Source organism: Achromobacter sp. UMC46, from assembly GCF_014170335.1.
Lineage (GTDB): Bacteria > Pseudomonadota > Gammaproteobacteria > Burkholderiales > Burkholderiaceae_B > Achromobacter.
In genome coordinates this window covers 283,414-341,084 of sequence record NZ_LZZS01000004.1, presented here as the reverse complement: position 1 = coordinate 341,084, position 57,671 = coordinate 283,414, and the positions used below count along the sequence as shown (strand labels likewise).

41 protein-coding genes and 1 pseudogene (2 of these 42 only partly in view) are annotated in these 57,671 nt (G+C 67.6%); 16 read left to right on the top strand and 26 right to left on the bottom strand.

What is annotated here, in order from left to right; all coding sequences use genetic code 11:
• Positions 1–1,726, bottom strand: the 5' portion of a protein-coding gene (locus A9973_RS04415) for a metallophosphoesterase (protein WP_183012553.1). 479 nt of this gene lie to the left of the window's left edge; the window shows 1,726 of its 2,205 coding nt (coding positions 1–1,726); its start codon is at positions 1,724–1,726; the stop codon falls past the left edge of the window.
• A 273-nt stretch (positions 1,727–1,999) separates the two neighbouring features.
• Between A9973_RS04415 and A9973_RS04410 the strand changes: the two genes are divergently transcribed.
• Positions 2,000–2,344, top strand: coding sequence for a hypothetical protein (locus A9973_RS04410; protein ID WP_183012552.1), 345 nt, complete (start codon positions 2,000–2,002; stop codon positions 2,342–2,344).
• Positions 2,345–2,382: 38 nt separating this feature from the next.
• The gene (locus A9973_RS04405; protein ID WP_183012551.1) at positions 2,383–3,309 is read left to right on the top strand and encodes an AraC family transcriptional regulator; all 927 of its coding nucleotides are present in this window, start codon (positions 2,383–2,385) and stop codon (positions 3,307–3,309) included.
• Between the two features lie 16 nt (positions 3,310–3,325).
• On the opposite strand, the gene A9973_RS04400 is transcribed toward A9973_RS04405, so the two are convergent.
• Positions 3,326–4,225 (bottom strand): AraC family transcriptional regulator, encoded by a 900-nt coding sequence (locus tag A9973_RS04400; RefSeq protein WP_183012550.1) that lies wholly within the window; start codon positions 4,223–4,225, stop codon positions 3,326–3,328.
• Positions 4,226–4,427: 202 nt separating this feature from the next.
• Here A9973_RS04400 and A9973_RS04395 point away from each other — a divergent pair, with 202 nt between their 5' ends.
• The gene (locus A9973_RS04395) at positions 4,428–5,519 is read left to right on the top strand and encodes a cyclic nucleotide-binding domain-containing protein (protein ID WP_183012549.1); all 1,092 of its coding nucleotides are present in this window, start codon (positions 4,428–4,430) and stop codon (positions 5,517–5,519) included.
• Between the two features lie 13 nt (positions 5,520–5,532).
• On the opposite strand, the gene A9973_RS04390 is transcribed toward A9973_RS04395, so the two are convergent.
• From A9973_RS04390 to A9973_RS04370, 5 genes are read right to left on the bottom strand one after another with little or no spacing between them, the layout of a single operon-like run.
• Positions 5,533–7,164 carry an MFS transporter gene (locus tag A9973_RS04390; protein WP_183012548.1) on the bottom strand — a complete coding sequence of 544 codons (1,632 nt, stop codon included), beginning with the start codon at positions 7,162–7,164 and terminating at the stop codon, positions 5,533–5,535.
• Positions 7,151–7,561: a DoxX family protein gene (locus A9973_RS04385; RefSeq protein WP_220805385.1), complete on the bottom strand. Its 411-nt coding sequence runs from the start codon at positions 7,559–7,561 to the stop codon at positions 7,151–7,153. The genes A9973_RS04390 and A9973_RS04385 overlap by 14 nt, the downstream gene beginning before the upstream one ends.
• The gene (locus A9973_RS04380; protein WP_183012547.1) at positions 7,558–9,465 is read right to left on the bottom strand and encodes an amidohydrolase; all 1,908 of its coding nucleotides are present in this window, start codon (positions 9,463–9,465) and stop codon (positions 7,558–7,560) included. The genes A9973_RS04385 and A9973_RS04380 overlap by 4 nt, the downstream gene beginning before the upstream one ends.
• Positions 9,458–9,757, bottom strand: a complete 300-nt coding sequence (locus A9973_RS04375; RefSeq protein ID WP_183012546.1) for a XapX domain-containing protein — start codon at positions 9,755–9,757, stop codon at positions 9,458–9,460. Before A9973_RS04375 ends, A9973_RS04380 begins: the two co-directional genes overlap by 8 nt.
• 13 nt (positions 9,758–9,770) lie before the next feature.
• The gene (locus tag A9973_RS04370) at positions 9,771–10,424 is read right to left on the bottom strand and encodes an isochorismatase family protein (RefSeq protein WP_183012545.1); all 654 of its coding nucleotides are present in this window, start codon (positions 10,422–10,424) and stop codon (positions 9,771–9,773) included.
• 497 nt (positions 10,425–10,921) lie between these two features.
• On the opposite strand from A9973_RS04370, the gene A9973_RS04365 reads away from it, so the two are divergent.
• The 6 genes from A9973_RS04365 (at position 10,922) to A9973_RS04340 (ending at position 20,327) form a co-directional block, all read left to right on the top strand.
• A complete protein-coding gene (locus A9973_RS04365) occupies positions 10,922–11,719 on the top strand; it encodes a transglutaminase family protein (RefSeq protein ID WP_183012544.1) in 798 nt (265 codons plus the stop codon).
• A 67-nt stretch (positions 11,720–11,786) separates the two neighbouring features.
• Complete coding sequence (locus A9973_RS04360) at positions 11,787–15,149, top strand: transglutaminase family protein (RefSeq protein ID WP_183012543.1); 3,363 nt, start codon at positions 11,787–11,789, stop codon at positions 15,147–15,149.
• A gap of 49 nt (positions 15,150–15,198) precedes the next feature.
• On the top strand, positions 15,199–17,778 hold the full coding sequence (locus A9973_RS04355) for a circularly permuted type 2 ATP-grasp protein (RefSeq protein ID WP_183012542.1): 2,580 nt from the start codon (positions 15,199–15,201) through the stop codon (positions 17,776–17,778).
• 23 nt (positions 17,779–17,801) lie between these two features.
• Positions 17,802–18,764, top strand: coding sequence for a transglutaminase family protein (locus A9973_RS04350; protein WP_183012541.1), 963 nt, complete (start codon positions 17,802–17,804; stop codon positions 18,762–18,764).
• Positions 18,761–19,924 (top strand): putative zinc-binding metallopeptidase, encoded by a 1,164-nt coding sequence (locus A9973_RS04345; protein ID WP_183012540.1) that lies wholly within the window; start codon positions 18,761–18,763, stop codon positions 19,922–19,924. The genes A9973_RS04350 and A9973_RS04345 overlap by 4 nt, the downstream gene beginning before the upstream one ends.
• Before the next feature lie 112 nt (positions 19,925–20,036).
• The gene (locus tag A9973_RS04340) at positions 20,037–20,327 is read left to right on the top strand and encodes a type II toxin-antitoxin system ParD family antitoxin (RefSeq protein ID WP_183012539.1); all 291 of its coding nucleotides are present in this window, start codon (positions 20,037–20,039) and stop codon (positions 20,325–20,327) included.
• A 104-nt stretch (positions 20,328–20,431) separates the two neighbouring features.
• Here the strand turns inward: A9973_RS04340 and A9973_RS31330 are convergent, their stop codons facing one another.
• Together A9973_RS31330 and A9973_RS04330 are read right to left on the bottom strand one after the other, a co-directional pair.
• Positions 20,432–20,665 (bottom strand): hypothetical protein, encoded by a 234-nt coding sequence (locus A9973_RS31330; RefSeq protein WP_370539440.1) that lies wholly within the window; start codon positions 20,663–20,665, stop codon positions 20,432–20,434.
• A 43-nt stretch (positions 20,666–20,708) separates the two neighbouring features.
• Positions 20,709–21,653 (bottom strand): LysR family transcriptional regulator, encoded by a 945-nt coding sequence (locus A9973_RS04330; protein ID WP_183012538.1) that lies wholly within the window; start codon positions 21,651–21,653, stop codon positions 20,709–20,711.
• Positions 21,654–21,802: 149 nt separating this feature from the next.
• On the opposite strand from A9973_RS04330, the gene A9973_RS04325 reads away from it, so the two are divergent.
• Positions 21,803–23,494, top strand: a complete 1,692-nt coding sequence (locus A9973_RS04325; RefSeq protein ID WP_183012537.1) for a thiamine pyrophosphate-dependent enzyme — start codon at positions 21,803–21,805, stop codon at positions 23,492–23,494.
• 30 nt (positions 23,495–23,524) lie between these two features.
• On the opposite strand, the gene A9973_RS04320 is transcribed toward A9973_RS04325, so the two are convergent.
• The 17 genes from A9973_RS04320 to A9973_RS04240 all read right to left on the bottom strand — a co-directional run bounded on the left by A9973_RS04320 (position 23,525) and on the right by A9973_RS04240 (position 49,935).
• On the bottom strand, positions 23,525–24,277 hold the full coding sequence (locus A9973_RS04320) for a class II aldolase/adducin family protein (RefSeq protein ID WP_183012536.1): 753 nt from the start codon (positions 24,275–24,277) through the stop codon (positions 23,525–23,527).
• Between the two features lie 13 nt (positions 24,278–24,290).
• Positions 24,291–25,313 carry a tripartite tricarboxylate transporter substrate binding protein gene (locus tag A9973_RS04315; protein WP_183012535.1) on the bottom strand — a complete coding sequence of 341 codons (1,023 nt, stop codon included), beginning with the start codon at positions 25,311–25,313 and terminating at the stop codon, positions 24,291–24,293.
• Between the two features lie 210 nt (positions 25,314–25,523).
• Complete coding sequence (locus A9973_RS04310) at positions 25,524–27,023, bottom strand: aldehyde dehydrogenase (protein ID WP_183012534.1); 1,500 nt, start codon at positions 27,021–27,023, stop codon at positions 25,524–25,526.
• Positions 27,020–28,267, bottom strand: coding sequence for a Zn-dependent hydrolase (locus A9973_RS04305; protein WP_183012533.1), 1,248 nt, complete (start codon positions 28,265–28,267; stop codon positions 27,020–27,022). The genes A9973_RS04310 and A9973_RS04305 overlap by 4 nt, the downstream gene beginning before the upstream one ends.
• A 16-nt stretch (positions 28,268–28,283) precedes the next feature.
• The gene (locus tag A9973_RS04300; protein ID WP_183012532.1) at positions 28,284–29,996 is read right to left on the bottom strand and encodes a thiamine pyrophosphate-binding protein; all 1,713 of its coding nucleotides are present in this window, start codon (positions 29,994–29,996) and stop codon (positions 28,284–28,286) included.
• Complete coding sequence (locus A9973_RS04295; protein WP_183012531.1) at positions 29,993–30,922, bottom strand: CoA ester lyase; 930 nt, start codon at positions 30,920–30,922, stop codon at positions 29,993–29,995. The genes A9973_RS04300 and A9973_RS04295 overlap by 4 nt, the downstream gene beginning before the upstream one ends.
• Positions 30,919–32,202, bottom strand: a complete 1,284-nt coding sequence (locus A9973_RS04290) for a TRAP transporter large permease (protein WP_183012530.1) — start codon at positions 32,200–32,202, stop codon at positions 30,919–30,921. Before A9973_RS04290 ends, A9973_RS04295 begins: the two co-directional genes overlap by 4 nt.
• Before the next feature lie 4 nt (positions 32,203–32,206).
• Complete coding sequence (locus tag A9973_RS04285; RefSeq protein ID WP_183012529.1) at positions 32,207–32,686, bottom strand: TRAP transporter small permease; 480 nt, start codon at positions 32,684–32,686, stop codon at positions 32,207–32,209.
• Complete coding sequence (locus A9973_RS04280) at positions 32,686–33,681, bottom strand: DctP family TRAP transporter solute-binding subunit (RefSeq protein ID WP_183012528.1); 996 nt, start codon at positions 33,679–33,681, stop codon at positions 32,686–32,688. The genes A9973_RS04285 and A9973_RS04280 overlap by 1 nt, the downstream gene beginning before the upstream one ends.
• 67 nt (positions 33,682–33,748) lie before the next feature.
• A complete protein-coding gene (locus tag A9973_RS04275) occupies positions 33,749–34,879 on the bottom strand; it encodes a YncE family protein (protein ID WP_183012527.1) in 1,131 nt (376 codons plus the stop codon).
• Complete coding sequence (locus A9973_RS04270; RefSeq protein WP_183012526.1) at positions 34,876–35,679, bottom strand: ATP-binding cassette domain-containing protein; 804 nt, start codon at positions 35,677–35,679, stop codon at positions 34,876–34,878. The genes A9973_RS04275 and A9973_RS04270 overlap by 4 nt, the downstream gene beginning before the upstream one ends.
• On the bottom strand, positions 35,676–36,674 hold the full coding sequence (locus A9973_RS04265) for an ABC transporter ATP-binding protein (RefSeq protein ID WP_183012525.1): 999 nt from the start codon (positions 36,672–36,674) through the stop codon (positions 35,676–35,678). The genes A9973_RS04270 and A9973_RS04265 overlap by 4 nt, the downstream gene beginning before the upstream one ends.
• A 4-nt stretch (positions 36,675–36,678) precedes the next feature.
• A complete protein-coding gene (locus tag A9973_RS04260) occupies positions 36,679–37,548 on the bottom strand; it encodes an ABC transporter permease (protein WP_183012524.1) in 870 nt (289 codons plus the stop codon).
• Positions 37,545–38,462 carry an ABC transporter permease gene (locus A9973_RS04255; protein WP_183012523.1) on the bottom strand — a complete coding sequence of 306 codons (918 nt, stop codon included), beginning with the start codon at positions 38,460–38,462 and terminating at the stop codon, positions 37,545–37,547. The genes A9973_RS04260 and A9973_RS04255 overlap by 4 nt, the downstream gene beginning before the upstream one ends.
• A gap of 42 nt (positions 38,463–38,504) precedes the next feature.
• Positions 38,505–40,010: an ABC transporter substrate-binding protein gene (locus tag A9973_RS04250; protein WP_183012522.1), complete on the bottom strand. Its 1,506-nt coding sequence runs from the start codon at positions 40,008–40,010 to the stop codon at positions 38,505–38,507.
• Positions 40,011–40,238: 228 nt separating this feature from the next.
• On the bottom strand, positions 40,239–40,970 hold the full coding sequence (locus tag A9973_RS04245) for a FadR/GntR family transcriptional regulator (protein WP_183012521.1): 732 nt from the start codon (positions 40,968–40,970) through the stop codon (positions 40,239–40,241).
• 229 nt (positions 40,971–41,199) lie between these two features.
• Positions 41,200–49,935, bottom strand: a complete 8,736-nt coding sequence (locus tag A9973_RS04240; RefSeq protein ID WP_183012520.1) for a GH36-type glycosyl hydrolase domain-containing protein — start codon at positions 49,933–49,935, stop codon at positions 41,200–41,202.
• A 214-nt stretch (positions 49,936–50,149) separates the two neighbouring features.
• Between A9973_RS04240 and pgi the strand changes: the two genes are divergently transcribed.
• The 6 genes and pseudogenes from pgi to A9973_RS04210 all read left to right on the top strand — a co-directional run.
• Positions 50,150–51,805, top strand: coding sequence for a glucose-6-phosphate isomerase (pgi, locus tag A9973_RS04235; RefSeq protein WP_183012519.1), 1,656 nt, complete (start codon positions 50,150–50,152; stop codon positions 51,803–51,805).
• Positions 51,806–51,950: 145 nt separating this feature from the next.
• Entirely contained in the window at positions 51,951–52,679 is a 729-nt protein-coding gene (locus tag A9973_RS04230; protein WP_183012518.1) for a Crp/Fnr family transcriptional regulator, read from the top strand.
• Between the two features lie 23 nt (positions 52,680–52,702).
• Positions 52,703–53,425, top strand: coding sequence for a Crp/Fnr family transcriptional regulator (locus A9973_RS04225; protein WP_370539439.1), 723 nt, complete (start codon positions 52,703–52,705; stop codon positions 53,423–53,425).
• A 51-nt stretch (positions 53,426–53,476) separates the two neighbouring features.
• Positions 53,477–53,701 (top strand): annotated as a pseudogene (locus tag A9973_RS31055) (TetR/AcrR family transcriptional regulator); the annotation flags it as partial.
• 161 nt (positions 53,702–53,862) lie between these two features.
• A complete protein-coding gene (locus A9973_RS04215) occupies positions 53,863–56,172 on the top strand; it encodes a molybdopterin-dependent oxidoreductase (protein ID WP_183012517.1) in 2,310 nt (769 codons plus the stop codon).
• A gap of 151 nt (positions 56,173–56,323) precedes the next feature.
• On the top strand, positions 56,324–57,671 hold the 5' portion of the coding sequence (locus tag A9973_RS04210) for an ABC transporter substrate-binding protein (protein ID WP_183012516.1). Its footprint extends 131 nt past the window's final position; only the first 1,348 of its 1,479 coding nucleotides appear in the window; the start codon lies at positions 56,324–56,326; the stop codon falls past the right edge of the window.

Genomic DNA, 57,671 nt, shown 5'->3' with positions numbered 1-57,671 from the left:
CGGTGTTGGCCAGTTCCTTCTGCGTGACGTTGGTCTGCAGTTGCGACAGCACAAGCAGGTGCGAGCCGTTCAAGGGGCTTTTCACCAGTTCGCGCATTTCGCAGCGCCAGTCATCGTTCAAGAGGCGCAGGCGCACCAGCTCGGACATATAGCGCGAACTGAAATCGGCGTAGTTGCGGGCGTCCAGGATCGAGGCGCTCCAGAGCGTGCCGCCCGGGATCTGCGCGGGGAAGTCCGTGAAGAAGGCGTGTTCGGCGCGGTAGTGCTCGAACAGTTCGTCATAGCGCGGCACCTCGTCCATGCGCACGGTTTCGACTTCGACCGTGCTGTCCGGCTTCATGCGCAGCAGTTTGTAGGCAGGCACGTAGGCCGCCATGGACGGCGCCTGGATGTTGACCAGCGCATGGTCGCCGTCGTAGTGGCGCACGCCGGTATCGTTGAAGTGCATGTGGCCGCCCACGTGGATCTGCAGGCCGGTTTCGGCCAGTGCGCGGGTCACGTCTTCGGCCGGGCGGCGCACCATCTGCATCTTGCCCGCGCCCAGCAGCGCCGTGATGTCGTCGGAGGCGTCGTTGAAGAATTCGCTCATGGGGAAATGGCTGAAGGCCACGACCTGTTTGCCCGACGCCTTGCCGCGCGCCACCACGTCTTTCAGCCAGGCGATGACATGTTGCTTGTGCGTCAGCATCTTGTTGTAGCCGGCGTCGCCGGAGCCGGCGAAGTCGTTGGCGCCCGGGCCGGTGGGCACGTAGACATTGGCGTCGATGGCGACCAGCCACACGCCTTCGACCGGTTCGACGACGTAGCTCGTGTCCGGCACCGAGCGGCACAGGGTGTAGCTGGGCTGGCGGTAGGCGCCGCCCGTGCCTTCCTTGCAGATCTCGTACTGGCGCGTGGCCCAGTTGGCCTGCGCGACGGCCTTTTCGTACGAGTAGCCGCTGTACGTGTAGTTGCTGTACGGAGTTTCGTAGTAGCGGTAGGCGGGCTTGGGCATGAAGCCGTGCTGCGCCAGCGATTCGGTGATGCCGGCGTAGCCCAGCTCCTGCACTTCTTCCGTGCAATACGTGTTGTTGACCTTGGCCCAATCGCCCCCATAGCCCGTCGAGCAATCGGCGTTGCCGCCGCGGCTGTAGATGGCCTGCTGGGCGCCCTGGCGGCCGGTGGCGGAATCAAAACCCAGGTAGTCGGATTTGCCGCCGGCGCGCGCCAGCGGCCGGTTGGGATCGTGGTTCCCGGGCGCGGCAAAGAACTCGATGCCGTAGCGGGCGTGATAGTCGTCCAGGATCTTCTGGAAGCCGCGCATGTGCACCGGCTGGCCGTCGTCCGAGAAGTCGCCGGGCAGGGCGATGAACTTCACGCCGCGCGCCACGGCGTCATCCAGTGCGGCCAGGAACGCGAAGTAGTTTTCGTTGAACAGTCGGGTGGACGTCATCTGCGCCTGCATCGTCCGGATCGTCGCATTGCGGCCCGTCTTCTGGTTCGGCACGCCCGGGAACGACCCGTCCTTGAACGTGGCGTACACGTCATGGAAATGGATGTCGGGCATGAACGCCACCTGCGTGCCGGCAGGCTGTTCCGGTTGCGTGACGGGCGGCGTGACCGGCGGCGGCGCGGGCGGCGCGGTATCGTCGTCGTCGTTGCCGCCACAGGCAGCCAGCAGGCTGATCAAGGAAAAAGCGAGGGCGCGGGCGACAGGTCTGCGCCCGAACGGGAAGGGGTTCGGCATGGGATCGAGAGAAGATGAAGGGGCTGTGGAACGGCTGTCGTTCTGTTGAATAACGACTGAATGTTGCAGCGGCGCCAGTCTAGGCAGCGCAGATGACATCCCCGTTACGCGGCGTAAATAAAATCCAAATTTGGCGCCATTGATTTCAGGTGCGGTCGCGGGAAAAGCCTTGAAGCCCGGGCGCGGGCAAGTTCGCGCGAAGGGCGTTTCCATCTTGCGACGGGGGGAGGATGGAGGCACACTCGAAGGCGTAAGGTCCCTGGAGGCATGGCGATGAAAACCCTGATCTTGGCGGCATGGATGGCGCTGGCCTGCAGCCCGGCCGTCGCGCGGGACGGCATGCCGGACGTTCCGCAACCGCCTCCATCGGCGCGCACCTTGCCCGACAATTGCGTGGGCACGTCCTGCCCTCGGACGGTTGATCCGGGCAGGGCGCCTCCCGCCTGCCTGGGCACGGCATGCGGGGGGGCGCGTTATCCCGCCCCGGGGACGCCGGGCGCGGACCGCGGCAATCCGCCGGCCTGGAGCGGCCCCAGCCAACCGAAATTGCCGCCCATGCCGTCGCGGCCGGGGCAACCCGTCGGACCGTTGACGCCGGGACCGGCGTTGCCGCGCTAAGGTTTGCGCACCGCGTGTCTACGGAAACCTATCCAACCATGCCTGCCCGCCCATCCCCGCCCGCCGATCTCGCCCCCTTGCCTGGCGCCGATGCGCTGGGCTGCGCCGCCAGCAAATTGGCATTGAGTCAGGAATATCAAGGGGCGGGCCTGACGTTCTACCGCAAGCGCACGGACAATGCACAATTCGGCCGCGTGGACATGCCGGCTTCCGACCGGGGCTTTCTGGTCGGCGTGGCGATGCGGCCGGGGCACCAGCGCCGGATTTCGCATGGCCATTGGACGTCGACTCACGACTTCGACCCGGGCGCGATCTATATCCGGGATTTTTCCGATGATTACCGCGCCGACCTGCTGGGAGGGTTCGACTTCGTGCTGGTCGAACTGTCGCGCGCCTTCATCGAACGCATCAACGACGAGAAGGGCGGACCACGCATCAGTTGCCTGACGCCGTGCGCGGGGCAGCCGGATCCGGTGTTGGCGCATCTGGCGCAGGTGCTGGCCACGGTGCTTGAACGGCCATCGGAAAGCAGCGGCCTGTTCGTCGAACACCTGGGACTGGCCATGGGCACGCACGTGCTGGCGCAGTATGGGGCCGGCGCCACTTCCGGATGGGCGGAATCGCGTGGCGGCCGCGTGCTGTCGCGCAAACTGGAAGCGCGCGCCAAGGACATGCTGCTGGCGGCGTTGCGCGAAGACGGATCCATCGCGGACATCGCGACGGAATGCGGCTTGTCTCGCAGCTATTTCATCAAGGCGTTCCGCCAGACGGTCGGCACCACGCCGCACCGCTGGCTGCTTGAGCAACGGGTGCTGAAGGCCAAGGAATATCTGCGGACGCCGGGGCGGTCGATTTCCGAGGTGGCGCAACTCTGCGGTTTCGCCGATCAGTCGCACATGACGCGGGTGTTCGCGAGCGTGGTTGGCGTGTCGCCCGGCGCGTGGCGGCGTGGCGACGGCGGCTGAGCGTCGACCCTGCGGTTCAAAGGCGGTGCTGCCGGCGCCAGGCGGCGGGCGGGGCGCCGACGGTGCTGGCAAAGACGCGGGTCAGGTGGGCCTGGTCGGAAAAACCGCAGTCGTGCGCGACCTCGGCCACGGACCGGTCGGACTTCAGGAGCATCAGCTTGGCCTGCGCCACGCGGTGTTCCAGCAGCCAGCGGTGCGGCGTGGTGCCGACCGTCTGGCGGAACGCCTTGATGAAGTAACTGCGTGACAGGCCGCAGCCCTGCGCCACATCGGTGATCGATGCGTTGGCCAGCAGGTTCGAAGCGAGCATGTCCTTGGCCAACTTTTCCTGCCATCCCGCCAGGCCGCCGCGCGTCTGGGGCGCTTCGGCCACGGCGCCGCCGTACTTCTGCGCCACGTGCACCTGCACCGCCAGCGCGATGTGGTCGATGAACAGCGGGTCGGCGCTGCCTGGCGCATCCAGCGCGGGCAGCAGCGCGCTGCCCAAGCTGGCCAGCACGGGGTCGGGTTGGCCGGGCGGGCAGGAAAGTTCCCGGATGCGGGGCAGGCCCAGGTCTTCGGACAGCCGGTCGAGCGATTCAGGCGGGACGCGGAAGTACAGGAAATCGAACGGGGTGTGGAGCTCGGCGTGATAGGGGGCGCTGGCGCGGCGGATCGTCACGGCATCCGGCGCCAACCGCATGGCATGGGGCCGGCCCCGGTCGTACACCACGCGCTGGCCGTGGGTCAGCGACACATTCAACAGGAAGTCGTCGCCATCGCCGTCGGAGCGCGCCACGCCGAAATCCGGCAGTGCATAGCCGACGCGCAGGACTTCCAGCCCGGCGCTACAGCGGGGGCTGGTCCTTATCGCCTGGATCGACGCGCCCGGATAGACGTGCCGCAGGCTGGGGCGCGGGTCAGGCCGTTCGGCCATGGGCCGGTGCCAGGGCAAGTGAGAGATCGGGGCGCATGATTCGGAAAAGGATAAACCTTGCCGATTGCATTCGTGCGGCGGGTGCGCCTTCAATAGTGCGATCATTACTCTTTCATACAATTCAGGACGCAAGTGCGCAAGACCCGGTAGATCCGACAGGGCTACGTTGCAAGTTATGCGGAGATGCCCCTTGAGTGAATACATGAATCGTCTTACTTCCGGCCAGACTTCCGCCACGCCGCCCGCCAGCGTGGCGGCCTTGCATGCCCAGGCGTTTCCGATGCTGTCATCCGCCCAGGTCGGGCAGATTGCGCCGTATGGCGACACCATCGAGGTGGCGGGGGGTAGCGTGCTGCAGAATTCCGGCGATCGCGAGGCGGCCTGCTATATCGTGCTGGAAGGCTATGTCGAGGTGCTGGAACGCGAGGCGGACGGCGCCATGCATAGCCTGCTGCGGCATCGCGACGGCGAGTTCACGGGTAGCCTGGACCTGTTCACCGACCGGCCCAATGCGGTCACGGTGCGCGCGGACTGCCGAAGCCGCCTGTTGCGGGTCAGCCGGGAGGCGCTGGGACGGCTGCTTCTGGCGGAACGGCCGCTGGCTGAGATCGTGCTGCGTGCCTTCATGCTTCGGCGGATCGGCTACGTGAGGCAGCGTCCTTACGGGGGGGCGATCCTGCGCTCCGCGGCCGGTGCGGGGCAGGCCGATCCGGTGCTTGACCTGGTGGTGGTCGGCGGCGGCACGGCAGGCCTGGCGGCGGCGGCCTACGCGGCCTCCGAGGGCTTGCATACCCTGCTGGTCGGCGGCATCCGATGCGCCGCGGACATGCCCGGGGCGGACGCCTTGCCCGGTTTCCCGGGCACGATCACGGGGCTGTGCGACGGCGGCTTGCTGCGCCGCGCCGAGGACCAGAGCCGGCGCTTCGGCTCGCATGTGCTGCCCGGCCGCATGGCGAGCGGCTTCGACGGCGCCTGCTACCCGTACCGGATAACGCTGGATGACGGGCAGGAGGTCGAGGCCCGCAGCCTGATCGTGGCGACGGGCGCGCCGCAGCCGGAAGCCAACACGGCCTGGCTGGACGGCTGCCTCGATACGGACGATCAGGGCTACATCCATACCGGCCGCGCGGCGGCGGGCTCGATGCTGGCACGGGCCTTCGAAACATCGCAGCCGGGCGTGTTCGCCGCGGGTGCGGTGCGCGCCGGATCCGCCAAACATGTGCTGGCCAGCATCGCCGAAGGCGCCGCCGCGGTGCGGGTGGTGCACCGCTTCCTGGACGCCTCGGCGCACTGAGGCCGAGGCGCCGTCAGGTGGCCGGCCCCGGCTTGGCCTGACGCATGTCCAGCGCCAGGAAGTGATGCACCACGGGCTTTTCCGGGCCGATGTGAAAGCGCTGCGCTTCGCCCTGCAGATCGGCGTCGGCCTGCGAGACGCGCTGGTGCTGGCGCAAGTGTTCCGCCCAGGATTCCACCAGGAACCATTCCTGCACCCGTTCCGGGTCGCTGGTGTGTTCGGCGATGCCCCAGGCATAGGCCCCATCGCGGCGCCGCTCCTCCGCGACCGCCTTGAGCGCTTGCAGGAAAGCGGGCCGGTCCTGGACCCGGATGCGGTATTCGATCTGGACCATGACGGGGCCACGGTCATGCTCGACCGGCGCATCCAGCAGCGGTTCCGGCCAATGGTTGGAAGGATCCAGATTGGCCTCGCCCTGGGGCAGGCGCATGCGGTGCAGCACCAGGCCGGCGACGAGCAGGCCGGCGGCGCCGGCCAGCAAGGTCGCGGGCACGCCGATCTCTTGCGCCAACAACCCCCAGCCCAGGCTGCCGGCGGCCATCGCGCCGTTAAAGACCATCAGGTAGATCGCCAGGCCGCGCCCGCGCACCCAATTGGGCAGAATGGCTTGCGCGACCCCGTTGAAGGTCGTCAGCGCGACGATCCAGCCCATGCCCAACAGCAGCAGAAGCAGCACCGCCGCCCATTGCGGCGGCGCGAAGGACAGCGCCGCCATCACGACGGCCGCGGCGGCGGCCGCCGCCAGCACCAGGCCGTCGGTGTTCAGGCGTTGGCGCAGTTTGGGCAGGATCACCGCTCCCAGGATCGCCCCGACGCCCACGGCGCCCAGCAAGATGCCGTAGAAGCCCGCGCTGCCGCCCAGCATGCGCCGGGCCACCAGCGGCAGCAGCGCCCAGACGGCACTGGCGAAGATGAAGAACACCGCGGCGCGCAGCAGCACCACGTGTAGTTCGCGGCTGGCGCGGGCGAAGCGCACGCCGGCCCGGAAGGCACCGAAGAATTGTTCGGACAGGCCGTCGTCCACTTTCTTGGGCCGCTTCCACCAGAGCAGCGCGCCGATCACGAACACGTAGCTGATTACGTCCGCGCCGTAGGCCGCCGCCGCGCCGAACGCCGCCAGCAGCAGGCCGCCCACGGCAGGGCCCAAGGCGCGGGCGATGTTGATGCCCAGCGAGTTCAGGCCGACAGCCGTCTTCAGTTCCGCTTTGGGCACGAGTTCGGGCACGATGGCCTGCCAGGTCGGCCCCATCAGCGCGGTGCCCACGCCGCCCAGGAAGGTCAGTGCGATCAGGGTTTCCACGGTCAGCGTGTTTGTTTTGGCCATCATCAGCAGCGTGAAGCTGACGCCGGCCAGCAACACCTGGATGATGATGAGGAAGCGGCGCCGGTCCAGGATGTCGGACAGCACGCCCGCCGGAATCGCCAGCAGGAAGACGGGGAGCGTCGCGGCGGTCTGCATCATCGCGACCGCCGCGGGGTTGGACGACAAATCGGTGACGAGCCAGGCGCTGGCGACATCGCGCATGAAGCTGCCGATATTGCCGAGGATGGTGGCGCCCCACAGCACGGCGAACAGCGTGTGCTTGAGCGGGGCCATGCCGCCGACGGCGGCAGGCGGGGGGGGAGTGCGGTCAATGCCGTTCATGCGTGCGCTCCGACAGGTCATGCCAAGCGACCAGGACCCATGCCCCGGCCAATCCGAAGTGCTCGTAGAAGGCGTTCATGGTCATGAAACGCGCGTCGGCGGGCGCTTCCCAGTACCGGTTGGCCATCAGCGCCGCAGCAGCGGTGAAACCCGCCAGCGCCAGGGCGCCCAGCCAGCGCAGCCGGCCGGTCAGGACCAGCGCGCTGGCGCCCAGTTCCAGCAGAATAACGGCAGCGGCCGCGAGCGGGGCGGGGTGCAGGCCGAAATGCACCATTTCGGCCTGGGCGCCGTCGAAGTCCAGCAGTTTGACCAGTCCGCCTTGCAGATAGGCGCCGCACAGCGCCAGCAGGGCCAGCCAGCGGACGGCGGGCGAGGTGATTGCCGCGCGCATCGTCATACGGCCCAGCACGCGCAACCCAGCGCGCCCCAAAAGCCCTTCAGGTCGGAAACCGGCAGCTTGCTGGCCCAGGCGCCCGCGTGCCGGTGACCGTGAACGTTGCAATCGTTCGCGCATCCGCAGGCGGCGGCTGCTTCGCGCAGCGTGGCCTGCAGCGGCTTGCCCTCGGCATCGCCCCAGGCGCCGTAGCCGCCGAACAGCCGCGTGGGCGACCAGTCCGGCATTGCGGGCGGCGGGGCGGCCTCGTCATGGGCGGCGAACTCGCCCGCACCCCACACGATCTTGCCGCCCACGACCGTCAGCAGGCTGGTGGTGTCGGCGATATCGGATTCCGGGCAGGCGAAGAAGTCGCGGTCGGGCACGACCAAGTCGGCCAATTGCCCGGGGGCGATGCGGCCTTTCTTGCCTTGCTCGTTCGAGAACCACGTGACGTTTTCGGTCCACATGCGCAGCGCGGCGTCGCGGTCCAGGCAGTTGCGTTGGGGCGTCAACCGCAGGCCGCCGACGGTCTTGCCCGTGATCAGCCACGCCAGCGATACCCAGGGGTTGTAGGACGCCACCCGCGTGGCGTCGGTGCCCGCCGACACGTTGACGCCGTGCTCCAGCATGCGCTTGACCGGCGGCGTGGCTTCGGCCGCGCCCGCCCCATAGCGCTCGACGAAGTATTCGCCCTGGTACGCCATGCGGTGCTGCACGGCCACGCCGCCGCCCAGCGCGGCGATGCGGTCGATGGAGCGTTCAGAGATCGTTTCGGCGTGGTCGAAGAACCAGTTCAGCCCGGCCAGCGGCACGTCCCGGTTGACGCGTTCGAAGACGTCGAGCGCGCGCGAGATCGTTTCATCGTAGGTGGCGTGCAAGCGCCAGGGCCAGCGGTTCTGCGCCAGGATGCGCACGACTTCTTCAAGTTCGCCCTCCATCTCGGGGCCCATTTCAGGGCGCGGCTGGCGGAAGTCCTCGAAGTCGGCCGCGGAGAACACCAGCATTTCGCCGGCCCCGTTGTGCCGGAAGTAGTCCGTGCCCTGCTTGTACTGCGACGTGGCGGTCCAGTTCAGGAAGTCTTCCTTTTCCTGCTTGGGCTTTTGCGTGAACAGGTTGTAGGCCAGGCGGATCGTCAATTGGCCGGCGTCGGCCAGTTGTTCGATGACCTGATAGTCCTCCGGATAGTTCTGGAAGCCGCCCCCGGCGTCGATGGCGCCCGTGACGCCCAGCCGGTTCAAGTCGCGCATGAAATGGCGCGTGGAATTCAGCTGGTAGTCGAACGGCAGCTTGGGGCCCTTGGCCAACGTGGCATACAGGATCGACGCGTTGGGTTTGGCCAGCAGCAGTCCCGTGGGGTTGCCGGCCGCGTCGCGCACGATTTCGCCGCCGGCGGGCGCGGGCGTGGTCCTGTCGTAGCCCACGGCGCGCAGGGCGGCGGCGTTCAGCAGGGCGCGGTCGTACAGGTGCAGGATGAACACGGGCGTATCAGGCGCCGCGGCGTTCAGCTCTTCGATGGTGGGCAAGCGCTTTTCGGCGAATTGGTGCTCGGTGAACCCGCCCACCACGCGCACCCACTGCGGGGCGGGAGTGATGGTGACTTGCCGGCGCAGCATGGCCATGGCGTCGGCCAGGCTCGCGACGCCGTCCCAGCGCAGTTCCATGTTGTAGTTCAGCCCGCCGCGGATGATGTGCAGGTGGTTGTCGATCAGGCCCGGCAGCACGCCGCGCCCGTTCAGGTTGATGACCTTCGTGCCGGGACCCGCCAGCGGCAGGATATCGGCCGCGGCGCCCACGCGCGTGAAGCGGCCGTCCTGGATGGCGATCGCGTCGGCCGTGGGGTTGGCGGGGTCCAGCGTGGTGAAGCGGCCTTGATGCAGGATCAGGTCGGGCGCGCAGTGGCGCGCGGTGTCGGGGGTGTCAGCCATTGCGCTTGTCTCCACATGCGTCCGGGGTTGGTGGGGCAGGGTTGGCGGGCGGCTTGGGGCAACTGGGCAGCTCGCCGAACATGTGCGGTTTGACCTGCTGATGCAGCCACGACGTGCGGGTGGCCTCGTCGGAAAGCAGGCGTTTGACCAGCGGGGGAATCTGTTCGCCCGCCAGGATGCCAAGCAGGCCTACCAGGGCGATCACGGGAGGCGCCGGCGAGCGCACGTTGAAGAGCGCGTAGATGATCCCGACCAGCAGGCCGAGCCCCAATGAGACCAGGTAGACCTTCATCAGCGGACTCCGATCAGCCTTCGTGGGCGTTGAACATGGACTTGGCGTAGATGATGCCCAGTCCGTAGGCGCCGCCGAACTGCTTGGCGATGCCGGTCGTCATGTCGTAGGTATCGGTCCGTGCCCAGTCGCGCTGCATTTCCAGCAGGTATTGCAGCGCGGTGATCGGCTGGCCGCCTGCTTGCACGATACGCTCGATGGCGCGATTGTGGGCTTCTGCCGACACGTCGCCGCACGCGTCGGTGATGACGTAGACCTCGAAACCCTGATCCAGGGCGGACAGGGCCGGGCCCACGATGCAGACACTCGTCCACAGGCCGGCGAGCACAATGCGCTTCTTGCCGATTTCGTTGACCTGCTTGATCACGGCCGCGTCTTCCCAGGTGTTCATGGACGTGCGGTCCAGCAAGGTCTGGCCAGGAAAGGGCGCGACGACTTCGTCGAACATCGGGCCCGAAAAGCTCTTTTCGGCAACCGTCGTCAAGATCGCGGAGGCGCCGAAGCCGGCGGCGGCGTGGGCGACCAGCGCGGCGTTGTTGCGCAAGGTGACGGCGTCGATGGAGTGCGTGGCGAACCCCATCTGCGACTGGAAGTCGATCATGATGAGCGTGTGGTCCTTGGGGGAAAGCAGCTTGGCGCCGGGGGTGGGCGTGGCAGTGATGGGCATGGACGTCTCCAGGGGATGGCTGCGGTGGAAAACTGCAATGAAAAACGATTGCAATGTGCCACCCGGCAGGCCTGGTGTATTGAACGTTTGTCCGCCCGTTTGAAGATTGTGATCGCGCGCCGGGGTGCCGCGGGAAGGATCCGGCGGTTGCCGGCGGAACAATTCTGCAATGGGCTGTAAAAAATGCCCGACGCGCCAGGCCCGTCTTGGGCAACGCCCCGTGGCCCCATACCGGGCTGGGCATGCACCGATTTGGTGCAATATGCCGCCAAATGGGCATTCGGGGGCATCCGCGGCCGGGGGATGCGGGCCGGTGGGCGCCCGAACTCGCGACGGTTTCCCGCAGGATTGCAGATAGGCGTCCCGTCCCCCAACTTGGCATGCAAGTTGCTTAAATACTTCAACGAGCTATTGCTACTATCGAACGTCGAGCCTGCCCGGCCAGGGGGCGGACGGCCCCGACGTTGCCAGCGTGACTTCGCAGTGTGGAGACTTTCATGAAGCATCTCATCAAGCACGTGACCCGCTACCGCTATGCCGCCCCGGTGAACTACAGCATCCAGACGCTGCGGCTGACGCCCCGGCGCGACGACCACCAGCATGCGCTGCGATGGCAGATCCAGACGCCCGGCGAGATCCAGCCGCAGGTGGACGCCTACGGCAACGTCATCCACACCCTGACCCTGCACCGCACCCACAGCGAAATCGAAATCCATGCGGCGGGGCAGGTGGATATCCATCCGCTGGCCCAGGGCCATGTGGGCGACGAGGATGAGCGCCTGCCCGTCTACATCTATGGCGTGCCCACGGCGCTGACCCAGTGCGACGACAGCATCCGCGAATTCTGCCGCTACGTCGTGCCCCGTGGCATGCAGGCCCCGGAGGACGTGTTGCGGCTAAGCGCCGCCATCCGCGAACGCGTGGCCTATGAGCCGGGGTTGAACGAAGCGCCGATGACGGCGGCGCAGGTGCTGGCGGCAGGGCGCGGCGGCAGCCAGGACCACACCCATCTTCTGCTGGCCTGCGTGCGCGCGTTCGGCACGCCGGCCCGCTATGTCAGCGGCTATTGGCACATGGCGGGCGACGACGCCGCCAACCACGGCTGGGCGGACGTCTGGCTGGCCCGGCATGGCTGGGTCAGCGTGGATGTCAGCCACGCGTGCTTTGCCTCGGACGGCCATTGCCGGCTGGCGGTGGCGCGCGATTATGAATCGGCCTCGCCGGTGCGTTGGCTGCATGGCGCTGCCGCGGCGCTGTCGATGAATATTTCGGTGCAGGTGCAGACCAGCCACTGACTTATGCGCGTGTTTTCCTTGCAGGACACCGGCGCGCTGCGCCAGCCCAGTCGATCCGGAGAAGGCAGTGACGATCCACGTAGCCCTCAAGCACGTTACGCAATACAAGTATGACCGTCTTGTGGGCCTGTCGGCGCAGGTGTTGCGCCTGCGGCCCGCGCCCCACAGCCGGACCCCCATCCTGTCGTATTCGCTGACCATCGAACCGGCGGAACACTTCATCAACTGGCAGCAAGACCCGTTTTCCAACTACCTGGCGCGCCTGAACTTTCCGGGCAAGACGCGCGAATTCAAGATCACGGTGGATCTCGTCGCCGAGATGGCGGTCTACAACCCGTTCGACTTCTTCCTGGAACCGGACGCCGAGACGTTTCCCTTCACCTACGACGACGGGCTGGCGCGCGAACTGGCGCCGTATCTCGTGTGCGGCAAGGCCACGCCGCATTTTGCCGAGTTCCTGTCGCGCGTGGACGTGCGCCCGCAGCGCACGGTGGATTTCCTGGTGGGTCTGAACCAGCAGATCCATCAGGAAATCAACTACCTGATCCGCATGGAGCCGGGCGTGCAGACGCCGGAAGAGACGCTGGCGCGCAACGCCGGATCGTGCCGCGATTCCGGCTGGCTGCTGGTGCAGGCGCTGCGCCATCTGGGGCTGGCGGCGCGCTTCGTGTCGGGCTACCTGATCCAGCTGAAGCCCGACGTGCGCGCGCTGGACGGCCCCAACGGGGCGCAGTCCGACTTCACCGACCTGCACGCGTGGTGCGAAGTCTATCTGCCCGGGGCGGGGTGGATCGGGCTGGACCCGACGTCCGGCCTGCTGGCGGGCGAAGGGCACATCCCGCTGGCGGCCACGCCCGAGCCAGGCAGCGCCGCGCCGGTCTCGGGCGCGGTCGACGAGGCCGAGGTGGAATTCACGCACACGATGGAAGTGGCGCGGGTGTTCGAGTCGCCGCGCGTGACCAAGCCCTATACCGATGCGCAATGGCGCGCCATCCGCGAGCTGGGCGACAAGATCGACGATCATCTGGACCACATGGACGTGCGCCTGACGATGGGCGGCGAGCCGACGTTCGTGTCCGTCTCGGACCGCGAGGGCGCGGAATGGAACACCGCCGCCCTGGGGCCGACCAAGCGCGGCTACGCGCTGGAATTGCTGAGCCGGCTGCGCACCCGCTATGGCGGCAACGGCTTCCTGCATTTCGGGCAGGGCAAGTGGTATCCGGGCGAACAATTGCCTCGCTGGGCGCTGTCGATCTATTGGCGCACGGACGGGCAGCCGTGCTGGGACGACGCGGCGCTGTTCGCCGACGAGCGTCAGCGCAGCACGTATGACGTGGCGGACGCGCGCCGGTTCATGGCCAGGCTGTGCGAACGGCTGGGCGTCAGCGGCCAGCATGTGGTGCCGGGCTACGAGGACGTGTTCTATTACCTGTGGCGTGAACGCCGCCTGCCCGCCAACGTGGATCCGTTCGATTCGCGGCTGGATGACGAGATGGAGCGCGCGCGGCTGCGCCGCGTGTTCGAGCAGAAGCTGGACAGCGTGGTCGGTTACGCCTTGCCGATCCAGCCGGGCGAGGGCGGGCCGTGGGTGTCCGGCCCGTGGTTCCTGCGCGACGAACGCATGTACCTGTTCCCCGGCGATTCCCCGATGGGCTACCGCCTGCCGCTGGATTCGCTGCCCTGGGCGGACGAGGCCGATGCGCCCATGCCGGCGGAGCGCGATCCGTTCGATGCACGGCGTTCGCTGCCCGGGCCGGCGCAGCTGCTGACCCAGAACCTGCGCACCGCCACGCGCCACGAACCGGGCGAGGGGCCAGCCGGAAAGGGAGCCGCGAACGGTGGCGCGGGCGCGGGCCCCGGCGCCGTCCAGCCAGAACGCCGCGCGCCCGCCAAGTTCGAATCCGCCGCCGGGCTGACGCGCACCGCGATGTGCGTCGAGACGCGCAACGGCGTTCTGTACGTGTTCATGCCGCCGCTGCCCCGCCTGGAGGACTATCTGGCACTTGTCGCCCAGGTCGAGGGCACGGCGCGCGACCTGAACGTGAAGATCGTGATGGAAGGCTATCCGCCGCCGCGCGATCCGCGATTGCAGGTACTGCAAGTGACGCCCGACCCCGGCGTCATCGAGGTCAACATCCATCCGGCCAGCAACTGGGCCGAACTGGTCGACCACACCGAATTCCTGTACGAGGCCGCATTCGAGACCCGGTTGGCCACCGAGAAATTCATGGCCGACGGCCGCCACACGGGTACCGGGGGCGGCAACCATTTCGTGCTGGGCGGCGCCACGCCGGCCGACAGCCCGTTCCTGCGCCGCCCGGACGTGCTGGCCAGCCTGCTGGCGTACTGGGTGAACCACCCCTCGCTGTCGTATCTGTTCTCGGGCCTGTTCATCGGGCCGACCAGCCAGGCGCCGCGCATCGACGAAGCGCGCAATGACCAGGTCTACGAGCTGGAGCTGGCGTTCCAGGAGATCCACCGGCGCTGCGCGGAGCAGGGCGCTTCGGTGCCGCCCTGGATGATCGACCGGGCCTTGCGCAACATCCTGGTCGACGTGACCGGCAATACCCACCGGTCGGAGTTCTGCATCGACAAGCTCTATTCGCCCGATAGCGCCACGGGCCGGCTGGGGCTGCTGGAGCTGCGCGCCTTTGAAATGCCGCCGCACGCGCGCATGAGCCTGGCGCAGCAGCTGCTGTTGCGTGGTCTGATCGCCCATTTCTGGAAGACGCCCTATACGGCGCGGTTGACCCGCTGGGGCACGGAACTGCACGACCGCTTCCTCTTGCCCACCTTCGTGAAGATGGACTTCGAGGATGTGCTGGCGGATCTGAACGAGGCGGGCTACGGCTTCGACCCGTCATGGTTCGATCCGCATTTCGAATTCCGTTTCCCGCTGTTCGGCGACGTGGCCGCGCGCGGCATCCATCTGGAATTGCGCGGCGCGCTGGAACCCTGGCACGTCATGGGCGAAGAAGGCTCGTCTGCGGGGACGGTCCGGTATGTGGATTCGTCGCTGGAACGGGTGGAAATACGGGTGTCGGGCCTGAACGGCAACCGCTATGTCGTGACGGTGAACGGCCGCGCGCTGCCCTTGCAGCCCACCGGCCGGGTCAGCGAGTACGTGGCGGGCGTCCGTTACAAGGCGTGGGCGCCGCCGTCGGCGCTGCATCCCACCATTCCCGTGCATGTGCCGCTGACCGTGGATATTGTCGATACCTGGAACCATCGGTCGCTAGGGGGCTGCAAATACCACGTTGCGCACCCGGGCGGGTTGAATCCGGAATCGTTCCCCGTGAATGCCTACGAAGCCGAGAGCCGGCGGCTGGCGCGCTTCGAAAAGACCGGCCATACGCCGGGGCGCATGGACGTCGCCCCCGCCGTGGCCAGCCGGGAATTTCCGTTCTCGTTGGATTTGAGGCACGATTGAGCCTCACCGCATGTTGAACCCCGGCCCACCCGCCGGCGATAAAGCCGCTATGCCGCAATTTCTTTTTCAGACGGATCCGTCGCAGGATGTCGCATCCCTGGCGGTTCATGCGGCGTTGCCCGCACGTCCCGGGCACTATGACGAGCTGCGCGACACCGCCGACGCGTCGGGCGCCACCCGCCTGCGTGAACCATGGCCCCGTTTTTTCGAGCTGCTGGGCACCGGCGGCTTCGCCGACCTGGACCGGCGCGTGGACGGGGTCGCCCGGCAGATCCGCGAAAACGGCATCACCTACAACATCTACGCCGAGGCCAACGGGTCGGCGCGCCCCTGGTCGCTGGACCTGCTGCCGTTTGTCATCAACGACACGGACTGGGCGGCGATCGAACAGGGCTTGAGCCAGCGGGCCACCTTGCTGAACCGGCTGCTGGGCGACGTCTACGGGCCGCAGACGTTGTTGGCCGACAGGTTGATTCCGCCCGCGCTGGTGCTGGGCCATCCCGGCTATCTGCGCCCGCTGCGCGGGTATGCGCCGCCGGGGGACACCTTTCTGCACATCGCGGCGTTCGACCTGGCGCGCGCCAGCGACGGCGGCTGGTGGGTGGTCTCGCAACGCACCCAGGCCCCGTCCGGGCTGGGTTACCTGCTGGAAAACCGGTTGACCATTTCGGGCATGTTTCCCGAGGCGTTCAAGGAACTGCGGGTGCAGCATCTGGCCACCAGCTACCGGCGCCTGATGGACATGCTGTACAAGCTCAGCCCGGGCGGCCTGTCGGCGCACACGCCGCCGCGCATCGTGCTGCTGACCCCGGGCCCCTACAACGAGACCTACTTCGAACAGACCTATCTGGCGCGCTACCTCGGCGTGACGCTGGTGGAAGGCGGCGATCTGGTCGTGCGCGACAAGTTGCTGTACTTGAAGACGCTGCATGGGCTGGAACGGGTGCATGCGGTGCTGCGCCGGCTGGACGACGATTTCTGTGATCCGCTGGAGCTGCGTTCGGATTCGACGTTGGGCGTGCCCGGCCTCTTGCAGGTGATGCGCGAAGGCAATGTGCTGGTGGCCAATTCGCTGGGGGCGAGCTTTCTGGAGTCGCCCGCCATCAACGGATTCCTGCCGGCCATCAGCCGCCGCCTGCTGGATGCGGACTTGCTGTTGCCGTCCTTGCCGTCATGGTGGTGCGGCGAGGCCGCGGCGTGCGAACAAGTGCTGGCCAATTTGCCGGGGGCGGTGGTCAAGTCCACGTACCCCAGCAATTCGCGCGGCGGCTTCGAACCGGTGATCGGCGGCGCGGTGACGCCGTCCGAGCGCGAGGCGCTGCAGGCGCGCATTGCCGCCAACCCCGACGCCTACACCATCCAGGAATACCTGCCGCTGTCTCAAGCGCCCAGCTGGATCGCGGGCCACATCGTGCCGCGCGCCGCCATGCTGCGCGTGTTCGTCATCGCCGACGGCGACGGGGGCTGGAACGTGCTGCCGGGCGGACTGACCCGCATCGCCAGCCGCGAACAGCAGATCGTGTCGATGCAGCGCGGCGGCAGCAGCATGGATACCTGGGTCACGACTCGGGGCGCGGTCGATACGTTTTCGATGTTGCCGGCGCAGCTGCGCCCCGAAGATATCGTGCCCGCCCGTCGCCCGGTGGCCAGCCGGGCGGCCGAGAACCTGTTCTGGATGGGCCGCTACACCGAGCGCGCCGAGAACGACGTGCGCCTGGCCAACGTGGCGCTGACCTGGCTGAACAGCGACGAGGACAACGCGGGTGAATTGTTCGCGGCCGTGGCCGCGCTGTGCCGGCGCGGCGGCCTGGTGCCGCCCGCGCCGACCTTGTCGGTGCGCATGTTCGAATCCACGCTGGTCGCGGAGCTGGCGGGCCAGGACGCCCAGGGCGGGGTCTCGCGCAACCTGGGCGCGTTGGCGTTCGCGGCCGGACAGATCCGCGACCGCCTGTCGCCGGACCACTGGCGGCTGGTGGTGACCGCGAACGAACTCTTCCGGCGCTTGGCCTCGGGCGGCAAGGAGCGTGATGCCGAGACGCCGGCGGCGGCGCCGGACGTGCTGCGGGCGCTGAAAAACCTGGGCATGCAGCTATCGGCCATCACGGGTTCGCAGACCGACCGCATGACGCGCGACGACGGCTGGCGGCTGCTGACCATCGGCCGGCAGATCGAACGCCTGTCGGCGATGGCCGGCCTGCTGGGCGAGCTGTTCCGCCGCAATGCGGTGCTGGGCGACAGCGGATTCAATATCCTGCTGGACCTGTTCGACAGCAAGATTACGTATCGCGCCTATTACCCGGGCCGCCAGGAAGTGCCCGCGCTGTTGAACCTGCTGGTGCAGGAACCCGCGAACCCGCGGTCCATCGCCTGTGTGCTGAGCGTGTTGCGCAAAGAGGTGGCGCGCCTGCCGGGCACGGTGGCCGGCCCCGCCACGGACCTGTTGGGGCTGCTGCCGTCGGAAGACGCCGGACCGACGCTGGCGGCGCTGTGCCAGCAATCGCAGGGCCTGTATGCGGGCGTGCTGGCGTTGTGCGAAACGCTGGACGCCGCAGCCAGCGCGCTATCCAACGAAATCAGCCGGCGCTACTTCAGCCATGCCGCCGGCTACGACCAGACGCTGTCGGCGTAGCCGCGCTCCAGCCCACCGCCGCCATGACGCTGCCGACCCCCGTCCCCCTCGATCCTTCCGCGTGCGCTGCCGGCGTGACGTTGGGGGTGGACCATGAAACTGCCTACCGCTACGACTCGCCGGTGGAATTGGCGCATCACTTGGGGTATCTGCGCCCCTTGAGCGACGCCTGCCAGGTGGTGGAAGACTACGCGCTGGCCATCACGCCCGCGCCGTCCGATTTCAGTGAAACCCTCGACGGGTTCGGCAATGCGCGCTGCACGTTCGCGCTGGTCGCCCCGCATGAATCGTTGACGGTGCGGGCGACCAGCCGCGTCACCGTCCATGCGCGTTTCGACGGGCTGGACCCCACGGCCGGGCTGCCCTGGGAGGCCGCGGCGCAACGCCTGCGCTATGACCCGGCCGTCCCGTTCGCGCCCGAGGCCGAGTTCACCTTCCCGTCGACGTATGTGCCCCGGCACGCGGAGCTTCGGGAATACGCCTTGCTGTCGTTCACGCCGGGCCGGCCCGTGGCGGATGCCGCGCTGGACCTGATGCACCGCATCCACGCCGATTTCAGCTACCAGCCGGCGCATACGCAGGTGTCCACGCCGGTCTTGCATGCGTTTCAGGAGCGGGTGGGCGTGTGCCAGGATTTCGCGCATGTGATGATCGGCTGCCTGCGCGCCATCGGCTTGGCGGCGCGCTACGTCAGCGGCTACCTGATGTCGCAGCCGCCGCCCGGAAAGCCGCGGCTGGTCGGGGCGGACGCCTCGCACGCCTGGGTCTCGGTGCATTGTGCCGGGGTGCCGGCCAATGCGGGGTGGGTGGACCTGGACCCGACCAATGACGTCGTGCCCGGCACGGCGCACGTGATCCTGGCTTATGGCCGGGACTATGGCGACGTCACCCCCTTGCGGGGCGTGATCCGGGGCGGCGGGCACGAACTGGATGTGCGCGTGACTGTCGCGCCCATCGACGAATTTCCCGACGGGACGGATGCATGAGCTATTTCTTCGACGCGATCAACCGCCAACTGCGCGCTCCGAAACGCCAGCGGGTGCGGCATGCCCGCGCGAAGGCGTTCCAATGCGTGTGCGGCCAGCCGATATTCTTTTCCAACACCGAATGCCTGAACTGCCATCGGCAACTGGGCTTCGACCCCAAGCGCGGCCATGTGCTGGCGCTGGACGAAGGCGCAACGCCCGGCACATGGCGCGAGTCGGGCAGGGCGCGCGGCAAGACGTACAAGCGCTGCGCCAATTTCTTGCTGCCGGCCCTGTGCAACTGGCTGCTGCCCGCGCATTCCGCGGATACGCTGTGCACCGCGTGCAACCTGAACCGCACGATTCCGGACCTGTCCGTGCCGGACAACGGCCCGCTGTGGTTCAAGGTGGAAGCCGCCAAACGCCAGATGATCGCGCAACTGATGACGCTGGGCCTGCCGATCCGGCGTTCCGAGGAACCCGACGACGGCGGCCTGGCCTTCGACCTGCTGGCGCCCGCCGCCGACGGCGCGCCGATGCTGACGGGCCATGCGCAGGGCCTGATCACCATCAACGTGCTGGAGGCCGACGACGCCTACCGTGTGAAGGTGCGCGAAGACATGCGCGAACCCTACCGGACCCTGCTGGGCCATTTCCGCCACGAGATCGGACACTACTATTGGGATCAGCTGGTTGCGGGCACCCCGTGGCTGGAATCGTTCCGCCAGGTGTTCGGCGACGAGCAGGCCGACTACGCGCAAGCCCTGCAACGCAACTACGAACAAGGTCCGCCCGCGGACTGGGACCTGCATTTCATCAGCACGTATGCGTCATGCCACCCGTGGGAGGACTGGGCGGAAACCTGGGCGCACTACCTGCACATGATGGATACGCTGGATACCGCCATCAGCTTCGGCGTCACGCGGATGGCGGTCGAGCAGTCCTACGAGCCGTTCAACACCGCGTCGCTGTATGACCCGCAAGATCCCGACGGCCACGCTTTCCTGGATCTGGTCAACGCCTGGGTGGCGCTGACCGGGGTGCTGAACGAGCTGTCGCGCAGCATGGGGCAACGGGATTTCTACCCCTTCGTGCTGCCGGCGGAGGTCGTCGGCAAGCTTCAGTTCGTGCATCAGGTGGTGAAGGGGGCGTCGGCACAGGATGGAACGCGCGGAGGCTGACCCTGCAAAGCCACGGGTAAGCCATATAGGACGAATGTCGTCCTTGATCATTGGCATAATATGCCAATGGGCATCTATACTGGGGGCGTTCTAACGGTAGGGAAAGATCACCATGCCGACACGCAATGTCGTCCTCAGTGAGCATCAGCATGATTTCGTGGAAACCTTGGTGCAATCAGGGCGTTATCAGAACGCCAGTGAAGTGCTGCGCGAAGGGCTGCGTCTGATCGAGCAACGCGAACGCCTGGAAACGGCCAAGATCAACGCGCTTCGCGACGCAGCCGGCAAGGGTTGGGCGGATATCGCCGCAGGTCGCTTTACGGATGTGGCCGACGATCAACTCGAAGATTTCATCGGGAAACTTGGAGCGCAAGCTGCCGGTCGGGCGAAGACCGCGAAGTGATAGTTCGCTATCGGCTGTCCAACGTAGCGCAGCATGACGTTGTCGACATATTGGCCTGGACCCAGGGGAATTTTGGCGATGCGGCACGTCAACGCTACAGCGCCTTACTTGTTGCCGCGATGCGCGATATTTCCACCGCCCCAGAACGTGCCGGCAGCATCGCTCGGCCAGAGCTTGGCGCCGGTGTTCGTTCCTGGCACCTGCGGCTGAGCCGAGAACGGGCGCGTACTGAGACTGGCATCGTGCAACGACCCAGGCATTTTTTGATCTATCGGATTGAGGCGAGCGTGATCGTCATTGGGCGAGTGCTGCATGATGTGATGGAACTGGAGCAGCACCTGGATTCCGGGAACTCGTGGATATAGCCAGGACGGCGCCAAGTCAATCAGGCACCATCCTCATTCCGTCCCGGTAAGGCGCCTCTGCCGTCATCTGCCCCAGCACCTCCCGCAACATCCCCTGCACAATCTTCACCGCCTGCGTCATCGGGCGGCTGGCGGCGGTGGCGAGCATCAGGCGGGTGGACAGGCCCGGGTGCGTGATGCGGCGGGCGATCAGCTGGCCGGCCGCGACTTCCTTGATGACCGCCGGCAGGCCCAGCACGGTATGGGCCAGGCCTTCGGCCACGATCTCCTTCATCAGCTCCAGTGCGTCGATTTCAAACGCCACGGTGAGCGGCATGTCCGCCTGCGTGGCGGCATGCTCCAGCGTGCGGCGCAGGCCATGGTTGCGCGTGGGCAGCACCAGCGGCAGATCGCGCAACTGCTCGAAGTCGATGGTCGCCATGGCGCGCGCGGCGGGCGACAGGTTCTGCGGCGGCGACACCAGCGCCAGGTCCAGTTCGGCCAGCGCGTCGACCGCGATGTGCTGCGAACGCCGCGCGTCGTGCAGTACGGCGATGTCGACGCGGGCGTTGGTCAGCCATTCGTGCACATAGCCGCTGTATCCCGTGATGATGTTCAGCTGGATGCGTGGGTGCCGCTTCCAGACCTCGGCCACCAGCCGCGTGCCGATCATGTGGCATAGCGTTGGCGTCAGGCCCAGCGTGACCTGGCCGGACGGCGACTTCTGGTCGTTATGAAATTCGGTGACGACATGGTCCATCTGCCGCAGCAGCGGGCGCAGCCGGTCCAGCAGCTTCTCGCCGTCGGGCGTCAGCGACACGCCGCGGCCATTGCGGTAGAGCAGGGCGCAGCCGCATTCGTCTTCCAGCTTCCTGACTTGCCGGCCCAGCGCCGATTGGGCGATGCCCAGCACGGATGCCGCTTTGGAAAAGCTGCCCTGATCGGCGACGTGGATCAGGTTTTCGATCTTGCGTAGGTCCATCCCGGGTCCGCGGGCGGGGGCGCGCCGCTGTCTCTAGTGTGCGTTTCTTGTATATCTGATTGCCAGAGTATGCCTAGTCGGCCCCGCCTTGCCAATCTAGAATTTCCTGGACTCGACCCAGACTCCAACCCTGAATCCAGACGCCGCCCATGACCCTGCCCGCTGCTTCGAACACGTCTTCTCACGCCTTGCTGAAGGTCTTCACCGCCAATGGCATCGACCGCGTTTTCGTGGTGCCGGGCGAAAGCTATCTGGGGGTGCTGGACGCCCTGCATGATTTCCCGGAGATCGACGTGGTGACGTGCCGCCACGAGAGCGGCGCGGCCTTCATGGCCGGCGCGGATGCTCGGCTGACCGGGCGGCCGGGCGTGGCGATGGTGTCACGCGGGCCGGGCGCGACCAATGCATCCATCGGCGTGCACGCCGCGCAGCAGGACGGCGTGCCGATGATCCTGCTGATCGGCCAGGTGCCGAAACGGGACGTGCGCAAGGAAGCCTTCCAAGAGATCGACTACCAGAAGATGTTCGGGTCGATGGCCAAATGGATCGTCGAGGTGTCGACGCCCGAAGAGTTGGCGGCGGCGGCGTTCAAGGCGATACGCGTGGCGGTGTCGGGCACGCCCGGCCCGGTGGTGATGGTGGTGCCCGAAGACGTGCAGCAGGCCGATGCGCCGCAGCCCGGCTGGGTCGCGGCGCCCGACAGCCCCGCGCAGCCCGCGCCGGGCACGCTGGAACGACTCCATGGGCTGCTGGCGCAGGCGCGCCGGCCCTTGATCATCGCAGGCGGCGCGTTCAACCGCCCGGACGGGCGTGAGGCGCTGCGCCGGTTGGCCGAGCGGCACACGGTGCCGGTGGCGGTGTCGTTCCGCCAGCACGACCTGTTTCCCAACACGCACGCCTTGTACGCCGGCGACCTGGACCTGGCGACGCCCGCCGCGCAGATTGCGGCGTTTGATTCCAGCGATCTGATCCTGGCCCTGGGCACGCGCCTGGGCGACATCACGACGCAGGGCTACGCGTTCCCGGCGCACCCCAAGCCGGCGCAGGCGCTGGTCCATTGCTATCCCGATCCGCACATCGTGAACCAGCATTTCGCCGCGGATGTCGGCCTGGTCGCGGACCCGGCGGCCACCGCGCATGCGCTGGCCAACCTGCCGGCGACGGGTCAGGGCCTGGGGCGGAACGACTGGGCGGCGTCGCTGCGGGCCATCCAGCAGCGCACCGCCGCGTGGCCGGATCCAGCCGCGGATGACGGCGTGCCCTTCGTGTCGGTCGTGCGGGCGCTGGCGCGGCAGGCGCCCAACGATGTGGCTGTCTGCCTGGACGCAGGCACGTTCGCCGCACCGGTGTACCGGCATTTCCCGTTCGTGTATCCGCAGCGGTTGATGGCGTCGCAGTCCGGCGCCATGGGCTATGGCACGCCGGCGGCGGTGGCGACCCAATTGCGCCACCCCGACCGCAAGGTCGTGTGCCTGGTGGGCGACGGCGGCTTCATGATGACGGGCAACGAAATGGCGGCCGCCGCCGAACGGGGCCTGCCGATCCTTTTCATCGTGTCGAACAATAATTGCTATGGGTCGATCCGACTGCATCAGGCGCGCACCTATCCTGGCCGCTACGTGGGCACGAACCTGTCCAGCCCGGACTTCGCGATGATGGCGCGCGCCTTCGGCATGCAAGCGGAATATCTGACGCGCGCGGACCAGTTGGATGCGGCCATTGCACGCGGCCTGGCGTCCGGCCGCCCTTACTTCCTGGAAGTGCGGACCAGCCTGGCGGCCATCTTGCCGGCCGGCGCAAGCCATGCCGCGGGCGTGGACCTGCTGCCGCGCGGCGAGTAGGCCTGCCCCCGGCAGCCCCCCCGTGGCCCGTCAGTCCCGGTAGCTGGGGTCCTTGCGGTCCATCAGGCGCAGCATGGCCGGCCATTCCAGTTCGCCGAACGGGCGGCGCGTGGCGGGCTGATACAGATGCCACGTTTTTTCGATGACGTCGGGCGGGGGCAGGCAAAGCTCCCGGTTGGCGCTTAGCGCGTCCACCTGCGCCTTGCAGGCCATCTCCAGCCAGTACAGGGAGTTGAACGCCTGGGCGATGGTGGGGCCGGCGGCCAGCAGGCCATGGTTGCGCAGGATCATCGCTTCGGACGCGCCCAGATCCGCCACCAGGCGTTCGCGCTCGCCCAAGTCCAGGGCCACGCTTTCGTAGTCGTGGTACGGGATCTTGGCGAAGCGCATGGCGGTCTGCGTCAGCGGCAGCAAACCGCACTTCAGCGCCGACACCGCCATGCCGGCGCGGGTGTGCGTGTGGATCACGCACCCCACGTCGGGGCGGGCGCCGTGCACCGCGCTGTGGATCACATACCCCGCGGCATTGATGCCGTATCCCGTGGGCGAGGGGCTCAGGATATTGCCGGCCAGGTCGATCTTGACCAGGCTGGACGCGGTGATCTCGTCATACATCATGCCGTAGGGGTTGATCAGCAGGTGATCGTCCGTGCCGGGGATGCGCGCGGTGATGTGGTTGTAGATCAGGTCGCTCATGCCGAAGTGCGACACCAATCGGTAGCAGGCGGCCAATTGGACGCGGGTGTCGTGTTCCTGCGGGCTCATGTCGGGGCTGGCGTGCATCGCGGTGTCCTGTTCAGTCGGTGGCTTTGACATTGAATTCGCGGACGATGGCGCCCCACGACTCGTATTCGGACTTCATCATGGCGCCGAAGGCGGCGGGCGTGGGCGTGGTGCGGACCTGGGCGCCCAGGTCGCCCAGCTTGTCGCGCACCGCCGGGTCGGCCAGCACGGCGTTCATCTCGCGGGCCAGCCGGTCCTGGATGGCGGGCGGAATGCCGGCGGGCGCGATCAGGCCCAGCCAGGCGCCCATGTCGAACCCCGGAAAACCCTGTTCGGTCACGGTGGGCACGTCCGGCAGCATGGCGACGCGTTCGGGCGTGCTGACGGCCAGGGCCTTGAGCCGGCCCGACTTCACCATGGCCAGCGAGGACACCATCGTGTCGAACGTCGCGGTGGTGCGGCCGCCGACGATGTCGGTCTGCGCCTGGCTGCTGCCCTTGTAGGGCACGTGGACCATGGTGGCGCCGGCCTTGGACAGCAGCACCGCGGTCACCAGATGGCTGGTCGTGCCAATGCCGGTGGTGGCGTAGGTCAGTTGACCCGGCTTGGCCTTCGCCGCGGCCAGGAACCCCTTCAGGTCCCGGGCGGGATTGTCGGGGCTGACGACGAACAGGTACGGCAGCCAGGTGATCAAGCCGATGGGCGCGAAGTCCTTGCGGGCGTCGTAGTTCAGGTTGGGATAGACGTGCGGATTGATCGCCTGGGGGGCCGAGGCGCCGATCATCAGCGTATACCCGTCGGGCTTGGCGCGGGCGCCCAGGCCCGCGGCGATCGAGCCGCCCGCGCCCGGCTTGTTTTCGACGATGAATTGCTGGCCCATGCGCTGGGCCAGCCGCTCGCTCAGCATCCGGGCGACGGTGTCCGTTGCGGTGCCCGGCGGGAAGCCGACCAGAAGGGTGACCGGCTTGCTGGGATAGGGGGCGTCCTGGGCCGGCGCTTGCGTGCTGACGGCCCACAGCGGGGCGGCCATTGCCAGCGCCAACGCGATGGCCAGCCTGCGCCGGCGTGGAATGGCAAGGGCGGGGGGATTGCGCATGGTTGTCTCCGGTCATGTTTTTCATGGCGGGAGCGCGCTGGCGCCGGCCCGCATCGGGGCCGGCTCCTCTTCCTGCCCCAATGCCGTTCAAGGTGGCACAAGGGGCAGGCGGGTTCAATGGCCCGGGCGGCCAAGCAGATAGCGCGAAACGGCATGGGCGGGGCCGTCCGGGGATCCGGCCCGGAGGGTTCCCGCCCAGGTGGCGCATCGTTACACCGTCAGGCTGATCCAGGTGGTCTTCAGGTCCGAATACTTGTCGAGCGCGTGCAGGGACTTGTCGCGGCCGAAGCCCGACTGCTTGACGCCGCCGAAGGGCACCGTGATGTCGCCGTCGGCGTAGCAGTTGACCCAGACGAGGCCCGCGCGCAGGCGGCGCGACAAGCGGTGCGCCCGCGACAGGTTCGACGTCCACAGGCCGGCGCCCAGTCCATAGACCGAATCGTTGGCCAGGCGCACGGCGTCGTCTTCGGTGGCGAAACGCTGGGCAGCCAGTACGGGGCCGAAGATCTCTTCGCGCACCAGGGCCGAGTCCTGGCTGGCGCAATCGAAGATGGTGGGCTCGATGTAGTAGCCGCCCGTCGCGCTGCGGGCCTGTTTGCCGCCCATCCGCAGGCAGGCGCCGTCGGCCTGGCCGGCCGCGATGCGGGCCAGTACGCCCTGCATCTGGCGTTCGTCGACCATCGCGCCCATGGCGGTGGTGGGATCCAGCGGGTCGCCGGGCTGCAGGCCGGCGGCGTAGGCGGCCACCTTGTCCATGAAGGCGTCGTAGATGCCGTCCTGCACGTACAGGCGGGATCCGGCGATGCAGACCTCGCCCTGGTTCGAGAAGATGGCCAGCGCCGCGGCCTGGGCGGCGCGGTCCAGGTCCGGGCAGTCGTCGAACACGATGTGGGGCGACTTGCCGCCGCATTCCAGCCACACGCGCTTCAGGTTCGATTCGCCGGAGTACGTCATGAAGCGCTTGCCCGTGGCGGTGGAGCCGGTGAAGGCCACGCAGTCCACGTCCGGGTGCAGGCCCAGCGCCTGGCCGGCTACCGCGCCCAGTCCGGGCACGACGCTGAAGACGCCGGCGGGGATGCCGGCCTCTTCAGCCAGCGACGCCAGCCGGATGGATGACAGCGAGGCCTGTTCCGCCGGTTTCAGGATGACGCTGTTGCCGGCGGCCAGCGCCGGCGCGACTTTCCAGGCCGCCATCATCAACGGGTAGTTCCACGGCACCACGGCCGCGACCACGCCCAGGGGTTCGCGGGTGATGGTGGCCAGCGCGTCGGGGCCGGTCGGCGCGATCTCGTCGTAGATCTTGTCGATGGCTTCGGCGTACCAGGCGTAGCAGCGGGCCGTCTCCGGCACGTCGAAGGCCAGCGCGTCGCGGATGGGCTTGCCCATGTCCAGCGTTTCCAGCAGCGCGAGCTCTTCGGTGTGCTGGTCGATCAAGGCGGCCAGGCGCAGCAGGCGCGCCTTGCGTTGGCGCGGCGCCAGCCCGCTCCAGACGCCAGCCTCGAAAGCGCGGCGCGCGGCCTGCACGGCGCGGTCCACATCGGCCTGGCCGCAGGCGGCCACATCGGCCAGCTTGCGCCCGTCGATGGGGCTGGACGCGGGAAACGTCGCGCCGTCGGCGGCGTCGCAATAGGCGCCGTCGATGTAGGCCTGCCCATTGAAGCGAAGTTCGGCGGCACGGGCGTGCCAGTAGGCGGAATCGTGGTGGCTCATGCTTGCTCTCCGGGAGGGTTGGCGCGCGCGACCATGGCGTCCAGCAGCACGTTGCAGCCGGCTTCCAGGTCCGTGGGCTTGGCGTCTTCGATTTCGTTGTGGCTTACGCCGTCCTTGCACGGCACGAAGATCATGGCGGTGGGCGTGACGCTGGCCATGTAGACGGCGTCGTGGCCCGCGCCCGTCACGATGTCCATGGCGGCCAGGCCTCGACGCACCGCGCCGTGGCGGACTTTACCGATCAGGTCCGGATCGAACGGGGTGGGCGGGAAGTATTGGACTTGCTTGACGTCCACGGTCACCCCGTGGCGCTCGGCCACGTCCGTGCAAGCGGCCAGCCAGCGCGCATCCATCTGCGTCAGGGTGGCCTCGTCTTCGTGGCGCAGGTCGACGGTAAAGCGAACCTGACCGGGAATGACGTTGCGCGAACCCGGGTGCGCATGGATTTCGCCGACGGTGCCGCGGCCGTTGGGCTGATTGTCGTTGGCGATGCCGACGACGGATTGCAGCAGGAACGTGGCGGCGTACAACGCATCCTTGCGGATCGGCATGGGCGTGGGGCCGGCGTGCATTTCCATGCCGGTCACGACGACGTCGTACCAGCGCACGCCCAGCGATCCGGTCACGACGCCGACCACTTTTTCTTCATGCTCCAGGATCGGGCCTTGTTCGATGTGCGCCTCGAAATAGGCGCCGACCGGGCGTCCGCCCACGGCATCCGGGCCGGCGTAGCCGATGGCGGCCAACTCGTCGGCCACCGACTTGCCGTCGTGGTCGCGGGCGTTCAGCGCGGTTTCCAACGGGAATTTGCCCGCAAAGACGCCCGAACCCATCATCACCGGCAGAAAGCGTGAGCCTTCCTCGTTGGTCCAGATAGCCACTTCCAGCGGCGCCTCGGTGACCACGCCGTGGTCGTTCAGGGTACGCATGACTTCCAGACCGGCCAGCACGCCATAGCAGCCGTCGAACTTGCCGCCGGTGGGCTGGGTGTCGATGTGGCTGCCGGTCATGACGGGCGGCAAGCCGTTGTCGCGGCCGGCGCGGCGGGCGAAGATGTTGCCCACCTGGTCTACGCGCAACGTCATGCCTGCCTGGCGCATCCAGCCCGTGACCAGGTCGCGCCCTTGACCGTCCAGCGCCGTCAGCGCCAGGCGGCAGTTGCCGCCTTTGGGCGTGGCGCCGATCCGCGCCAGGTCCATCAGCGACTGCCACAGCCGCTGTCCATTGATTGAAATCGTCGTCATCGTTGTCGGTCCTGGTTCAATGTCCGCTGCGGGCGATGCGGGCCTGGGCGGCTTCGCGGATGCCCATCAGCGTTTCGCCCGGCGCGATGCCGTCGGCGTCGTAGCGGATTTCCAGCAGCGCGGGCATGCTGTGTTCCTGCGCGAAGGCCAGCGCGCGCTCGAAAGCCGGGCCGAAATCCGCCGTGGTGTCGACGGCTTCGCCATGGCCGCCGTAGCCGCGGATGATCTGCGTGAAATCGGGGTTTTCGAAGCCGAGCGCGATGGTGCGCGCCGGGAATTCGCGTTCCTGGTGCGCACGGATGGTGCCCCAGATGCCGTTGTTGAACACCAAGACCACGACGCCCAGCTTGTACTGCAGGGCCACGCCGAGCTCCTGCATGTTCATCTGGAAGCAGCCGTCTCCTGCGTAGCAGACGACGGTGCGCTGGCGGTCTTCCAGCTTGGCCGACAAGGCGGCGGGCAGGCCGTAGCCCATGGAGCCGACCGTGGGGGTCAGGCTGGTGCCCGGGCCGGTGTAGCGGCGGTAGCGGTGCGGGTACAGCGCGTAGTTGCCGGCGCCCACGGTGATGCAGGCGTCCGCAGGAACGTGCGCGTCGACATAGGCGGCGGCCGCGTCCAGGCTCATGGGGCCGGGCGACGGCAATGGCGCCAGGCTGTCGGCCAGTTCCTGGTGCGCGGCGCGCACGGCGTCGCCGCGCGGCGTGGCGTGGCCGGGGACCAGCGCGGCCACGCCGGCGGCAAAGCTGGCCACGTCGGCCACGATGGCCTGCGTGGGGGAAAACACGCGCCCCAGTTCGGCGGCATCGGGGTAGACGTGGATCAGCTTCTGGCGCGGCAGCGGGCTTTCGATGACGGTATAACCTTCGGTGGTGGCTTCGCCCAGGCGCGTGCCCACGGCCAGCACCAGATCGGCGTCGCGCAGCCGTTGGCGCAGCGCGGGCGTCATGGCCCAGCCGACGTGCCCGGCGGCGTTGGGGTGGCGCTGGTCGAAGCATTCCAGGCGGCGCCACGCGGTGCCCACGGGCAGTTCGAAGCGTTCGGCGAAACCGGCGATCTGGTCGATGGCGGTCTGGTGCCAGCCGTTGCCGCCCAGCAGCAGGAAGGGGCGTTCGGCCGCGTCCAGCAGTTGCGTCATGCGTGCCAGGTCGGCGGCGCCAGGGTGGCTGTGCACGCGCGGATAATGCGGCAGGTCCGCCACGCGGGCGGTGCCCCACAGCGTGTCTTCCGGCAGCGCCAGCACGACGGGGCCGGGCCGGCCGCTGGTGGCGACCGCGAACGCGCGGGAAATGTACTCGGGGATGCGGTCGGTGCGGTCGATCTGCGCGACCCACTTGGCCATCTGGCCGAACATGCGGCGGTAGTCGATTTCCTGGAAGGCTTCGCGCTCCATGAAATCGTTGCCGACCTGGCCGACGAACAGGATCATCGGCGTGGAGTCCTGGTAGGCGGTGTGCACGCCGATGCTGGCGTTGGTGGCGCCCGGACCGCGGGTCACGAAGCAGATGCCGGGCTCGCCGGTCAGTTTGCCATAGGCCTCGGCCATATACGCCGCGCCGCTTTCCTGGCGGCAGACGACGGGCTCGATGGCGTCGGTGTGCTCATTCAGCGCGTCGATGCAGGGCAGATAGCTTTCACCGGGAATCATGAACACGCGGCGCGCGCCATGGATGCGCAATTGCTGCATCAGGATCTGACCGCCATTGCGTTCGGGTAATGCGGCTGACGTCATGCGGAGTCTCCTTGTTGCGGAACGGCCTGCGTACGGCGCCCGGCGTCCCATCGTTCGAATTGGTCATGGCGCGCCAGCAGGCGGCGCGCAGTGTTGTAAGTGGGGGGATCGATGCGTTCGGCGTCGTGGCGGCCGGCCCGCTGGGCATCGAAGCGGGCCATGCAGTCGCGGGCGGCGGCCACCTCGGCGGCGCCGGGCGTAAACACCGCGTGGATCAGCGGGACCTGTTCGGCCACGGTCGCGCATTTGGATTTCAGGCCCAGCCGGCGCGCCCAGCGCAGGTCCGTTTCCAACGCAGGCAAGTCGCGGTAGTTGAACGGGCAGTCGATCGGAACGCAGCCCGCCGCCGTGCAGTCCACCAGGAAGCGGGCGCGCACGGCGTGCAGTTCGATGCCGTCCTTGCCGCGTTCGGCGCCCAGGCTGGCGGTCAGGTCTTCGGCCGCCAGCAGGCAGGCGGACACGCGCGGGCTGGCAGTCAGGATGTCATAGGCGCGCACCAGCCCCAGCGCCGACTCCAGCGTGGGCACGATCTCGGTGCTGCCTGCCGGCAAGCCCAATTGGCCTTCCAGGGCGGTGATGGCCGCGTCCAGCGCAAGGATCTGCGCGGCGCTTTCGGCATGGGGCAGGAACACCGCGTCCGGCGCGCCGGGCATCACGCCGCGCAGGTCTTCCAAGCCGTCGTCTTCCAGCTTGTTGATGCGCACGGCGGCCACCACGCCCCGGGCGCGGCAGTCGGCGAACAGCGCGGCGATGCGCGGGCGCGCCGCCGGCCGTTCGGGCGGCGCGGTGAATTCTTCCAGGTCGGCGACCAGGGCATCGGTGCCGCTGGCCAGGCCCGCGGCGTGCGCGGCCGCATCCAGGCCCGGCACGAACATCCAGCTGCGGCGCAGCGGCGCGGGGCGGCGGTGATAAGCGGTAGGGGTCATTGCACGTGCCTCGGCAGGAACAGCACCAGTTCAGGGACAAACGTCAGCAGCAGCATGACGGCGGTCATCGCCAGCATCATCCACGACAGTGGGCGCAGCGTCTGCATCATGTTGATGCCGCCGATCTTGCACGCGGCCATCAGGTCGACGCCGACGGGCGGCGTGTTGGCGCCGATGGCCATGTTGATGGACAGCAGGATGCCGAAATGCACCGGGTCGATGTTGTAGTGCGCCAGCACGGGCATGACGACGGGGGCCACGATGATGATGACCGGAATCGCTTCCATGAAGGTGCCCAGCAGCAACAGCACCACCGTCAAGACCAGCAGCACGGCCGTCTTGCTGTCGGTCCATTCCACCAGCAGCGTGGACAGCGCCTGCGGCACCTGTTCAGCCACCAGCACCCAGGCGAACAGGCCCGAAGCGCCGATGATCAGCAGGATGGACGCGCTGCTTTCGCCTGTGGACTTCAGGTTGTCCCACAACGACTTCACGCTTAGCGTGCGGTACCAGAAGAAGCCGATCAGCAACGCATAGACGATGGCGCTGGAAGCGGCTTCGGTGGCGGTGAAGATGCCGAAGCGGATGCCGCCGATGATCAGCACCGGCACCATCAGCGCGGGCAGGGCGTCGATGGCGGCGGCGCGCAGCTCGCCCCATGAAAACGGCTGGCCGCCGGCCCAGTTGTGCTTGCGCGACTGCCAGATGGCCACGCCGATCAGCGACAGGCCCAGCAGGATGCCCGGAATGATGCCGGCGACGAACAGCTTGCCCACGGACGTGTCGGTGATGGTGCCGTAGACGATCAGCACGATGCTGGGCGGGATGATGGTGGACGTGGCGCCGGCGCTGCCGACCAGCGCGCAGGAAAAGCCCTTGTCGTAGCCGCTGCGGGCCATGGCGGGCAGCAGCAGGCTGCCGATGGCCACCACGTCGGCCACGCCGGATCCCGACAGCGCGCCGAACATCAGGCAGGCCAGCACGGCCACCACCGCCAGGCCGCCCTTGATGTCGCCCACGATGGCGGCGCACAGGCGCACGATGCGCTGGGTCAGGCCCGCGCCGTTCATGAGTTGGGCGGCCAGGATGAACAGCGGGATCGCCAGCAGCGTGAAGCTGTCCAGCCCCACGACATATTGCTGGGCCGCGACCATCATGGGCGCGGAATCGTAAACCGCCAGATAGGCCAGGCAGGACAGCACCAGGCCGAACGCGATGGGCATGTCGATCAGCACCGTGATCGTGAACACGCCCATCAGGAAGAGAGCACCCGAAGACATCTTGTTAATCCTTTGCCGCGGCGGGAGCGGGCGAGAACAGTTGCGCCAGATGCACGACGACGGTGACCGCGCAGGCGAACGGCAGCGCCAGGTACACCGTGCCGGCGGACACGTCCAGCGCGGGCAGCGTCTGGTCCTTCGTCAGGTCGGCCAGTTGCCAGCCGGCATAGCCCAGGGCGACGAGCCCGGCGATGACCAGCACCTGGTTGACGCGTTCGAACACGTTCAGCACGCGCGGGCTGCGTACCACGAAGGGCAGCAGGCCGGCCATCAGGTGCGACCGTTCGTAGCTGCAGGCGACCCCGCCGATGAAGGCGGACCACACCAGGACCAGGCGCGGCAGCTCTTCGGCCCAATGCGGCGTGGTGTGCATGACGAAGCGGGAAAACACCACATAGGAGATCAGGATCGCCAGCAAGGCCACCGCCAGGGCGGCGAAGGCCTTGCTGATGCCCGACAGGATGGCGGACAGTTGGTTCAGCATTACTGGGCCTCGCGGTACTTCTGCACGATGGCCATCAGCTCGGGGCCGTAGGTGGCCGAATAGGTCTTCCACACGGGCTGGACGGCGGCGGCGAATGCGGTCTTGTCCACGTCGTTGACCTGCATGCCTTTTTCCTTCAACTGCGCCACGAACTGCTGGTCGCCGTCGGTGATCATCTTGCGCTGGACGTCGCGCCACTTGTCGGCGGCGGCCTGCACGATCTTCTTGTCGTCGGCGGAAATGCGGTTCCAGACGGGCTTGGAGATGATCAGGTTGGCAGGGCCCCAGACGTGGCCGGTCAGCGACAGGTACTTCTGCACCTCGAAGAAGGACGAGGTGTAGATGATGGACAGCGGGTTCTCCTGCGCGTCGAACACCTTTTGCTGCAGCGCCGAATACAGTTCGCCGAAGGCCAGCGGGGCCGGGTTGGCGCCCAGCGCGGTGAAGGTGTCCAGGCGCATCTTGTCGGGCGTCACGCGGGTCTTCAGGCCGGCCAGGTCGGCGGGCTTGGCGACGGGGCCGCGGTTGTTGGTCACGTGGCGGAAGCCGTTTTCCCACCAGGAAATGATGGTCAGGTTCTTCTTGTCGGCCAGTTTGGCCAGCGCCTCGCCCAGTTCGCCGTCAAAGGCCTTGTAGGCTTGCTGCGAGCTTGACCACGTATAGGGCAGTTCAACCACGCCGAACTTGGGCTCGATTGGCTGCAACGACCCCGAACCGATGATGGCCGCGCCCTGGCTGCCGATCTGCAGGCCTTCCAGCATGGTCTTTTCGTTGCCCAGCTGGCCGCTGGGGAACAGCACGAAGTTGACGCGGCCGGCGGTCTTTTCCTTGACCTCGGCGGCGAAGCCCTCGGCCGCCTTGTTCCAGCTGTGGCTGGGGGCCAGCACATGGCCCAGCTTGATGTCCAGGGCATGGGCCGACAGCGGGGCCAGGCCCGCCATGGCGAGCAGGGCGCCGCCGAGCAGGGCGGGGAGTTTCGGGGTGGTGCGGATCATGGGGTGGCTCCAGATGCGGAAAAGGTAGGGATGGATGGAGGAAATCGGCGGCAGGGCGCGGCCCCGCTCAGTAGGATTGCCCCCGCATGGATGCGGGGTGGCCGGGCAACGGGATGCGCGTGCCGGTATCGGTCAGGCCGTTGTCTCCGACGGCCAGCACCTGCAAATTCGCATCCAGGAAATTGCCCACGTACAGGTAGCGGCTGTCGGGGCTGAAGGCCACGCCTTCGGGCAGCGCACCGACCTCGACGGCATTCACGCGCGCAACGTGCCGGCCATCGATGCGCAGCAGCACGATCTGGCCGCGAGGGTGGTGGAACCATTCGGATGCCGGGTTGTTCGACCCTTGCACGATCGCCACGGCGGCATAGCGGCCGTCCGGGCTGATCGCGATGCCTTCTGGGCCGTCTTCGACCATCAGGCGGTCGATCACGCGGGGCGGCGTCGCCGACAGGTCGACTACGCTGACCGAGTCCGCGTGGCCGTCCGACGCCGTCGGGCTGCCCATGTCCACCACAAGCGCCAGCGCACCGTCGGGCGACACGACCAGGTTGAAGGGCACGAGGCCGGTGGTCAGGTCTTCGGCGGGGTCGTGCGTGACGCGGGGCGCGGGGCCGCTTTCATCGATGTGCAGCACGCCCAGCCGGTGCGTGTCGGTCTTGACGACAAAGGCCCGGCGGCCGTCCGCCGAAAACGAAACGGCGACGACCGGCGTGCCCACGTCGACCTCGCCGCAGGCTTCGACACGGCCATCGGCGATCTTTAGTACCGACACGGACCGGCCGGCCTTGTTGGCGACCAGCGCCAGGGTGCCCGCGCGGTTGATGGACAGGCCGGACGGCTGCAAGCCGATTTGCAGCGTTTGCACACGCGCGGGCGGGTTTGCGGCCAGGTCGATCACATGCAGGTCGCGGCCGGGCGCGGGCTGCCATCCGGCGCCGTCGTCGCGTGCCGGCCAAGCCATGGAGTCGGCGACGAGCGCCAGCCGCTGGTCCGGGGTGACGGCCAGGTTGACGGGCGGGCCGAACAGCGAGTTGGGGAGCGGCAACGTCGCGACCCATACCGGCGCGGCGGGATCGGCGGCGGCGTCGAAAAGGCTGAGGGTGTCGCGCCCTGGGGCCAGGAAGCGGATGCGGCCATCGTCCCAGGTGACTTTCTCGTCGTTGCCGACCAGCAGGTAATGGGGCGCCGTGCTCATGCCGCCAGCTCCTGGACGTGCGGCACGGCCAGCGTCGCGCCGATCAGTTGTCGCGTGTAGGGGTGCTCGGGCGAAAAATACACCTGGTCCGCGCTGCCGCGTTCGACCACCCGGCCGCCTTGCAGCACCACGATCTGGTCCGCGATGTGCTGCACGACCGCGAGGTTGTGGCTGATGAACAGGTAGCCCAGGCCGCGCTCGCGCTGCAATTCCATCAGCAGGTTCAGGATCTGCGCCTGCACCGACACGTCCAGCGCCGAAGTGGGTTCGTCGCAGATCAGCAGTTGCGGCTCCAGCATCAGGGCGCGGGCGATGGCCACGCGCTGGCGCTGCCCGCCGGACAGTTCGCGCGGATAGCGGGCCGCGAACGCCGGCACCAGCCCCACGGCGTCCATCATCCGGCGCACTGACGCCGCCTGCGTCGACGCGTTGCCCATGCCGTGGACCCGCAGCGGTGCGGTCAGGATCTCGTTGATCGTGCGGCGCGGGTTCAAGGACGAGTAGGGGTCCTGGAACACCATCTGGATGCGGCGGGCGCGGGCGCGTGCCGGCATGGCCGCCAGCGGCCGGCCGTCCAGCAGCGCCTGGCCCTGGGTCGGGGCCAGCAGGCCCAGCATCAATTTGGCGATGGTGGACTTGCCGCTGCCGGATTCGCCCACCAGGCCGATCGTCTGACCGGCGGGCACGTGCAGATCGATGTCGTGCAGGATGCGCGGCGCGGCACGGCGCGAGAACAACCTGGCGCGGCCGTACTGGAAGCACAGGCCGGTCAGGCTGATGCTGGCGGCGGTCGGGTTCATGCCGGGGCTCCAAGGCGCATGGCGCCGGGTTTGACGCAAAGGCAGCGGTGCCCGCCCTGCACGCGGGCGGTGACGGGTTGCGCGCAGCGCGGTTCGGCCACCGGGCAGCGTTCGCGGAACGCGCAGCCGCGGATGGCGGTGTCCAGCGACGGCACGGCGCCCGCGATGGTGGGCAGGTCCGTGCCCGGTGCGGTGCGGCCGGGTTGCGGAATGCAGTTCAGCAGCATGGCGGTGTACGGGTGGCTGGGGTGTTCAAGCACTTCCCGCACGCTGCCGCCTTCGACGATGTCGCCCGCGTACATGACGATGACGTGGTCGGCGATGCGCGCCACCAGCCCCATGTCGTGCGAGATGAACACCATCCCCAGGCCGAACTCCGCCTGGATGTCGCGCAGCAGGTCCAGCAGTTCGGCCTGCACGGTCACGTCCAGGGCCGTGGTGGGTTCGTCGGCGATCAGCAGCTCGGGGCCGCACATCAGGGCCATGGCGATCATCACGCGCTGGCGCAGGCCGCCCGACAGTTCGAACGGGTACTGCTTCATGCGGTCTTGCGGGTTCGTGATGCCGACGCGGCGCAGCAGGTATTCGGCGCGTTCGGCGGCCTGGCGGCGGCTGACGGGCTTGTGCCGGCGCAGCACGTCGATCAGCTGCGTGCCGATCGGGAACACCGGGTTCAGCGACGTCATCGGATCCTGGAAGATCATGGCGATGCGCGCCCCGCGCAACGCCGCCAGTTGGCGCGGGGTCAGGGCGGACAGGTCCTGGCCGGCGAATTCCAGCTTCGCCACGCGGCGGCGCGCGGCGGCGGGCAGCAGGTCCAGCAAGGCCAACGCGGTCAATGATTTGCCGCAGCCCGATTCGCCGACGATGCACAGGGTCTTGCCGCGTTCCAGGCTGAAGTCCACCGCGCGCACGACGTGCTTGGTGTGCGTGGGGGTGTGGATGTCGATGTGCAGGCCCTGGACGTGCAGGAGGGGGTGGCCGGTGGCGGTCATGGCGTCAGCCCTTCTTCATCTGGATGGCGCGCAACGTCTCGCCCGCACGGTTCACGCACAGGACCAGCACGAACAGCACGATGCTGGGGATGACGACGAGAGACGGCTGGAACAGCATGTTTTCCTTGCCCTCGGCGATCATCAGGCCCAGCGACGGCATCGGCGCCGGTACGCCCAGGCCCAGGAACGACAGCGAGGCCTCCAGCGTGATCGCCATGGCGGCATCCACTGTGCCGATGATGAGCAGGTTGCCCACCAGATTCGGCAGGATGTCGCGCCAGATGATCTGCAGGTGCGTGCAGCCTTGCAGGCGCGACGCCGTGACGAATTCGGCATGGCGCAGACCGGCCGCCATGGTGCGTGCGACCAGCGCGTAGCGTTCCCACAGCAGCAGGCCCAGCACCAGCACCACCACGGTCAGGGAAGCGCCCACCACCGACACGACGGCGAGCGCCACCAGGATGATGGGCAGCGCCAGACGGGCGGTGATCAGGAACGACACGACGCGGTCGACGGTGCCGCCGAAGTAGCCCGCGACCACGCCGAGCGTCGTGCCGATCAGCCCGCCCATCAGCGCGACGGACAGGCCGATCAGCGCCGACACGCGCACGCCGTACAAGGCGCGGGCCAGCACGTCGCGGCCCAGCTGGTCGGTGCCCAGGATGTGGTTCCAGTCGCCGCCTTCGCCCCAGACGGGTTCCTGCAGCCGCGCCAGCAGGTCCTGGGAATAGGGGTCGTGCGCGATCAGGTAGGGGCCGACCAGGCCGGCCAACACCAGCAGGGCCAGCACGGCCAGGCCCATGCGGCGCCCGGCGCGCGCCAGGCGGTCGCCGCGCGGCGCGGCGGGCAGGGTGGAAGAGAGGACGATGCTCATGAGGCGACTCGCACGCGGGGGTCCAGCCAACCGTTGATCAGGTCGGCGGCCAGGGTCAGGACGATGTAGATCAGCGCAAAGATCAGGATCAGCGCCTGCATCGTGGGGAAGTCGCCGCGCAGGATGGACGTCCAGGCCAGCAGCCCGGCGCCGTTGATCGCGAAGACGGTTTCGATGACGACGGAGCCGGCCAGCAAGGTGCCCATCTGCGCGGCCGCCAGCGACACCAGCGGCCGCAGGGCGTTGCGCAGCGCGTACTTCAGCACGACGCTGGCGCCCCCCAGGCCCATGGCGCGGGCGGTGCGGATGTAGTCGGTGGCCAGCACCGTCTCCATTTCGGATTTCATCAGGCGCAGCATCGCCGGCATGGCGAACAGCCCCAGCGCGACGACAGGCATCACATAGTGCTTCCAGGTGTCGAAACCCGAGGCCGGCAGCCATTGGTTGCGCACGCTGAACACGATGATCAGCAGGAAGGCCAGACAGAAGGGCGGCATCGCCTGCGCGCAGGCCGACAGCAGCATGGTCGCGCGGTCGGCGAGCGAGCCCTTGCGCAGCCCGGCCAGCACGCCCAGCGGAATCGCCAGCAACAACGCGAACGCCATCGCGGCCAGGCCCAGCTTGGCGGTGGCCGGGAAGTGCTGGCCCAGCAATTCGGCCACGGGGCGGCTGAAGTACAGGCTGTCGCCGAAATCGCCGTGCACGACGCCGGAGAGCCAATGGCCGTACTGCACCAGGATCGGGTCGGAAAACCCGTGCTGCTGCGACAGCCGCGCGGCGTCGGCGGCGCTGCCTTCGCCGGCCAGCCGCGCGGCCGGGTCGCCGGAGGCGAACACCAGCGAAAAGCTGATCAGCGACACGAACACCACCAGCAAGGCGGCGACCAGCAAGCGGCGAAACAGGAATGCAATCATGGGTAAACCTTCGTCACGGTGCGCCGGTGCGCGCCGCCTGGATCAGTTCCAGGTGGCCTTGTAGAAGCGCGGGAATTCGTCGCCGTCCACCGAGAAGTTCAGGTCCTTGGCCTGCACGGCGTTCAACGAGTGGTTCCACAGCGGCACCCAGTACGCCTGGTCGGCCACGATCTTCTGCGCGGCGGCGTAGTTCTTGGCGCGCAGTTCACGGTCCACCGACGTGTCGGCCGCCTCCAGGTACTTGATGACCTCGGGGTTGCGGGCCTGGTCGTCCGGACCGCCGCGGAAGAAGTTGCTGGTGGACAGCGCCGCGTCCGCGATGCCGTACGAGCCCCAGTTGGACGACAGCATGGCGATCTTGCCGTCGCGCCAGTTGGTCATGGCGGTGCCGTACTGCTGTTCGACAAGGTTCAGCTTGATGCCGGCCTGCGCCATCTGGGCGGCGGCGGCGTCCAGGATGCTGCGCGGCGGCGCCGAGATCACCAGGTCCAGCGAGATGCCGTTGGGGTAGCCGGCGGATGCCAGCAGCTGCTTGGCGCGGGCGGGATCGAACTTGTAGGCCTGCACGTCGGCGGCGCAGCCGAACTGGGCCGGGTTGCACGCCGCGTTGATGACCTTGGAGGCGCCGCCCACCAGCGCGCGGCGGATCGCCTCGCGGTCGATGGCGTAGTTGATGGCCTGGCGCACTTCCTGCTTGGCCAGCGGCGACTTGCCGTCGTCGAAACGCGGATTCAGCGAGATATAGCTGATGCGCATGATGCTGCTGCTCTTGACCGTGACAGACGGCGTCTTCTCCATGCGGCGGGCCACGTCCGGCGGCACGCGCCAGATCCAGTCCAGGCCGCCGGACAGCAGTTCGGCGTACTGGGTGTTGGCGTCGGGCAGCACGCGCACCACCAGCTTCTTCACGGCCGGCTTGGGGCCGAAGTAGTCGTCGAAGCGCTCGTACACGTAGCGGCTGCCGGGCTGGCTGTCGGTCAGGCGGTAGGGGCCGGTGCCGATGGGCTTGGCGCCCATGTCGGACGGGTTGGCTTCGTAGTACTTGCGCGGGTAGATCGGCAGGTTCTCCGACAGCATCTCCAGCGCCAGCGGGTAGGGCGTCTTCATCTTGATGCGCACGGTGTCGTCGCCGACCTTCTCGGCCTTGGCGATCCAGGCGACCTGGTTCTGGAAGCGCGCCTTGTAGCCGTCGGACGACACCAGGTTCAGCGTGTACAGCACGTCGTCGATAGTCAACAGCGACCCGTCGTGGAATTTAACGTCGCGGCGGATGGGCAGGTCGATGGTGGTGTCGTCCACGAACTTGTAGCCCGTGGCGATGGCCGGGCCGAATTCGCCCGTGTCCTGGTTCTTTTGCAGCAGCCCCGAGAAGACCATGCGCGCCAGCGCCAGGCCGGGACGGTCCGATTCCTTGTACGCGTCCAGCGTGGCGGGCGCCGCGTCGAAGGCGATGTTGAGGGAGTTGTCAGCCTTGTTGGCCTGGGCGGCGTGGGCGCCAAGCGCCAATAGCGCCGCGCTCACTAGCTTCACGGTACGGGTCAGCTGCATGTTTTCACCTTGATATGTTTTAAGTATTTGACGTACGGGTCTTGCGGGGACTGCTGGGGTTTTCCGAGGTGTTGCGGCTCGGTAATGCTGGCCCCGCGAAATCGCGGGCAAGCCGCTCCCCTTGCCGCAGGCGGCGCGGTTCGCGCCGGCGGTGCATGCACACGGTCGGTAGGGAGAGAGGAGCCTGGGTCGCCAGGCTGCGGGTTATTGGATTAGCAGGTCATCGGATCATCGGATCCCGACATTGCCGAAGTCTTCCCGCAAACGCGCCAGGATGCCGACCAGGTGGTCGTGCATGGCATGGCGCGCGCGGATCGGATCGCGGTCGACGATGGCCGCGAGGATGCGTTCGTGTTCTTTCTGCGCCTCGCTCCACACCTTGGTGGTCACGAAGTGCTCTTCCAGACGATGGAAGACCGGGCTGAGCGTGCTGAGGTGCCAGATGTGCGAGATGGCCGCGGCCAGCGCGGCATTGCCGCAGGCCGCGCCGATGGCGCTATGGAAAGCGCGGTCGTGCACGCTGGGCGATTCGGTCAGCGACATGCCTTCGTGCGCCACGCGGATCGCCGCGATCTGCGCAGGCGACGCCTTCTGGGCGGCCAGCGCGGCGCATTCCGGTTCGATCAGCAAGCGCGTTTCCAGCAGGTCGAAGGGGCCGATGTCGGTGGCTTCGACGCTGTCGGCCGCCTGCGGCTGGGGCGCGTCCTGGTAATTGCCGTCTTCGCGCGGCGGGCACACGAACACGCCGGTGCCCACGCGCACGTCCACATAGCCTTCGATTTCCAGCGCGATCAGGGCTTCCCGCACCGACGCGCGGCTGACTTGCAACTGCTCCGCCAGCTCTCGCTCGGCGGGCAATCTGCCGCCTGCGGGGAAATCGCCCGCCTTGATGCGCGCGGCGATCTGGTCGGCGATCATGCGGTAGAGGCGGGTCGAGGCTACGGCCTGAAGGGAAGTCATCGTGGCGTGGGAAGGAGTGTTCGGGGGGTAGAGCGTAATGGTTCCGGGGCGGCCGTGTCTTGCGCGGGATCGAAGGATGGTAGAAAGATTGTTCAGGTGCCTGATGGTCCAGTGGTCAGGCCACTGGACGAAATGTACCGGACGGAATTCGGCTTGGGAACCAGGAACCGCCGGTTTTTACGGGTTTTCAGGGAAAACCACTAGCGCGCGGCGCCCCGTGCCGCAGCGCCTAAGGCGCTGCGGGCAGATCGATGCGTATCTGGCGAGTCTGCCCGTCGTCACGCAACGCGATCACGCCATCGTCCTGGTTCACCCCGTCCAGCGTGAGCCGCAGCGGGCCGCCCGCGTCCGACACGCGCCCTGCAATGACCGTGTACGTCGTGGCGCCAAACCGGTATTGCAGTGTGAATCCGTTCCAGTCGGCCGGCAGGCAGGGCCGGAAGCTGAGCGTGTCGCCGCGTCGCCGCATGCCCAGCACCGATTCCAGGATCAGCCGGTACATCAGCCCGGATGATCCCGTGTACCAGGTCCAGCCGCCGCGCCCCAACTGGCCGGGCGTGGTGTAGATATCGGCAGCCATGACATAAGGTTCCACCTTGTAGGTGGCGGCCCCCTCCGGCGTGTCGGCATGGTTGATGGGGTTCAGCATGGGAAGCAGGCGGCCGATGCGGGCCTCGTCCCGCAGTTCGCAGCAGGCCATTGCCGTCCAGATGGCGGCGTGGGTGTACTGGCCGCCGTTCTCGCGCACGCCCGGCACGTAGCCGCGGATATAGCCGGGGTTCATCGGCGCCGTGTCGAACGGGGGCGTCAGCAGGCGGATCAGGCCGAGCTCGTCGTCCACCAACCGTTCATCGACCGCCTGCATGGCGGACAGGGCGCGATCCGGGCTGGCGACGCCCGACAAGACCGCCCAGCTCTGTGAAATGGAATCGATCTGGCATTCGAGGTTTTCGGCGGAGCCGAGCGGCGCGCCGTCGTCGAAGTAGGCCCGGCGATACCAGTTGCCGTCCCAACCGGCCTGCTCAAGGTCTTTGGCTAATTGCCGCGCGGTCGATTCGCAGAAGGCCGCGAACGGCAGGTCCGCGCGCGCGCGGGCCACGGGGGCGAAGCGGTTCAGGGTGTCATGCAGGAAGAAGCCGAGCCAGACGCTTACGCCGCGGCCCGCATCGCCCACCTTGTCCATGCCGTCGTTCCAGTCGCACGAGCCGATGCGAGGCAGGCCGTGGGCGCCCAGGGCATTCAGCGCATGCGTCAGGGCGCGCGTGCAGTGCACATACAGGCTGGCCGACTCGCGGGATGGGGTCGGGTGATCGTAATTGGACGATTCGCCCGGGTTGAGGGGGCGGCCTTCAATGAATCCCACGTCTTGCTCCAGGATGGCCACGTCTCCGCTGACAGCCACATAGTGGCTGGTGGCGAAGGGCAGCCACAGGTAGTCGTCGGAGCAGCGCGTGCGTATGCCCCGGTTGGATGGGGGGTGCCACCAATGCTGCACGTCGCCTTGCACGAATTGCTGGGCCGCGCAGCGCAGCAGATGGGCCCGTGTCAATTCGGGGCGCGCGACCGCCAGCGCCATCACGTCCTGCAGCTGGTCCCGGAAGCCGTAGGCGCCGCCGGATTGATAATGGCCGCTGCGCCCCCAAAGCCGGCAGGCCAGCGTCTGATACAGCAGCCAGCCATTGGCCAGCGTGTTCACGGCGGCGTCCGGGGTGTCGATGCGCACGACCCCCAACGTGTCGCGCCAGTATTGCCTGACGGCTTGCGATTCCTGGTCGACGGCGCCCGTTTCGCGGTACTGGCGGATCAGGTTCCTGGCCTGTTCGGCGCCCTCGGCCGACGCGCCCAGCTGGAACAGGATCCGGGTGTCTTGCCCGTCGTCCAGGGTGGCGGGGACCTGGATCGCCGCACAAGGGTCCAGCGCCGCGCCGCAACGGCCAGACAACCGGCCGGCGCGAAGCGCTTGAGGGTGCCGCAGCGTGCCGTTCCTGCCGATGAATTCCTTGCGGTCGCCCGTCACCGTGCGGGTGGCGCTGGGGGTGTCAAAGTAAGCCACGTGCCCGGCGTAGTCGCCATTGAAGCTGTTGCGGGCGAACAGGGCGCCGGTGTCGGCGTCGATCTCGGTGACGACGTGCATCGAAGACTTCGCGCGCAGGTCGCCCAGCACCCATTCCACATATCCCGTGGCGGACAGGCGCCGGCGGCGCCCGGACCGGTTGCGCAGCGTCAGGACATAGAACTTGACGGGCGCTTCGTGGGCGACATGGATGCGCAATTCGGATTCGATGCCGTCTTCCACGTGCTCGAAGACGGTATAGCCGAAACCGTGCCGCGTTACGTAGGCCGATGTGCCGCCAGCCGGGTAAGGGGTGGCGGACCAGTAGTGGCCGCTGATGTCGTCGCGCAGATAGAAGGCCTCGCCGCAGGCGTCGGTGACGCCGTCGTTGTGCCAGGGCGTCAAGCGGAATTCATGGGCGTTGCCGGCCCAGCTATAGGCCTGCCCGCTTTCCGAGACCACGGTGCCGATGGCGGCATTGGCGATCACGTTGACCCAGGGAGCGGGCGTGCGCTGTTCGCGTGTGGTGGTGATGACGTATTCCTCGCCGTCCGCCGTGAAGCCGCCCAGGCCGTTGGCGTGCAGCAGGGGAACCGGCGCGGCGGCCGGCGGGCTGTCAACGGTTGCCGGCAACGGCGCAGCCGATATGACCAGGGGCGCGATACGGGTCTCGGGCAGGGCCAGGCGGTTCACCTGATTGGCCAATGTGCCCTGGGCATCGCTGAGCGATACCCGGGACACGGCCAGCAGCAGCGTACGGTCTTCTTCCGATATCTGGTCGCCGGGTCGCACAAAGATACCGCCCGGGCGGTCGATGATGTGCGATTCCACGCCCGCCGAGATCAGGCCCATCATGCGGTCTTGCAGCGTTTGGCGGTAGGTGCCGGTGTCTTCGTTCCAGATCACCAGGTCCACGGTCACGCCTTTTTGCCGCCAATAGGCATGGGCCTGCACCAGTTGCCGGACCAGTTCGAAATTGGCCGGGTCCTTGATGCGCAGCAACACGATCGGCAGATCGCCTGAAATGGCGTAGCCCCACAGGCCCGACTGGCCGCGGCGGTTTTTCACGAGAGTCGCGGCGTCGGCGCGCAGGGTGGGGTTCTGGTACACGATAGCGTTGGCCAGACGCGCATACAGCTGGGCGTCGGCCTCGGTGGCGTTCAACTGCCGCACCAGCACCTGCGCATGGGTCCAGGCCAGTTCCAGCGCGCGATCCGCCAGGTGGCGGTCCTGGTACTTGTTGATCAGGTTCATGCAGGCGCTGCGGCTGTCGCCCACGCCCTGCACCACATCGACGACGACCGTCTCCTCGGGTTCCAGCGTGATCGAGCAGCGGATGGCGGACACCGGATCCAGCACGGAACCCTGGCTGTCCGATAGGGGGCCGCGGGAGTCCATCGCCAGCGGATTGGCGACGGACCGGCCGCGCCCCAAGAACCGAGACCGGTCCGTTTCATACGACGCGCGGCCGGGCGCACCGCCGTGAATGGCCAGCAGCTGGAACATCCAGGGCGGGTTGTCCTCTGGGCTACGGGCCCGCCGCGTGCTGAGAATGGCGCGTTCCGACGGTACGATCTCGGTCTGGACGAACAGGTTGCTGAAGGCAGGATGCAGTTCGTCGGCCAGGGGTGGCGCGATGACGACCTCGGCATAGCAGGTGATCTCCAGCGTGCGGCGTTCGCGTCCCCGGTTGGTCAGGCGGCAACGCCGCAGTTCGATGTCGTCCTCGGGAGACACGACGATCTCCATGTGCGTATCGATCTGGTGGTCGGTGCGCCGGAACTCGGCCCGGCCTTCCGAGAAGATGACTTCGTAGTGATCGGGGCGTTGCAGGGTCGGCTGATAGGACGTGGACCAGACCTGCCCGCTGTCCACATCGCGCACATAGCAGAAGGTGCCCCAGTTGTCGCAGGTGCCGTCTTCGCGCCATCGCGTGACGGCCAGGTCCTTCCAGCGGCTGGATCCCGCGCCGCTGTTGGTGACCATCACGTGGTAGCGGCCGTTGGACAGCAATTGGACTTCCGGGATCGGCGTGTCGGGGGTGTCCAGCACGCGCACCGACACTTCGGCCTGCCCCGGCGGCGTGCTGCGGATTACCGACAGTTCGGTGGCCTTGGCATAGGCGGCCGCGGCGCGGGGCACCCGTTCCTGAAGCAGCAGCATCGTGGCCTGGAACGAGGGATCGGCTTCGAAGCGGGCCTGCATCGTTCGGCCCAGCAACACGCTGGCGAGCGACAGGAAGCCCATGCCCTGGTGGTGCGCCATATAGGCATACACGATGGTGCCGTGCTTGCCGGGCGGTTGCCGGCGCGGCGTGTAGTCGATGGCCTCGTACAGCCCGTAACGCCCGATCAGCTGGTCTTTCGCCAGCCGTTGCAGGTTGCGGCAGGCCTCGTCCGGCGCCACCATCAGCGCCAGCATCGACGCGTACGGCGCCACCACCACATCATCGGCCAAGCCGCGTTTCAAGCCCAGCCCCGGCACGCCGAACGCCCGGTACTGGTAGTTCATGCCGATGTCGAACAGGTTGTACGCGCTTTCGGACATGCCCCAGGGGATGCCGAGCTTGTCGCCGTAGTCGATCTGGGTGCGCACGGCGGACAGGCAGGTCTGCTCCAGCAAGGTCTGGGGATACGACGGCATGACAAGCCGGGGCATCAAGTACTCGAACATGGACCCGCTCCAGGAAAGCAGCACCGGCCCGCCCGGGGAATTGCTCAACTGCCGGCCCAGCGCAAACCAGGTCTCTTGCGGCAGTTGCCCCTGCGCGATGGCGACGAAGCTGCCCAGCCGGGCCTCGGAGGCCAACAGGTCATACAGGCCTTCGTCGCGCCTGCGCTCGGACAGGTTGTAGCCGATGGCCAGCAGGCGGCTGCCTTTGTCGTACAGGAATCCGTATTCCGCCACCGCCATGTCGGCCAGCGTGTCGGCCAGCTTTTCCAGTGCGGCGCATCGTTGGGTGGCGCGGTCCGCCGCCAGGATGACGGCAAGCTCGGTTTGCTGCAGCCAGGCGCGTTCGTCCGGCGTCGCGTCGGGTTCGGCCAGGCGCGCTCGCAAGGCGGCCAGCACGTCGCCGCTTTGGTTGGCTACCTGCTGCAGCGTCGGAATCCTTTGCAAGAGAGGAATGCCCGGCCAGGAGGCGTCGGCCGGGGGATCGGGCCAGGGCGCCAGCAAGTCCAGCTCGTCGCGCGCCTCTTCGCATTGACGCAGCATGGCCTGGCAGTGCCATAGCGGTTCGGAAGCGGCGGGCGCCTCGAAGGCTTCCAGCAGGCCATAGCCCAGTTGCCGGATGTGCTCCAGGCGCTGCCGGGTCTGCGCCAACGTCATGGGAGGCGTCTTCCCGCCGGGCCCTTGCGCCGTTCGCAAAGCAGATTCCAGCGGGTCCAGCGCCGGCAAGGCGTCGCCCGCCAGACTGTCGCGCAGCACGGCAAGCGCGTCGGCCAGCCCCGCGAAGGTGCGGGGATGCAGGACCGGGGCTTGCGCCAGCGCCAGCAGCCCGGGGCGTAGCGTCAACAGGTGGCCGGCAAGGTTGCCGCTGTCGACCGTCGAGACATACAGCGGGTTCAACGGCGCCAGTGTGAGGGTGTCGTACCAATTGTAGAAATGGCCCAGGTAGCGCTCAAGCTTGCCCATGGTGCTTAACGTGGCTTGCGTACGTTCGATCAGCCGGCCGGCCTGCAGATAGCCGAAGTCGTGCGCGGCCAGATTGGACAGCAGGGCCAGCCCCAGGTTGGTGGGCGACGTCCGATGCGCGGTGGTCGGGGCGGGACGGTCCTGTACGTTGTCGGGGATGAGCCAGTTGTCTTCGGCGCCGCCGTGGCCGTCGAAGAACGACCAGGTCTTGCGCGCCAGCAATCTCAGGAACTGGTCTTGGTTTGGGGAAAGCGCTGTCTTGGCCGCAGCGGGCGGCCGGCTCAGGCGCCAGGCGATCGCCGGCATCAGCGCCCACAAGGCCAGTACCGGCAATGCCGCGGCCCAGGCCGACGGGTTCCAGCGCAACACGCAGGCGCCGATCGCCAGCGCCAGCAGCGGAGAACCCCACACGGACAGCAACAACGGGCCGGCTCGCGCCGCGCCATCCCGGTTGGTGACGCTGGACGGCTTCCATTCCAGCAGGCGGCGGCGCGATACCGTCAGCCGGTATAGCGTGCGGCAAATGGCGTCCAGGTGGTAGAGCGCCTCGTGCGCCACCGCACTGAACGCGAATGCCGCCCGGCTGAACTGCCGCAGCGTCGACGGCGCCCAACCCACCAGATGCTGCGCCAGCATCACGTCTTCCCCCTTTCTGACCGCGCCCAGGGCCGAGGCGAACAGGGCGGGCAGGAACACGACCAACAAGCCGACTCCCGTCCACAACCAGGGGTGCGGCAGGAATATCCAGCCCAGCGCCATCAGCAGCACCAGACTGGGCGGCACCAGGCTGCGCCGCAAATTGTCCAGAATCTTGCAGCGCGCCAGCCACGGCAGAACCGGGCCGCCGGTGGTGCCGGGGGGGCGGGGTGGCCGGCCGATCAGCCAGCCCAGCAACTGCCAGTCGCCGCGAACCCAGCGGTGGCGGCGGCTGACGTCGGCCGCGTAGCGTGCGGGGTGGCCTTCAAACAATTGCACGTCGCTTAGCAGGCCGGAGCGGGCGTAGCAGCCCTCCAGCAGGTCATGACTAAGCACGCGGTTGTTCGGAAAGCAGTCTTTCAGCGCGGCTTCAAAGGCATCGACGTCATAGATGCCCTTGCCGATGAAGGACCCTTCCTTGAAGATGTCCTGATAGACGTCAGAGACGGTGTTCGTGTAGGGGTCGATGCCGGCGTCGCCGCCGTTCAGGCGCGCATACGCCGAGGCGGCCAGGTCGGCCAGATTGACCGCCACGCGCGGTTGCAGGATGCCGTAGCCCCGCGTCACGCGGCGGCGGGCGGGATCGAACTGGGCCTGGTTCAACGGATGCGCCATGGCGCCGATGAGCTTCCAGGCGCTTTCTCGCGGCAATTCGGTGTCGGTGTCCAGCGTGATGACGTACTTCACGCCGGCCAAGGATTCAAGGTCTCCGACCACGCAGGAAAACGCGCCCGCGCCTTGGCCGCGGAGCAGGCCATTCAGGTCGGCGAGCTTGCCGCGCTTGCGTTCCTGGCCCATCCACACCCGTTCGCGGGGGTTCCATCGGCGCGGGCGGTGCAAGAGGTAAAAGGGGCTGCGGCCCAGGCGCCGGTACTTATGGTTCAGCGCCTGGACATGCGCCTTGGCGCGCTCCAGCAGTAGTGCGTCCGCCGGCAGGTGTTCCGCGGCCGCGTCCGCAAAATCCGTCAACAGGCAGAAGCTCAGGTTACCGCCCGGGTTCGCCAGGAACCGGATCTCCAACGATTCGGCAAGCTGTTCGCCGTCATCGGCATCGATCAGCATGGAGGGTACGGCGACGAGGCAGCGTGCGGAATCGGGGATGCGTTTTGCGTAATCCATCCGCGGCAGGCGCTGCGGGCGCACCAGCCAGGTCAGCGCCCAGTTGATGATGGCCACGGACAGGTGGCTGGTGCCGATCACCGACAGCAGGGCAAGCGCGGCCAGGGGCCAGGGCCCGGCGCCGGCGGACCGGGCCGCGGCCACCAGCAAGGCGGACAGGGAGCCCGTCAACAAGACAATCGCGCCGGCGTAGCCTGCCAGCGCCAAGCCGGGCGACAAACGCGCCAACCTGTCCGTCAGGCTCGGCCTGACCTTGGCCTGTTTCACCAAGTCAGCCAGGCCCTGATCGATCAGGTAGAAGCCGACGTGCCGTCTGCGGGGGTCTGCGTCGTCCACCGCCGCGCGGGCCAGGTCGATGGCCATGGCGGCCAGCTCGATCTCGGAGGCATCGGATTTCCGGGCCAGCCGTTCCACGCGATGGCGGTAGCGGTCGCGGGTGGGGAAGTCCATGTTTGCGTAGACACCCGCCGGATCCTGGCGCAAGGACCGATCCACGAGGCTGATGGCTTCGACGAATTCATTCCAGTTCGTCTTCGACAGCGCCCGCAGGCTGCCGATGCTGTTGCTGATGGATACCTGGTCGGCCGCCTGCTGCTGGTTTTCGGCCACCACCATTTGTTCGATGGTGAGGTTGGACTGGGCAAGGCGTTGCTCGAACCAGGTCAAGGGCAACGCCAGCGCCGGGCCGTGGCCTTGCAGCCGGCGGGCCAGTTCGGCGACGAAGGCGCCGTCCACCGGCGGATTCGAGCGCGCCATGTTGGCAATCACCAGGATCAGGCTGGTGGGGTCGTCCTGTGCGGCCTTGCGCATCGCGTCCGCCCAGGTGTCCGCCAAGCCGCGATTCATGTTCGCGTAGGCCAGCCGGATCGCCACGCGCCGCAGGTTTTCGATCAAGGCCAGGCGCATCATGATGGGGATGGCCCAGAGTTCGCCCAGTTGCAGGGGTTCTATCCGCTGATAGGCGGCCACGAATGCGCTGATCCCGTCGGCATCGATCCGCGCGTCGCTATGTGAAATCATCTCCAGCGCGATGTCGTACACGCGCGGCAGCCCGTTAGACGGGCCCGCCGCCAACTTGGGCAGGCTGCGGCTATAGCCCTTGGGCAAGTGCCGCTTGGCCAGCCGGATCTGTTCTTCGATCAGGTAGAAATTGTCCAGCAGCCATTCGTCGGCCGGGGTGATCTGCCGGCTTTGCTGCATTGATTCGGTCAGCAGCGCGCAGGCCTGCGCCAGCAGCGTCTGGTTCTCGGTCAGCCGCGGCAGCAGGTGGTCATGCGCGCCAAAGGCGCCCAGCGCGTGCGCATGCGCCAGTGCCTGGCCGTGCGCCTCCATCTGCAGGGCATTGAACAGTTCGGCACGCAGCGGCGGCTCGCTTTCGGCTGAACTCAGCGAGGGTTTGCTGCGTGCGAACAGGTCGATCCATTCGGGGGCGGCCTCCAGGGAAGGCCAATTTATGGGTTTCATCGAACCTGCGTCATGTGTGGTCCATCAGGCAGCGGCGCCGCCAGGGCTGGCGGCGTCTCGCCTATAGAGTGACCAAGCCGGCGCGCCGGCTCTGTGCGTTACCGCACGGACGGCGGTCGCGGGGTGTGCCATAACCATCGCGAGCCTGACGGCATCGCGACGCAACGCGCGATGTCCTTGTGCAGGCCGACGGATGGGTTGGAGGTGCAAGTCGATGGAAATGCAGGAATCGGGGCCGCACGCCGCACAGCTTCACGCGCACGCCTGGCAGGCACTGGCAGGCCATCTGGAAGAACTGCGCCCGGTCAACCTGCGGCAACTCTTCATAGAAGACCCCACGCGGGGGACGCGCCTGACGCTGGAGGCGGCCGGCTGGTACCTGGACTATTCCAAGAATCGGGTCACCCCTCGAACCTTGCAGCTTTTAGCGCAACTGGCCAAGGAATGCCGGCTGCCGGCGCGGATCGACGCCATGTTCCAGGGTGACGCCATCAATGCCAGCGAAGGGCGGGCGGCGCTGCACGTCGCTTTGCGCATGCCTGCCGGGGAAGCGGTGCAGGTAGACGGCCGCGATGTCGTGCCGACTGTGCATAAGACATTGCGGCGCATGGCGGCACTGGCCGTGCAATTGCGCGGCGGCGCCTGCCTGGGCGGCACCGGCGTCCCCATCCGGAACGTCATCAACCTGGGCATCGGCGGATCGGCGATCGGCGTGGAGATGGCCTGCGCGGCGCTTGAACAGTACGCCCAGCCCGGCTTGCGGGTGCGGTTCGTGTCGAACGTGGACGGCGCGGATTTCGCGCAGGGCACGCAGGGCCTGGACCCGCGTGAAACGCTATTCATCGTCTGTTCAAAAAGCTGGCAGACGTCGGAAACCCGGCACAATGCCGCGGCGGCACGGGCCTGGTGCATGCAGGCGCTGCCGGACGAAGACGCGTTGCAGGCGCACTTCGTGGCGGTCACGGGCAATCGCGAGGCCGCGATCCGATCGGGCATCGCGCCGGACCGAGTACTGGACATCTGGGACTGGGTCAACGGACGCTATTCCCTATGCTCGGCCATGGGTCTGGCGCTGATGGTGGCGACCGGGCCTGATGCTTTCAACGACATGCTGGCCGGTTGCCACGATATGGATACCCATTTCCGCAGCGCGCCACTCGAGCGGAACCTGCCGGTCATCCATGGGTTGATGGCGATCTGGAACAACAACTGCCTGGGCGCGCGAACGGCCGCCGTCCTGCCTTATGAACACCATCTGCGGCGCTTTCCGGCCTATGTGCAGCAGTTGATGATGGAAAGCAACGGCAAGTCCGTGACCCAGGCGGGCGCGCCTGTGGGGGGGCACACCAGCCCCGTGTACTGGGGCGCTTGCGGCACGAACGGCCAGCACTCCTTCCATCAGTTGCTGCACCAGGGCAGCCAGATGGTGCCCTGCGATTTCATCGGATTCCTGATGCCGCTCGCGGCCTTGCCGCGTCAGCATGAAGAGCTGCTGGCCAACATGTTCGCGCAGGCCGAGGCCCTGGCCTTCGGTCAGGCATTGGTGGATGACGCGGCGGCCGCGCCCCACCGGCACGTCGAAGGCAACCGTCCCAGCAATACGCTGATATCCGCCCGGTTGACCCCGCGCGCGCTGGGTGCGCTGGTGGCGATGTATGAACACAGCGCCTTTACGCAAGGGGCGGTCTGGAACATCGATTCCTTTGACCAATGGGGCGTGGAATTGGGCAAGACGCTGGCGCTGCGCATCGTCCACGAATTGGATGCCGGCATGACGGGCATGCAGAACCATGACAGTTCCACGCGGGCACTGATGCAGAAATACCTGGACGCCAGGACGGGAAAGGCAAATCGGGGGGCAGAGCAATAGTGCGCTACCCTGGAAGCACTCTGTTCGGCAGCGCACCAAGCGCCTGCCGATTACCCTTGCCGAGCGGGTAAGGCCTGTCGGAGCGCCTTCGGATTGCGCCCGCCCGAGTCGCGGGACCGCATTAGGCTTGTTGCAGGGAGCCGTCATGCCTGACTCGCACGATCCCACCCAGAACCATCTGCTGGCGGCATTGCCCCCAGACGAGCAGGACCGCCTGTTTCCGCAGCTTGAACACGTCGCGATGCCGCTGGGCAAGGCGCTCTACGAACCCGGCGGGCGCATGCGGCACGTCTGCTTCCCGGTAGACAGCATCGTGTCGCTGCTGTGCGTCATGGAAGACGGCGCGTCGACCGAGATCGCGGTGGTGGGCAACGAGGGCATCGTCGGCATCTCGCTGTTCATGGGCGGGGAAACCACGCCCAGCCGCGCCATCGTGCAAAGCGCCGGCTCGGCCTACCAATTGAAGGGGCAGGCGCTGAAAGACGAATTCGACCGGGGCGGCGCCATGCAGCATCTGCTGCTGCGCTACACCCAGGCACTGCTGACGCAGATGGCGCAGACGGCCGTGTGCAACCGGCACCACTCGCTGGACCAGCAGCTCTGCCGTTGGTTGCTGCTTAGCCTGGACCGCCTGCAATCCAGCGAGATCGTGATGACGCAGGAGCTGATCGCCAACATGCTGGGCGTGCGGCGCGAGGGGGTGACCGAGGCCGCCGGGCATTTGCAGGCGGCGGGGCTGATCCGCTACCGCCGCGGCCATATCCTGGTGACCGATCGCCCCGGGCTTGAGGCGCGTGTTTGCGAGTGCTACACCGTGGTCCGCCAGGAGTACGAGCGTCTGCTCAGCCGGCGTGTCGAGGCCGTCCGCGCATAACCCAAGCGAACCGGAAACTGATCGTGCCACCTACCCGATCCGCGTTTGACGATATGCCCAACCGCCTGCTGCAGGCCTTGCCGGGGCCCGAACGCGCGAGGCTGCTGGGGCGCTTCGAAGCCGTGGAACTGGCGTTCGGCGAATGCCTGCTGCAACCGGGAGGGAACATGCGCGACGTCTACTTCCCGACCCGCAGCTATATCTCGCTGATTCTGCCGTTGGCGCGGGGCGCGTCGCTTGAAGTCGGGCTGATCGGCAACGAAGGGATGTGGAGCGTGGACGTGCCGTTGGGCACCGACACGTCGCAATTGCGGGTGGTGGTGCAGGGCGGGGGGATCGCCCTGCGCATGCGCGCAGACCGCTTCCGGCAGGAACTCGGCAGCAGCCAGGCGTTGCGCCAGTTGATCAACGGCTACACCGTCGTCGTGCTGCAGCAACTGGCGCAGACGGCGGCCTGCATGCATTCCCATCTGGTCGAGGGCCGTCTGGCGCGCTGGCTGCTGATGACGCAGGACCGCGCCCACGCCGACCATTTCCACCTGACCCACGAGTATCTGGCGCATATGCTGGGCGTGCGCCGCGTGGGCGTCACGGTGGCGGCGTCGGCGTTGCAGCAACGCAAGCTGATCGCGTACCACCGGGGCAACATCGCGGTGCTGGACCGCCCGGGCCTTGAATCGGCCGCCTGCGACTGCTACGCGGCGGACCAGCTGAGCTACGCCCGGATCAACGGGTCGCCCCGGTAGCCGCCCTGCGCCGCGCCGCGTTCCCTTAGACTGGGCGTCTTCGCCAGCCGCCTGGAATGCTTCAATGAGATCGACCCGCGCCAACGCTCCGCAGCCGGTTGTTCCGCAGCCGGCTTCCGAGCCGCGTCCGCCTCGGACCCACCCGCCGAGGTGCGGCTTGAGGAACTGATGGCCGCCGCCGAAAAACTGTTTTTGGCCAACGGCGTGGAAGCCACCACCATCAGCAGCATCGTGGAAGAGGCCAAGGTGGCCAAGGGCACGTTCTACCATTACTTCGCGCATGCTGGGCGGGGCTGCGCGCCGCCCATAGCAGTCTGGGTTATGTGGTTATGCCGAATTGATCGGCTGGCGCGCCGGGCTTTCTTGCCATAATCCGCCTCTTGTTCAGGGGCCGGCCGCGCCGTGATGCGGCACGGGCCGCCCGTAAAGGATTCCGCATGGCCGAAGTTGCCGGCACGCCGACCCGCAGCCGCCACCCCTCGCTGGCGCACTGGGGCGCCTTCACCGCCGTGGTCGAACAGGGCCGGGTCGTCGCCTGCGAACCGTTCGGGGCGGATAGGGCGCCGTCCGCCATGCTGGGTTCGATCGCGGAGATGCTGCATTCGCCCTTGCGGATCCAGCGTCCGTCCGTGCGCAAGGGCTGGTTGGCAGGCAACCGGGACCGCGAAGGCGACGAGTACGTGGAAGTGTCATGGGAACACGCGCTGGACCTGGTGGCGGGGGAACTCGCCCGGGTACGCGGGCAGTCCGGCCCAGCCGGCATCTTCGGCGGCTCTTACGGCTGGTCGTCGGCCGGGCGCGTGCATCATGCGCGCAGCCTGATCCGGCGCTTCCTGTTCCAGGGCGGCGGTTGCGTGGACCAGGTGGGCAACTACAGCTGGGGCGCGGCGCAGTTCCTGTTGCCGCACGTGATCGGCACCACCAGCCCGGTCAGCGGCGACGTGACCGATTGGGAAAGCGTGCTGGGACATACCCGCGTCATCGTGGCGTTTGGCGGCATCCCGGTCAAGAACAGCCAGGTGACGTCCGGCGGCGCCGGCCTGCACAACCTGCCGGGTTGGCTCGCGCGGGCCCAGGCCGCCGGCATCCGCCTGGTCGTGATCAGCCCGACGCGGGCAGACATCCCCGACGGCGTGGCCGCGGACTGGATACCCGTGCGGCCCAACACCGACACGGCGATGATGCTGGGGATGGCCCACACGCTGCTGTCTGAGAATCGCTACGACAGGGCGTTCCTGGACACGCATTGCAAGGGATTCGACACCTGGGCCGCGTATTTGACCGGCGCCGCCGACGGCCAGCCCAAAGACGCGTGCTGGGCGGCCGGCATCACGGGCGTGCCCGCCGAGACCATCGCCGCGCTGGCGCGCAGCATCGCGAACCAGCGCAGTCTGCTGACGGCGGCGTGGTCGCTGCAACGCGCGCAACATGGCGAACAACCGTATTGGGCGGTGATCGGCCTGGCGGCGATGGTCGGCCAGATCGGGCTGCCCGGAGGCGGTTTCGCCTTCGGGCACGCATCGTTGAATGGTGTCGGGCAGCCGCGCCGGCAGGTGCCGGGGCCCGAAGTGCCGGTGCCGAAGAACCCCGCGCAGCTCGCCATTCCGGTCGCGCGCATTACGGACATGCTGCTGTCGCCGGGCGCCGAATACGATTTCAACGGCGCGCGGCACCGCTATCCCGACGTGAAGCTGGTCTATTGGGCGGGCGGCAATCCGTTCCATCACCATCAGGACCAGAACCGCTTCCGGCAGGCATGGCGCAAGCCCGAAACGGTGATCGTGCACGAATCCTGGTGGACGCCGCTGGCGCGTCGCGCCGACATCGTGCTGCCGGCCACGACGTCGCTGGAACGTTGCGACGTCGGCGGGTCGACGCGCGATCCCTATGTGTTCGCGATGCACCGGGCCGTGGCGCCGCAAGGCGAAGCCCGCAACGACTTCGACATCTTCGCCGAGCTGGCGCGGCGGGCCGGCTTTTACGAGGCGTTCACGGCCGGGCGCGACGAAATGGGCTGGTGCCGCCACGTGTACGAGGGCATGCGCGGGGGCTGCGCCGAGAAGGGCGTGGCGTTGCCGCCGTTCGATGAATTCTGGGCGCGGGGATACGCCGAACTGCCGCCGCCCGACACGCAATATGTGTTGTTCGACGCCTTCCGGCGCGACCCTGCGGCGCATCCGCTGCGCACGCCTTCGGGCAAGATCGAGCTGCATTCGGAGGTGGTGGCCGGGTTCGGCTACGCGGACTGCCCGGGGCATCCCGTGTGGCTGGCGCCGTCGGAGTGGCTGGGCGCCCGCGCGGCGGACCAGTGGCCGCTGCACCTGTTGACGAATCAGCCGCGCCACCGCTTGCACAGCCAGCTGGATCCGGCGGCCTTGTCGCGCGAGGGCAAGATACAGGGCTGCGAACCCATCGCCATGCATCCCGACGATGCCGCCGCGCGGCAGATCCGGGACGGCGACCGGGTGCGCGTGTTCAACGGGCGCGGCGGCTGCCTGGCCGGCGTGAAACTCGACAGCGGGCTGATGCCCGGTGTGGTGGTGATGGCCACCGGCGCCTGGTCGGATCCGGACGGCGATCTGGACCGGCACGGCAACCCGAACACGTTGACGGCCGACATCGGCACGTCGCGGCTGGCGCAAGGGCCCAGCGCGCAGACGGCGCTGGTGCAGGTCGAGCGGCACCGTGCGCCGGCCGTCGCGCACCGCGCTTGGGAAAGCCCGGCCATTTCGCCCCGCGCCTTATGACTTTTGACGGCAGTAACGGCCGCGTCAACGATTTCCCGCGCATATGATTACAACGGCACGTTCTGATTTCTAGCGGCAAACTCCGGATTCCTTATTTACCGACTGCGACATCGTGCCCCGTTGCGCATGTCCCTTTGATCCGGAGTGCGCAATGAGCCGTAAACGCTATGTAGGCCTGGTCCTGTCCGCGTCTGTTTTCACCGCGGCCCACGCGGCCGACATCACCCTGGCGCTGGGCACCGAACCATCCACGCTCGACCCGCAGACGGCGCAGGACGGCTCCGAGCGCGCCGTGTCGCGCAATATCTTCGAAACGTTGCTGACGCGCACGCCCAAGGGCGAACTCGTGCCGCAGCTGGCCGTGGCGCTGCCGCGCCAGACCGGCGCCGACGCCTGGGAAGTGACGCTTCGCCCGAACCTCAAGTTCAGCGATGGCCAGGCCCTTGACGCCGCGGCCGTGGCCGCCAGCATCAACCGCATCGTCGACCCCAAGACCGCGTCGCGCCAGCGCCCGTTCTTCCTGGGCATCAAAAGCGCCGAGGCCGTGGACCCCGTGACGGTGCGCGTGCTGACCAACGGCGCGGACCCCGCCTTGCCGGCGCGCCTGTCGTGGCTGACCATCGTGTCGCCCGCGGCGGCGGCCGACGGCAGCCTGGGCCAGAAGCCCGTAGGCAGCGGCCCCTATGTCCTGACGGAATGGGCCAAGGGCAACCGCATCGTGCTGTCGCGCAATCCGAATTACTGGAACCCCTCGGCGGTGGGCAATGTGGACCGCGCCACCTACCGTTTCGTTGCCGAGCCCGGTACGCGCCTGTCGGGCCTGCGCGCCGGAGACTTCGACTTCATCACCAACGTGCTGCCCGAGGACACCAAGCGGGTCGCCAAGGCCGTAACCCTGCAGGGCACTGACCTGCCGTTCGTGTCGCTGAACGCCTTGAAGGGGCTGACCCGCGACGTGCGCGTGCGCCAGGCGCTGAACTATGCCGTGGACAAGGAGTCGCTGGCCAAGGACCTGTACGGCGGCTATGCGACGGTGTCGCACGGTCAGCTGCTGGCTCCGGGCTGGTTCGGCTACGACGCCAGCATCCAGCCGTATCCGTATGACCCCGCGCGCGCCACCGAGTTGCTGAAGGCCGCGGGCGTTTACGGCAAGACCATCGACCTGTACGCGCCGTCCGGCCGCTGGCTCAAGGACAAGGAACTGGCAGAGACCATCGCCGCCTATTGGGAAGCCGCCGGCTTGAAGGTCAATTTCCGCGTGCTGGCCTGGGCCGAGTACCTGGAGGCGATCAACAAGAACCGCGTGCCGACGGAAGCGCAGATCAGCAGCAGCCATTCGAACCAGCTGCTGGACGCCGACCGCACGCTTAGCGCCTACTACGCCGAGGGCGGAGTGGCGGCGGCCAACGACAATGCGGAACTCAAGGGCCTGATCGAACAGGCGCGCCAGGAGGCCGATCCGGCCAAGCGCCAGGCGCTGTACTCCAAGGCGCTGAAGA

Excerpts from the sequence above, each read along its gene's own strand:
- A9973_RS04215 (WP_183012517.1), top strand. The coding sequence starts at position 53,863 with ATGGCCGAAGTTGCCGGCACGCCGACCCGCAGCCGCCACCCCTCGCTG.
- A9973_RS04355 (WP_183012542.1), top strand. The coding sequence starts at position 15,199 with ATGCCGCAATTTCTTTTTCAGACGGATCCGTCGCAGGATGTCGCATCC.
- A9973_RS04370 (WP_183012545.1), bottom strand. The coding sequence starts at position 10,424 with ATGCCCATCACTGCCACGCCCACCCCCGGCGCCAAGCTGCTTTCCCCC.
- A9973_RS04330 (WP_183012538.1), bottom strand. The coding sequence starts at position 21,653 with ATGGACCTACGCAAGATCGAAAACCTGATCCACGTCGCCGATCAGGGC.
- A9973_RS04390 (WP_183012548.1), bottom strand. The coding sequence starts at position 7,164 with ATGAACGGCATTGACCGCACTCCCCCCCCGCCTGCCGCCGTCGGCGGC.
- A9973_RS04380 (WP_183012547.1), bottom strand. The coding sequence starts at position 9,465 with ATGGCTGACACCCCCGACACCGCGCGCCACTGCGCGCCCGACCTGATC.
- A9973_RS04260 (WP_183012524.1), bottom strand. The coding sequence starts at position 37,548 with ATGAGCATCGTCCTCTCTTCCACCCTGCCCGCCGCGCCGCGCGGCGAC.
- A9973_RS04255 (WP_183012523.1), bottom strand. The coding sequence starts at position 38,462 with ATGATTGCATTCCTGTTTCGCCGCTTGCTGGTCGCCGCCTTGCTGGTG.
- A9973_RS04270 (WP_183012526.1), bottom strand. The coding sequence starts at position 35,679 with ATGAACCCGACCGCCGCCAGCATCAGCCTGACCGGCCTGTGCTTCCAG.
- A9973_RS04300 (WP_183012532.1), bottom strand. The coding sequence starts at position 29,996 with ATGACGTCAGCCGCATTACCCGAACGCAATGGCGGTCAGATCCTGATG.
- A9973_RS04245 (WP_183012521.1), bottom strand. The coding sequence starts at position 40,970 with ATGACTTCCCTTCAGGCCGTAGCCTCGACCCGCCTCTACCGCATGATC.
- A9973_RS04375 (WP_183012546.1), bottom strand. The coding sequence starts at position 9,757 with ATGAAGGTCTACCTGGTCTCATTGGGGCTCGGCCTGCTGGTCGGGATC.
- A9973_RS04250 (WP_183012522.1), bottom strand. The coding sequence starts at position 40,010 with ATGCAGCTGACCCGTACCGTGAAGCTAGTGAGCGCGGCGCTATTGGCG.
- A9973_RS04280 (WP_183012528.1), bottom strand. The coding sequence starts at position 33,681 with ATGATCCGCACCACCCCGAAACTCCCCGCCCTGCTCGGCGGCGCCCTG.
- A9973_RS04310 (WP_183012534.1), bottom strand. The coding sequence starts at position 27,023 with ATGAGCCACCACGATTCCGCCTACTGGCACGCCCGTGCCGCCGAACTT.
- A9973_RS04400 (WP_183012550.1), bottom strand. The coding sequence starts at position 4,225 with ATGGCCGAACGGCCTGACCCGCGCCCCAGCCTGCGGCACGTCTATCCG.
- A9973_RS04315 (WP_183012535.1), bottom strand. The coding sequence starts at position 25,313 with ATGCGCAATCCCCCCGCCCTTGCCATTCCACGCCGGCGCAGGCTGGCC.
- A9973_RS04230 (WP_183012518.1), top strand. The coding sequence starts at position 51,951 with ATGCCTGACTCGCACGATCCCACCCAGAACCATCTGCTGGCGGCATTG.
- A9973_RS04365 (WP_183012544.1), top strand. The coding sequence starts at position 10,922 with ATGAAGCATCTCATCAAGCACGTGACCCGCTACCGCTATGCCGCCCCG.
- A9973_RS04305 (WP_183012533.1), bottom strand. The coding sequence starts at position 28,267 with ATGACGACGATTTCAATCAATGGACAGCGGCTGTGGCAGTCGCTGATG.
- A9973_RS04240 (WP_183012520.1), bottom strand. The coding sequence starts at position 49,935 with ATGAAACCCATAAATTGGCCTTCCCTGGAGGCCGCCCCCGAATGGATC.
- A9973_RS04395 (WP_183012549.1), top strand. The coding sequence starts at position 4,428 with ATGAATCGTCTTACTTCCGGCCAGACTTCCGCCACGCCGCCCGCCAGC.
- A9973_RS04410 (WP_183012552.1), top strand. The coding sequence starts at position 2,000 with ATGAAAACCCTGATCTTGGCGGCATGGATGGCGCTGGCCTGCAGCCCG.
- A9973_RS04350 (WP_183012541.1), top strand. The coding sequence starts at position 17,802 with ATGACGCTGCCGACCCCCGTCCCCCTCGATCCTTCCGCGTGCGCTGCC.
- pgi (WP_183012519.1), top strand. The coding sequence starts at position 50,150 with ATGGAAATGCAGGAATCGGGGCCGCACGCCGCACAGCTTCACGCGCAC.
- A9973_RS04275 (WP_183012527.1), bottom strand. The coding sequence starts at position 34,879 with ATGAGCACGGCGCCCCATTACCTGCTGGTCGGCAACGACGAGAAAGTC.
- A9973_RS04320 (WP_183012536.1), bottom strand. The coding sequence starts at position 24,277 with ATGCACGCCAGCCCCGACATGAGCCCGCAGGAACACGACACCCGCGTC.
- A9973_RS04340 (WP_183012539.1), top strand. The coding sequence starts at position 20,037 with ATGCCGACACGCAATGTCGTCCTCAGTGAGCATCAGCATGATTTCGTG.
- A9973_RS04385 (WP_220805385.1), bottom strand. The coding sequence starts at position 7,561 with ATGACGATGCGCGCGGCAATCACCTCGCCCGCCGTCCGCTGGCTGGCC.
- A9973_RS04345 (WP_183012540.1), top strand. The coding sequence starts at position 18,761 with ATGAGCTATTTCTTCGACGCGATCAACCGCCAACTGCGCGCTCCGAAA.
- A9973_RS04290 (WP_183012530.1), bottom strand. The coding sequence starts at position 32,202 with ATGTCTTCGGGTGCTCTCTTCCTGATGGGCGTGTTCACGATCACGGTG.
- A9973_RS04405 (WP_183012551.1), top strand. The coding sequence starts at position 2,383 with ATGCCTGCCCGCCCATCCCCGCCCGCCGATCTCGCCCCCTTGCCTGGC.
- A9973_RS04325 (WP_183012537.1), top strand. The coding sequence starts at position 21,803 with ATGACCCTGCCCGCTGCTTCGAACACGTCTTCTCACGCCTTGCTGAAG.
- A9973_RS04285 (WP_183012529.1), bottom strand. The coding sequence starts at position 32,686 with ATGCTGAACCAACTGTCCGCCATCCTGTCGGGCATCAGCAAGGCCTTC.
- A9973_RS04265 (WP_183012525.1), bottom strand. The coding sequence starts at position 36,674 with ATGACCGCCACCGGCCACCCCCTCCTGCACGTCCAGGGCCTGCACATC.
- A9973_RS04295 (WP_183012531.1), bottom strand. The coding sequence starts at position 30,922 with ATGACCCCTACCGCTTATCACCGCCGCCCCGCGCCGCTGCGCCGCAGC.